The sequence below is a fragment of the Mesorhizobium sp. M1B.F.Ca.ET.045.04.1.1 genome (assembly GCF_003952465.1).
GTDB lineage: Bacteria > Pseudomonadota > Alphaproteobacteria > Rhizobiales > Rhizobiaceae > Mesorhizobium > Mesorhizobium shonense.
In genome coordinates this window covers 1357199-1414869 of the sequence record NZ_CP034448.1, presented here as the reverse complement: position 1 = coordinate 1414869, position 57671 = coordinate 1357199, and the positions used below count along the sequence as shown (strand labels likewise).

General features: G+C 58.6%; 46 protein-coding genes and 7 pseudogenes (1 of these 53 cut by a window edge). 8 read left to right on the top strand and 45 right to left on the bottom strand.

Annotated elements, in window-relative coordinates; all coding sequences use genetic code 11:
* The 3 genes and pseudogenes from EJ071_RS06945 to EJ071_RS39230 form a co-directional block, all read right to left on the bottom strand.
* A protein-coding gene (locus tag EJ071_RS06945) for an acetolactate synthase large subunit (protein WP_126097336.1) crosses the window boundary here: on the bottom strand, positions 1-1224 show its 5' portion. 417 nt of this gene lie to the left of the window's left edge; 1224 of the gene's 1641 nt are visible here — the first part of the coding sequence; it begins with the start codon at positions 1222-1224; its stop codon lies beyond the left edge, outside the window.
* Between the two features lie 190 nt (positions 1225-1414).
* Positions 1415-1717 carry an ATP-binding protein gene (locus EJ071_RS39990; RefSeq protein WP_281058896.1) on the bottom strand — a complete coding sequence of 101 codons (303 nt, stop codon included), beginning with the start codon at positions 1715-1717 and terminating at the stop codon, positions 1415-1417.
* 11 nt (positions 1718-1728) lie between these two features.
* Positions 1729-2079, bottom strand: a pseudogene (locus tag EJ071_RS39230) (IS21 family transposase); the annotation flags it as partial.
* A gap of 812 nt (positions 2080-2891) precedes the next feature.
* Here EJ071_RS39230 and EJ071_RS06935 point away from each other — a divergent pair.
* A complete protein-coding gene (locus tag EJ071_RS06935; RefSeq protein ID WP_126097335.1) occupies positions 2892-4169 on the top strand; it encodes a 4-aminobutyrate--2-oxoglutarate transaminase in 1278 nt (425 codons plus the stop codon).
* 1921 nt (positions 4170-6090) lie between these two features.
* Here EJ071_RS06935 and EJ071_RS06925 read toward each other — a convergent pair.
* The 3 genes from EJ071_RS06925 to EJ071_RS06915 form a co-directional block, all read right to left on the bottom strand.
* Positions 6091-6930, bottom strand: a complete 840-nt coding sequence (locus tag EJ071_RS06925; RefSeq protein WP_126097334.1) for a hypothetical protein — start codon at positions 6928-6930, stop codon at positions 6091-6093.
* The gene (ectB, locus tag EJ071_RS06920) at positions 6923-8179 is read right to left on the bottom strand and encodes a diaminobutyrate--2-oxoglutarate transaminase (RefSeq protein ID WP_126097333.1); all 1257 of its coding nucleotides are present in this window, start codon (positions 8177-8179) and stop codon (positions 6923-6925) included. The genes EJ071_RS06925 and ectB overlap by 8 nt, the downstream gene beginning before the upstream one ends.
* A gap of 1054 nt (positions 8180-9233) precedes the next feature.
* Positions 9234-9950, bottom strand: a complete 717-nt coding sequence (locus tag EJ071_RS06915) for an SPASM domain-containing protein (protein WP_224571099.1) — start codon at positions 9948-9950, stop codon at positions 9234-9236.
* Between the two features lie 718 nt (positions 9951-10668).
* Here EJ071_RS06915 and EJ071_RS06910 point away from each other — a divergent pair.
* Positions 10669-10904 (top strand): annotated as a pseudogene (locus EJ071_RS06910) (transposase); the annotation flags it as partial.
* A gap of 16 nt (positions 10905-10920) precedes the next feature.
* Here EJ071_RS06910 and EJ071_RS06905 read toward each other — a convergent pair.
* Positions 10921-11667, bottom strand: a complete 747-nt coding sequence (locus tag EJ071_RS06905; RefSeq protein ID WP_126097332.1) for a LuxR family transcriptional regulator — start codon at positions 11665-11667, stop codon at positions 10921-10923.
* Positions 11668-12304: 637 nt separating this feature from the next.
* On the opposite strand from EJ071_RS06905, the gene EJ071_RS06900 reads away from it, so the two are divergent.
* On the top strand, positions 12305-14107 hold the full coding sequence (locus EJ071_RS06900) for an ABC transporter ATP-binding protein (RefSeq protein WP_126097331.1): 1803 nt from the start codon (positions 12305-12307) through the stop codon (positions 14105-14107).
* A gap of 576 nt (positions 14108-14683) precedes the next feature.
* Here the strand turns inward: EJ071_RS06900 and EJ071_RS06895 are convergent.
* The 27 genes and pseudogenes from EJ071_RS06895 to queC form a co-directional block, all read right to left on the bottom strand.
* A complete protein-coding gene (locus tag EJ071_RS06895; RefSeq protein WP_126097330.1) occupies positions 14684-14890 on the bottom strand; it encodes an exopolysaccharide production repressor protein in 207 nt (68 codons plus the stop codon).
* Positions 14887-15204, bottom strand: coding sequence for a ferredoxin III, nif-specific (gene fdxB, locus EJ071_RS06890; protein WP_174800308.1), 318 nt, complete (start codon positions 15202-15204; stop codon positions 14887-14889). Before fdxB (EJ071_RS06890) ends, EJ071_RS06895 begins: the two co-directional genes overlap by 4 nt.
* Positions 15201-15404 carry a CCE_0567 family metalloprotein gene (locus EJ071_RS06885; RefSeq protein ID WP_063169367.1) on the bottom strand — a complete coding sequence of 68 codons (204 nt, stop codon included), beginning with the start codon at positions 15402-15404 and terminating at the stop codon, positions 15201-15203. The genes fdxB (EJ071_RS06890) and EJ071_RS06885 overlap by 4 nt, the downstream gene beginning before the upstream one ends.
* Positions 15405-15450: 46 nt before the next feature.
* Positions 15451-15888 carry a DUF269 domain-containing protein gene (locus tag EJ071_RS06880; RefSeq protein WP_126097329.1) on the bottom strand — a complete coding sequence of 146 codons (438 nt, stop codon included), beginning with the start codon at positions 15886-15888 and terminating at the stop codon, positions 15451-15453.
* A gap of 324 nt (positions 15889-16212) precedes the next feature.
* Positions 16213-17370, bottom strand: coding sequence for a TlpA disulfide reductase family protein (locus EJ071_RS06875; RefSeq protein WP_126097328.1), 1158 nt, complete (start codon positions 17368-17370; stop codon positions 16213-16215).
* 599 nt (positions 17371-17969) lie between these two features.
* Positions 17970-18983 (bottom strand): 1-aminocyclopropane-1-carboxylate deaminase, encoded by a 1014-nt coding sequence (locus EJ071_RS06870; protein WP_024505903.1) that lies wholly within the window; start codon positions 18981-18983, stop codon positions 17970-17972.
* 236 nt (positions 18984-19219) lie between these two features.
* Positions 19220-19411 carry an exopolysaccharide production repressor protein gene (locus EJ071_RS39225; protein ID WP_127230899.1) on the bottom strand — a complete coding sequence of 64 codons (192 nt, stop codon included), beginning with the start codon at positions 19409-19411 and terminating at the stop codon, positions 19220-19222.
* A gap of 79 nt (positions 19412-19490) precedes the next feature.
* A pseudogene (gene fdxB / locus EJ071_RS06860) lies at positions 19491-19805 on the bottom strand (ferredoxin III, nif-specific).
* Entirely contained in the window at positions 19802-19960 is a 159-nt protein-coding gene (locus EJ071_RS06855; protein ID WP_224571204.1) for a CCE_0567 family metalloprotein, read from the bottom strand. The pseudogene fdxB (EJ071_RS06860) and the gene EJ071_RS06855 overlap by 4 nt, the downstream one beginning before the upstream one ends.
* Before the next feature lie 90 nt (positions 19961-20050).
* Complete coding sequence (locus EJ071_RS39220) at positions 20051-20479, bottom strand: DUF269 domain-containing protein (protein WP_063170387.1); 429 nt, start codon at positions 20477-20479, stop codon at positions 20051-20053.
* A 328-nt stretch (positions 20480-20807) separates the two neighbouring features.
* The gene (locus EJ071_RS06845; RefSeq protein WP_126097326.1) at positions 20808-21953 is read right to left on the bottom strand and encodes a TlpA disulfide reductase family protein; all 1146 of its coding nucleotides are present in this window, start codon (positions 21951-21953) and stop codon (positions 20808-20810) included.
* Between the two features lie 272 nt (positions 21954-22225).
* Complete coding sequence (locus tag EJ071_RS06840) at positions 22226-22603, bottom strand: hypothetical protein (RefSeq protein ID WP_024505270.1); 378 nt, start codon at positions 22601-22603, stop codon at positions 22226-22228.
* Positions 22604-22616: 13 nt separating this feature from the next.
* Positions 22617-23915 (bottom strand): SidA/IucD/PvdA family monooxygenase, encoded by a 1299-nt coding sequence (locus tag EJ071_RS06835; protein ID WP_063169368.1) that lies wholly within the window; start codon positions 23913-23915, stop codon positions 22617-22619.
* An 842-nt stretch (positions 23916-24757) separates the two neighbouring features.
* Complete coding sequence (locus EJ071_RS06830) at positions 24758-25621, bottom strand: universal stress protein (RefSeq protein WP_126097325.1); 864 nt, start codon at positions 25619-25621, stop codon at positions 24758-24760.
* A 95-nt stretch (positions 25622-25716) separates the two neighbouring features.
* The gene (locus EJ071_RS06825) at positions 25717-26421 is read right to left on the bottom strand and encodes a response regulator transcription factor (protein WP_245454716.1); all 705 of its coding nucleotides are present in this window, start codon (positions 26419-26421) and stop codon (positions 25717-25719) included.
* Between the two features lie 107 nt (positions 26422-26528).
* Positions 26529-27008 (bottom strand): NifX-associated nitrogen fixation protein, encoded by a 480-nt coding sequence (locus EJ071_RS06820; RefSeq protein WP_024505267.1) that lies wholly within the window; start codon positions 27006-27008, stop codon positions 26529-26531.
* A gap of 16 nt (positions 27009-27024) precedes the next feature.
* Positions 27025-27522, bottom strand: coding sequence for a nitrogen fixation protein NifX (gene nifX / locus EJ071_RS06815; protein ID WP_126097324.1), 498 nt, complete (start codon positions 27520-27522; stop codon positions 27025-27027).
* Positions 27519-28871 (bottom strand): nitrogenase iron-molybdenum cofactor biosynthesis protein NifN, encoded by a 1353-nt coding sequence (gene nifN / locus EJ071_RS06810; protein ID WP_126097323.1) that lies wholly within the window; start codon positions 28869-28871, stop codon positions 27519-27521. Before nifN ends, nifX begins: the two co-directional genes overlap by 4 nt.
* 8 nt (positions 28872-28879) lie before the next feature.
* The gene (gene nifE / locus EJ071_RS06805; RefSeq protein WP_095489376.1) at positions 28880-30355 is read right to left on the bottom strand and encodes a nitrogenase iron-molybdenum cofactor biosynthesis protein NifE; all 1476 of its coding nucleotides are present in this window, start codon (positions 30353-30355) and stop codon (positions 28880-28882) included.
* 61 nt (positions 30356-30416) lie between these two features.
* A complete protein-coding gene (gene nifK, locus EJ071_RS06800) occupies positions 30417-31958 on the bottom strand; it encodes a nitrogenase molybdenum-iron protein subunit beta (protein ID WP_024505263.1) in 1542 nt (513 codons plus the stop codon).
* 129 nt (positions 31959-32087) lie between these two features.
* Positions 32088-33590 carry a nitrogenase molybdenum-iron protein alpha chain gene (nifD, locus tag EJ071_RS06795; RefSeq protein ID WP_024505262.1) on the bottom strand — a complete coding sequence of 501 codons (1503 nt, stop codon included), beginning with the start codon at positions 33588-33590 and terminating at the stop codon, positions 32088-32090.
* Between the two features lie 87 nt (positions 33591-33677).
* Entirely contained in the window at positions 33678-34571 is an 894-nt protein-coding gene (nifH, locus tag EJ071_RS06790; RefSeq protein ID WP_024505261.1) for a nitrogenase iron protein, read from the bottom strand.
* Between the two features lie 1093 nt (positions 34572-35664).
* Positions 35665-35861, bottom strand: a pseudogene (locus tag EJ071_RS39215) (7-carboxy-7-deazaguanine synthase QueE); the annotation flags it as partial.
* Between the two features lie 160 nt (positions 35862-36021).
* Positions 36022-36774 (bottom strand): carbonic anhydrase, encoded by a 753-nt coding sequence (locus EJ071_RS06775; protein ID WP_126097322.1) that lies wholly within the window; start codon positions 36772-36774, stop codon positions 36022-36024.
* Positions 36775-37609: 835 nt separating this feature from the next.
* Entirely contained in the window at positions 37610-38335 is a 726-nt protein-coding gene (queE, locus tag EJ071_RS06770; protein WP_189342945.1) for a 7-carboxy-7-deazaguanine synthase QueE, read from the bottom strand.
* A gap of 5 nt (positions 38336-38340) precedes the next feature.
* A complete protein-coding gene (gene queD, locus EJ071_RS06765; RefSeq protein ID WP_126097320.1) occupies positions 38341-38697 on the bottom strand; it encodes a 6-carboxytetrahydropterin synthase QueD in 357 nt (118 codons plus the stop codon).
* Positions 38697-39395 (bottom strand): 7-cyano-7-deazaguanine synthase QueC, encoded by a 699-nt coding sequence (queC, locus tag EJ071_RS06760; protein WP_126102496.1) that lies wholly within the window; start codon positions 39393-39395, stop codon positions 38697-38699. The genes queD and queC overlap by 1 nt, the downstream gene beginning before the upstream one ends.
* Positions 39396-39566: 171 nt before the next feature.
* On the opposite strand from queC, the gene EJ071_RS06755 reads away from it, so the two are divergent.
* Both EJ071_RS06755 and EJ071_RS06750 read left to right on the top strand, forming a co-directional pair.
* Entirely contained in the window at positions 39567-39902 is a 336-nt protein-coding gene (locus EJ071_RS06755; protein ID WP_126097319.1) for a hypothetical protein, read from the top strand.
* An 8-nt stretch (positions 39903-39910) separates the two neighbouring features.
* A pseudogene (locus EJ071_RS06750) lies at positions 39911-40027 on the top strand (transposase); the annotation flags it as partial.
* Here the strand turns inward: EJ071_RS06750 and EJ071_RS06745 are convergent.
* The 4 genes and pseudogenes from EJ071_RS06745 to EJ071_RS06730 form a co-directional block, all read right to left on the bottom strand.
* A pseudogene (locus EJ071_RS06745) lies at positions 40014-41228 on the bottom strand (IS3 family transposase). The pseudogenes EJ071_RS06750 and EJ071_RS06745 overlap by 14 nt on opposite strands.
* A gap of 239 nt (positions 41229-41467) precedes the next feature.
* Positions 41468-42502 (bottom strand): LLM class flavin-dependent oxidoreductase, encoded by a 1035-nt coding sequence (locus EJ071_RS06740; RefSeq protein WP_126097318.1) that lies wholly within the window; start codon positions 42500-42502, stop codon positions 41468-41470.
* A gap of 79 nt (positions 42503-42581) precedes the next feature.
* Entirely contained in the window at positions 42582-43712 is a 1131-nt protein-coding gene (hisC, locus tag EJ071_RS06735) for a histidinol-phosphate transaminase (RefSeq protein ID WP_126097317.1), read from the bottom strand.
* A gap of 832 nt (positions 43713-44544) precedes the next feature.
* The gene (locus tag EJ071_RS06730) at positions 44545-44856 is read right to left on the bottom strand and encodes a hypothetical protein (protein WP_206437555.1); all 312 of its coding nucleotides are present in this window, start codon (positions 44854-44856) and stop codon (positions 44545-44547) included.
* 1174 nt (positions 44857-46030) lie between these two features.
* Here EJ071_RS06730 and EJ071_RS06725 point away from each other — a divergent pair.
* Together EJ071_RS06725 and rpoN are read left to right on the top strand one after the other, a co-directional pair.
* Positions 46031-46564, top strand: a complete 534-nt coding sequence (locus EJ071_RS06725) for a peroxiredoxin (protein ID WP_029356553.1) — start codon at positions 46031-46033, stop codon at positions 46562-46564.
* Positions 46565-46632: 68 nt separating this feature from the next.
* Positions 46633-48066, top strand: coding sequence for an RNA polymerase factor sigma-54 (rpoN, locus tag EJ071_RS06720; RefSeq protein ID WP_126063822.1), 1434 nt, complete (start codon positions 46633-46635; stop codon positions 48064-48066).
* Here the strand turns inward: rpoN and EJ071_RS06715 are convergent.
* The 7 genes and pseudogenes from EJ071_RS06715 to EJ071_RS06690 all read right to left on the bottom strand — a co-directional run bounded on the left by EJ071_RS06715 (position 48063) and on the right by EJ071_RS06690 (position 54895).
* Complete coding sequence (locus tag EJ071_RS06715) at positions 48063-48689, bottom strand: nitrogen fixation protein NifQ (RefSeq protein WP_029356557.1); 627 nt, start codon at positions 48687-48689, stop codon at positions 48063-48065. The genes rpoN and EJ071_RS06715 overlap by 4 nt on opposite strands.
* Entirely contained in the window at positions 48676-49728 is a 1053-nt protein-coding gene (locus tag EJ071_RS06710; protein ID WP_024505249.1) for an LLM class flavin-dependent oxidoreductase, read from the bottom strand. The genes EJ071_RS06715 and EJ071_RS06710 overlap by 14 nt, the downstream gene beginning before the upstream one ends.
* A gap of 138 nt (positions 49729-49866) precedes the next feature.
* A complete protein-coding gene (locus EJ071_RS06705) occupies positions 49867-51468 on the bottom strand; it encodes an SDR family oxidoreductase (protein WP_063169384.1) in 1602 nt (533 codons plus the stop codon).
* A gap of 148 nt (positions 51469-51616) precedes the next feature.
* Entirely contained in the window at positions 51617-52204 is a 588-nt protein-coding gene (locus EJ071_RS06700; RefSeq protein WP_126083656.1) for a nuclear transport factor 2 family protein, read from the bottom strand.
* Positions 52205-52342: 138 nt separating this feature from the next.
* A pseudogene (locus EJ071_RS39210) lies at positions 52343-52465 on the bottom strand (ferredoxin); the annotation flags it as partial.
* Positions 52466-52494: 29 nt separating this feature from the next.
* A complete protein-coding gene (locus tag EJ071_RS06695; protein WP_164759124.1) occupies positions 52495-53673 on the bottom strand; it encodes a cytochrome P450 in 1179 nt (392 codons plus the stop codon).
* A 265-nt stretch (positions 53674-53938) separates the two neighbouring features.
* The gene (locus EJ071_RS06690; protein WP_126063820.1) at positions 53939-54895 is read right to left on the bottom strand and encodes an IS481 family transposase; all 957 of its coding nucleotides are present in this window, start codon (positions 54893-54895) and stop codon (positions 53939-53941) included.
* A 1307-nt stretch (positions 54896-56202) separates the two neighbouring features.
* Here EJ071_RS06690 and EJ071_RS06685 point away from each other — a divergent pair.
* Positions 56203-57435, top strand: coding sequence for an MFS transporter (locus tag EJ071_RS06685; RefSeq protein ID WP_126063819.1), 1233 nt, complete (start codon positions 56203-56205; stop codon positions 57433-57435).
* Positions 57436-57671 lie beyond the last annotated feature (236 nt).

The following is a 57671-nucleotide window of genomic DNA, read 5'->3' as shown; positions in this document are numbered from 1 at the left end:
CATGGTGGCGAGCGCATTATCGAGGAGAAGCGTGTTGGCTACCCGGGTGCGGTAGTTGCGAGCGAACCAAATCTTGTACATTCCGTTGTCGAGGCAGACGATTCCGTCCTCAGGCATAACCTGACGCACGTCGTGCACGATTCGCTGCGGCGTTAGGGGGTACCGGCTTTCCTTCGCCCGGTCGGCGATCCTGGTCAGGATCCCCTCACGCAGCCCGAGTAGCGCACCGGCGTTGGGCAGCCTTCCCTCGAGGCGGTCGGCAAGCAATCTCAGGCTCGGTCCAATATCGCCCACCACCTCTGCACATGCGAAGAATACCTCGTCTACCGTCGCCGGTAGATAACCCACATGGAGGACGGCCGGCCCTTTCAGCCTCATCAGAAAAGGAGGTTTTTCGACGGTGTCATGGCCGATCGAGATGACGAGATCGGCGCGATCGATTGCCCGATGCACGTAATCCCGCTCCGATAAAGCGGCCGTGCCCACGTACAGTCGGGACCCGCCCGATACCGCGCCTTTACCCATTTGCGTGTTGAAGAACGGAATTTGCAGGCGCCTCACGAAGTCCGACAGCTCCGCAGTCAGGCGCGGTCTGTTTGCGGCTGCACCCAACATCACCAGCGGCCGCTCGGCCTTCAGGATGAGCTCTGCCGCACTATCCAACGCCTCCTTGGCCGCAACGGGCGGGTTGATCAAATGGGGCGGCACCATCGGTGGGACCACGGCCAGTTTCTCGGCTGCGATATCTTCCGGGAGTTCGAGATGGACCGGCCCTGGCCGCTCCTGTTGCGCTACCCGAAAGGCTTCACTCACGATGGTCGGAATTGTCGCTGGGTCGACAATCTGGCGCGCCATCTTGGTCAGCGGCGTCATGGTCGAGACCATGTCCACGATTTGGAATCGCGCCTGGGTCCGGCTGCGTATGCACTTCTGCCCGGTGATCATGATCATGGGCATCGCGCCGAGCAGGGCGTAGGCTGCGCCCGTCGTGAGATTCAGCGCGCCGGGACCGAGCGTAGCCAGACAGACACCGGGCTTTCCGGTAAGCCGCCCATGCGTAGCCGCCATGAACGATGCCGCCTGCTCGTGGCGCGTCACCACTAGTTTGATCGAGGAATGCCGTAGTGCTTCAACAACGTCGAGATTCTCTTCTCCGGGAACGCCGAAGATCTGCCGAACGTTCTCGTTTTCAAGTGCAGATACAAGCAATTCGGCGCCGTTCATTGGTGTCGTCCTCGGCTAACGTTTTAACCAGCCACTCTGAGCTGACCTTCCAAGCGGTTTGCGAATAGCGACTTGTGCCCACTCTGAACTGCTGCGCCGGTGGGGTGAACCGGGTCGAAGCAACACGGGGGCGGCACAACCAAACTTAACGCGCTCTTCAGTTTGGCCCCCTCTTCTGGTACATGAACATTCAGTACCCTTCGCCCAGCATTGAAGGAGGGACGTGCGATGAGCATGGGCGCCTCCTCATGTTTTGCACGGTCACCCTCTCATTGGTTTGCAGTTTTAATTGGTGTTGAGCGTCGTTCCGGCCTTCTGCAATAGGCCGGAACGACGCTTTGACGAAGCGGGTAGCTGTAACCGCGAAGGGAATCACTATGGAATAATCGAGCAAGCGATCAAGGATCGCGGTTGCCACCACAGGACCGCTAAACGCACCGCCCCATTCGACAACGCAGCGATTGGAGGTGATGAGGATTGACCACCCACTCATTCAAGTCAGGCGCCATGCACACGCTGATCGGCAATCCGCGCATCCACCGGTCCAGATGCGCCTCGAAGGCCGTCCAGCTCTCGAACTGGCGGCCGGCTATCGCATTGTGCTTGACGGAGCCGACCCGCATTCGCCCCTCCCTTTCGTACGCCCGGAGAGGCGCACAACCCGCAGCGTAGGGGCCAAATAGTGTGCAGCCGCATGTTGAACCCCACCTCCAGCGTCGCCGCATCTTGATGTTCGACCAGCGCCTTCGTACAGTCGGACCCGCCGAAGCGAGGGAAGGCTACTTGCATCCTCTCGAACCACTCCGTCTGGCGCTTCCGAAGCGAGGGACGGATATGCAGCCGACGCGAGCAACCCGGCGTTGTCATGGCGGAAGAAAGGCTCCCGCAGCAAATCGTCCAGCCGACGCTTCTTGCCGCAGGTTCAGAAGTCCGCCGCCGCTGCAAGAGAAATACCCGGCCGCCCGCCGGCTTGCCGGCTCGGGAGACCCGGTTTTCACGGCGGAGACCGCATATCGGTCGAGCGGTCATCATGGGGTGATTGTCTCCTCGGTCCGTGCCTCAGCGCGTTTCCGAATAGCTCCGCATATCTCGTGCCAAAGAGAAAATGATTTAAGAAAATGCGATCGCGCTGATGACGCTGAGTGGCTCATGTCCGACACAGTCGATAACCCGACAATATCAGAGCGTAGACGCTTGCTCCTGCGCGAGCTCGGAGTATATGCAGTGGAGCTGATGCGCCTCCTTATGTTCCATAAGCCGCTCTCGAACAGGATACCACTTGCTCGCTTCAGGAGAGGAGTGGAAGAGTGCTGCAGCAGGAGCACCGTGTTTGAGAAAGATCGGCCACTCATTTAGCGACCCCCCATTCCCCGCCACTGCATCAAAGTGCGCAGTCTTGAGCGTGAGGACGATTGAATCCGAAGTTGACAAGGTCGATGGCTCGCCGTTCACGAGCATCTTTCGCAGCAAGGGTGAGCGTGTCAGTCCTTTCGTTGCTAAGGTGGCCAATAGCTGACTAGCACCCAAGAGGAGACTCAGTTCGTCAGAATCTTGGGGGCCTCTTGATCCAGATCAGGACCGTCTCGCCGTCGAAAGCGTTATGATCCTCGGAATGATCGCATATCGGGGGCGTCTTTGTTTGCGCAATCACTTTTGAGGTTTTTTTTATGAATACTGATATTGCGGCTCGCAGGTCCGATGCGATCGCCCGCGGGGTCGGCGTGACTACACAGGTTTATGCCGACAAGGCGCTCAATGCCGAAATCTGGAACGTGGAGGGACGGCGTTATATCGATTTCGCCGCAGGCATAGCAGTAGTCAACACCGGCCATCGTCATCCAAAGGTCGTTGCAGCGGTGAAAGACCAACTCGACCGCTTCACGCATACTTGCCATCAGGTCGTGCCTTATGAGAACTACGTCCGGCTCGCTGAACGGTTGAATGACGCCGTGCCTGGCAACTTCAAAAAGAAAACGCTCTTCGTCACAACCGGCGCTGAAGCCGTCGAGAACGCCGTCAAGATCGCCCGCGCCTCTACAAACCGCAGCGCGATCATCGCCTTCACCGGCGCCTTCCACGGCCGCACCTTCATGGGTATGACGTTGACCGGGAAGGTCCAGCCCTACAAGGCCGGTTTCGGGCCGATGGTGCCCGACGTCTTCCACGTCCCATTCCCCATAGAGTTCCATGGCACCACGATCAACGAATCGCTCTCCGTGCTCGACAAGCTTTTCAAGGCTGATGTTGATCCCGACCGCGTCGCTGCGTTTATCGTAGAGCCAGTGCAGGGCGAAGGCGGCTTTTATGAAGTGCCGTGTGCATTCATGGATCAGCTGCGCGCAATCGCTGACAAACACGGCATCCTGTTGATCGCAGACGAAGTACAGACCGGGTTTGCCCGAACCGGTAAGCTCTTCGCCATGGAGCACTTCGGTGTCTTTCCGGACATCACCACCATGGCCAAGGGTCTCGGCGGCGGATTTCCTATAGCAGCTGTCACCGGTCGGGCCGAGATTATGGATGCACCGGGACCGGGCGGCCTAGGTGGCACTTATGGTGGCAGCCCGATCGGCATCGCCGCGGGAAATGCTGTCCTCGACGTGATCGAAGAAGAGGGTTTGTGCCACCGCGCCGAACAACTCGGCGTACGCCTGAAACGGCGGCTGCAATCGCTGAAGGATGTCGTTCCGCAGATCGCCGACATCCGTGGTATGGGTCTCATGAATGCGATCGAGTTCACGGTCCCCGGCTCAAGAAAACCTAGTGTAGAATTCACGAATAGTGTCCGCGAGAAGGCGCTCGAGAGGGGCCTCATCCTCCTGATCTGCGGCGTTTATGGAAACGTCATCCGCTTCCTCCCCCCGATCACTATCGAGGACTCAGTATTTGCCGAAGCACTCGACATCCTCGAAGAAACATTGCGCGCATGTGCTCAGGAGGTCTGACCGCGCGAAAGTTCTGATACGAGTTCTTCCAGGCTTAGGCAGCCCTCAATGCTGCCGACAAGGCGATGATAGCGGGCGAGTGGTACGCAGTGCGTTAACGGAAGAACATTTGAACGTCACCAACCACCGACCGGGGATCTAGCGCCGGGGGACAAGAAGCGACGTGGGAACTGCTCGCGCCATCGAAGCCGCCCGTCCGGCGCAAAAGGTTTGGACCAAGAAAATAGGATGGCGCAAGTCGCAAATAGCCATTTGATTCCGTTCGAACTGGCCAACCTGCGTCGGCATCTTGCCGACTTAACCCGCAGTCTACAACTTCGCCGCAGGTGACGTTGCCCCTGACTGCGAGCCCGTCCAGCGAATTCGTTTCCGGCGCGATACGTTGCTGAGTTTTTTGAGCGGGCGGCGCCTGCTGTGGTGGCAATGAACCTTGCGCTGGATCACAATGGATCGTCAGGAAGCTACAGGCGCTGTGGCACAAATGTGCGCCTGATCCCGGCACAGTTTGCGAAGCCCGCGTTCAGTCGAACAAAAGCGACATCATCGAGGCCGAGGCCATCGCCGAAGCCGCACGCGGCCGACAATGCGGTCTGCCCCGAGGAGCAAACTGATCTCAACGCTTCGTATCGCGTGCGCGACCAGATGGTCCTCACGCGAACGCGTCTTATCAACCAGATGCGAGCATTCTGCTTGGAGTACGGCATAGCACTGGGACAGGGAGCGGGTCTGTTCAAGCTGGACCTATCGCAGGTGCTCGACGACGTGTCGAATTATCTCTCGCCGGCAATGCGCAGACGGACCTTTCCGCGGACCTGCGGCGGTTGGAGCAGCGTATCAGCGAGGTGACAGAGGGAGACCCTGCGATCGCAGATCGAGAGGATGTTGCCCGCCGGCTCATGACGATTCCGGGAATTGGCACTCGGAGCCACGGCCGGCGGCCGGCGGCAGCGGGCGCCAGTTCCAGAAGGCTCGCTAATTGCCCGCATGGCTGGCCTTAACCCGCGGGAACACTCGACCGGGGCAAGCCGAAGCTCCTCGGTATGATCAAGCAACGGGAACCGCTATGTTCGCAAACTTCTCGTTCATGGCGCGCGATCGTGCTTCCGTCATCTGGATCGAACACCGGGATCGGCTGAATGCTGGCTTGATGGTCTTCAGAGCCGGATGCACCCGAACAAGGCCGTTGTTGCCTTTGCCGCCAAGACGGTGCGTATCGTCAGAACGCAGGGACCCTGCTTTCACCTAACGCTTGCGGTTGATTGCAAGGCTCGGGAATAGTCATGGACCCAGCCGGAGCCGTGGATCAGCATGCCATAAGCCCTGTGAAAAAAACGGGCTCGTGCCCGAACCATTTCTGGGAACGGCGTGCGCGGCTGCAACAGCAGTCCACTCGCGAGAGGATACATTTATGCGACTGGAATCGTCGTCGACGATGTCACGAACCCTTGCATCAGCGGGGCAGACCATACATCCTTTCCCATAAGATCCTTCAATGAGGCATGGTCGAACATGGCGAAGCCGCTTCAGCCGCGCATCCTGCGGAGCTCGAGCATCCATCCACCGAAGCGGGCCTTTCAGTTGTAAATCGAGGCGTCGCTGACCACGTGCTTGGCGGCGCACAGATCGGCAACCGACACCCGGCCTTATGTTCCTTCAAAACTCTGATGATGTGCTCTTCAGACAAGCGGCTGCGCTCCTTGCCCTGATCCTCCCGGATGGCCAGAGCGAATTTCAACCCGGATTAGATCAGAGGGGCAAGGTCACAGGCCCAAGACCCTCAAAGGCCCCACGACCTGCGAGTTCATCTGCAAGGAATGAGTTTCCCGGCCGGATGTCCGAAGGGCCTTTGACTAGGGGCATCCTATGAAGCAGTTGATGACTTCACTGTCGGCAAAAACAGTGGGCCGCTGTCGGCAGCCCCTCAGGTCCACCAGAGAACAAGATCAGGCCGCGCAAATCCGAAAAAGCAATTCAGCAGCACGCGACGCTTTCCGTTGCCCGGTTGACCGGTAACCCCGTGAACGAAGCCGCCATCGATCAGGGCGATATCGCCGGCCTTGAGCTGGATCTCGCGGCAAGGAACGGCTTCAAGATAGGCTGCCGAATAGGGATATCCTGTTGTCTCCACATCCTGCGACTTTCGGTCGGCGACGTTCGGCTTATGGCTCCAGAGGCGAAGATTGCCACCTTCCTCGGGCATACTGGGATAAAAGTTGAGCGCTGCGACGGTATTGTGCGCCACCGCAGAAAGCTCGTAATCGTTACCAGCCCATAGGACTTGAGCGACATCGTCGTGGGGGGCCAAAGAAAACATGCCTGTGCCAGTCCAACTGAGGGCGCGACAGACATTGGCCTTGCCGCGTTCCGAACGGGCGAGCCGCAATTCGATACCCTGGCTGTGAAGCTCGCGCTTCAACGCGCCGAATACGGCTCGGACTGGGTCAACCAAATTCCCAAAAAGGGCGTTGACGTAAGGTCGCGCAGCTTCCGCATCTGCAAAATAAGTGGCTGCATCCTTCCTGTAGTGTGATGCGCCGACATATTGTCCGGGCACCCCATCGTTACGCTCCTTGAGACCGGCACTACCAACAAAGTTCGTGGTGATCTTCTCGGCTACTTCGGTGCTGAAAGCTTGCTTGATGTGCAGAGCGGTGAGCTCACCTTTCAGGACCGAGATGATCTCCGCAGTGTTGATCGAGCCAATCCGTTCTCTGATCGAAACCGGGGAGATGGCTGGCACTTGAGATATCTGACTAGGCATTGTCCTGCTCCTGTAGTGCGTGGTCAAGGATGGTGATGCCACGATCGAGTTCGGCATCGGTGATGGTTATCGGCGGGAGGACTTTGATAACGTCGCGATTTGGCCCCGAGGATTCGATAAGAAGGCCATTTTCGAATGCGACATCGTGCACGCGGCCGACAAGTGCCGGTGAACGGCATTTCAAGCCGGCCATCAGACCGCGGCCGCGCTTCTGTTCGATGTATCTTGGAAATTTCGCAACCAAGCGATCGAGGTGCGTTTGCAGCCTGAGGGCTGTCCGCTCGACACCTGCAGTAAATTTCCTATCCGACCACATCTTGCACATGGCTCCTGCCGTCACGAAGGCGAAATTGTTGCCTCTGAAGGTCCCGCTATGCTCTCCGGGCTTCCATATGTCCAAGTCGGGTCGAATCAGAACGATGGACAACGGACTACCTGAACCGCTTAGCGACTTAGAAAGACACACAATATCCGGTTCGATTTTCGCGGACTCGAATGAGAAGAAATCGCCAGTTCGGCCCGCACCCGCCTGAATGTCGTCGACGATAAAAACAATGCCGTGCGTGCGGCAAATTCGCTGAATTTCCGTGAGCCAAGCCGTGGATGCGGCGTTCATGCCGCCTTCTGCCTGGATGATCTCCAGAATGATTGCGGCAGGCTTTTCTATGCCGCTCCCCGGGTCACTCAAAATGCAGTCGATGTAGCTGACGGAATCGAATGCTTGGCTCGGATAACCGTCATAGGGAACACGGATCACATCGTGGCGAGCAACGCCTCCCTGTTCCCTGGTTGAGGCCGAACCCGACACCGCCAGAGAGCCGAGCGACATCCCGTGAAACGCATTCGTAAAGGCCATGACGCTCGAGCGGCCGGTGCATTTTCGCGCCAGCGCGAGCGCCGCTTCGTTGGCGTTCGTGCCGGTCGGCCCAGGAAACTGAATCTTGTACGAAAGGCCTCTGGGTTTCAGGATCCAATCGACGAACCCTTCAATGAAGTCACGCTTTGCCGCCGTATGCATATCAAGCGACAGAAGAATGTTCTCACCGACGAGATATTCAATCGCTGGCGCCATAATATCCGGATTGTTGTGCCCGTAATTGAGTGCGCCGGAACCCACCAGGAAATCGATAAAGGGCTTACCCGTCTCGTCCCAGATCGTCGCCCCAAGGGCCTTCGTAAAGACGGTGGGGAACGCCCGGCAATAACGACGAACGTTAGATTCATGAGCCGTGAAAGCGTCGCCGTTCATATTAAGTCCTCTGCACATAGTCGTTCAAAGAAGAGAGCTGTTTAATGGCTAGTGGTTTGCGGCAGATGTTCGCCGTTTAACATTGAAGCAGAATACCGAAGCTTTCGTTGGTCTGGTGATGCCGGGATCCTCATCGAATATTGTTGGGTTGCGTTGCCCTCCATTCGGATGCCTTCAGAGAATGTGCTCCAACAAGATGGCTTCTATAGCTTCCGCGAAAGCACCGATACTATGGCATCAGGTAGTTGACGTACCCACCCATCGCTACCCATAGCGCCTCCGGACAATGAATGAGTCCAAGGACGATTAGCAGGGTCGCGTCGCCAGAGGTTGTGTAGCTCGGCGGTAGCGAAGCCGCTCGCGAGCGCGCCCCCTCAATAGCGCCGTAGCGAGCGAGCGGCTTCGCGGCGGTCATCAATATTCGCCGTTCAACCTCGGGCTGCGGACACCAACCTGATTCAAGAAACTATTTGATGACCGATGACACAGCGAAAGCCACGCTCTCTTTGAGAAGAATGCGGATTCCGATCTCTTGCGCGATGACTGGCCCGAGCCGCCGGATCAAGAGGGCGGGGCCGCCGTGGACCCCCTTGACGGAAAGCCCGTTCGTAGGCCAGGCGGAAGCAACCGGGAGACGCGCTGGCGAAGGGCCGCATCGGTTTCGAGAACGTCCACTACCGCGACGGCAACCATCCCCGGCCGCAGCTGGGCTGCTGCCTTCAGGCGAGTCGAAAAGGAGATCGTCCGGGAGGGTGAAGGCGTTGACGAGGTGAGCCGTGAGTAAGCAATCAAGCTCTGATCGGGATCGACTAACACTGTTTCCATCCGACCGATGGTTGACCTGTGATCGGCGTTACCTCAAGCTAGGCAGGCCGACAAGCTCGGTTGGAAGGCGAAGACCTTTCGATGAGCTCGTCTCCGAAATGCTCGAGACCCACTGCCGCGCCTACAGGAACATACTGGCGTAACGTGAAAACACGATGGCGTCGCGGGCAGGTGCATCTGTCGTGGGGCCATCCGCACTGCCAGGCACGCCCTCTCGGCCGGCATGCACTCAGGTCCGGTCGTTTGGGTCGGCGAATTCACACATCCTGCAAAGCAGAAAACCATCTGCTCCATTCATGCGGTCGACGATTTCGCGAAAAACTGGCTTTTCAAACAGAGCGGAGTAACCCTCATATAGAAGGTTGCCCAATACGTGACGCCGTTCAAAATCCATAGAGCACAGGGTAACGTCGCCGTTTGGAAGAAGAACATTCCGATACTGTCGTGCGTCCACGCAGGTTAGGGCTCCGACCACTGGCTGACGTGGTGCAACGATCTTAGGGTCGACGCTTCCACCCCTACTGCTCACCGGCCGCGCTTTTATCAGGGCTTCGGTAGGAATAATGTCGGCTATATCTGGGTGGGGCTCGCCCAAGGCCACGAATCGGATCAAGGGGATGTCCGCGTCGACGAGTTGACGAACCAGATCGCGATACTTGTCTCCGACCAGGCGGCTGTTCATGTAGGTGCCGTCATCGAAAACATGGACCACGAATACGCCCAAGCGCAAGGCTTGCAATCGTTGCAGGTCCTGCCCGTTCATTCCCACCAGCGTCGTAAAAATCCTGATGCCATGGCCTTTGGCGAAGGCGTGCTCCACCATTTCGGTACAGTCCGGATTGAGCCAAGGTTCGGAGTATCCCGCAAAACCAATGTCGACGGAAGTCGGTACGCGGGCCAGACACCGCTTGAAATCTTCAAGATCCAGATGACTCGCATGAGACACTTTTCTTTGCCGGACCGCGAACTTGTCCTGGGGACAATATGAACATCCTACGACGCATCCCGTGGTCGTCGTTATCTCCAAAACCCTGCCGGCTGTGTTTGCTGAGCGAAGTTCCGGTAAAATCACTGGTGATTACTCCCATCTACTTCCTGCGAAGCGCCACGATGGTGTGCGTGTGCCTTTGGCTTTCTGATACCGCCTGCTGATCTACCGAGGCAACGCAGACATCTACCCTTTTTGGCAGCCTAAGCCGCCCGGTTCACCGACTTGCCGGGCCGACCTTCACAAACTTCCAGCGCGTCGGACCAGAGACAGCATTGCATCTTTCGAGGCATCACTCGCTCCGGAGATGTAGCCTCAACCGTTGGTCGCTGGCCCGTCGCCGAGATGCGCGCGCAGCACCCTCGAACCCGCCGGAGAGAAGCTTTCTGGATGCCGTCGATCATCCTTCATCGAGCGAGTTCCGTGTTCTCATGCGGGTCAGCCCTCACACTATATTGCCGCACATCGACCAGCAAAGGCCGAGCTAGTGCGCCTGGCGCGCAGTTACTGCGAGATAGGCTTCGAAAAGCCCGACAGAGCTAAGACGCTCCGCTGTATTGAACCCGACATGTTTTCTGACAGCTGTCAGATTTTGGACACACATCACTCATCGTCAGTCGCTTAATACGGATGGTAGTTTCTTCCAGGAATCGGTGACATTGAACACCACCCTGTCATGACCGCCCAATCTCAGCGAAGCGAACTCAGCATCGCCACCAGGACCAAGCCTGAAGATAAATCCGCCATAGCAGCGTCAACGACATTTTGCTTTCGAAGCCGGATGGATTGCACGAGGTGATTCGCGCCGTGATGCAGGAGGTGCTCGAGGCCGAGATGGACGAGGCGCTGGGTGCTTCGAAGAGCGAGCGCACGCCGGAGCGTCTCGGCTATCACGCGCGCTACTACGGGCGGAGAACTAGCTGCGCACCTACGGCGGTTCGATAATCCCAAGGTTCAAAGCTTTTACAACAGCTACCGTTCTGCTGGTCGCATCCAACTTCCGCATTACATTTTTTAAATGGAAATCTATCGTATTTCGTGATCTGCCTAAAATAGTTCCTATTTCCCAAGATGATTTTCCTTGTGACACCAAATCAATGCACTCTATTTCTCTCGGAGACAGGTTATGAGCTCGTTCCGACGCAGTCGTAGTGTCGAACTTCGTAACCATCCGATGAAACCGCAGCGCGGCCATTTGCAGGTAGGTGATCGCTCTATTCTGCAATTCGCAGTCCGAGGATTGAGCAAAACTCACAAACCTAAAGCTGCCACCAGGGCCATGTAATGGGACGGTAACGCCTGACCTCAAGCCGAATGTTGCTGCTTCGTCCAAGACGCGGCGTCCATCTTCAGTTATGTTTTCATCAGTATACACCTCGCTCCATCGAAAGGGTCCCGCCTCCTTTCGACCTTTCTTGATGAGGGGGTCTATTTTGGCATAGCCCATTCTCGAGTAGCGCTCCTGCCATTCAGCGGGATAATTCCACATCACCACAGAACCCTCTCGGTTCGGCTTGAAAGCCCTCTCTGATGCGAGCGGCCCATAGGCAATCCACGGGCAATCGAAATTCAGCGCAAACGCAGACAACAGTTCGAACAACTGTTCGGATTGAGCGACATCATCAGTCATCTTGAGGAATAGGTCTAACTCCACCGCAATCCGCCGGAGTTCCATGATGTCTCCTTCATTGCGTTCTCATTGGTGCACAGTTTGCTCCAACCCAGCCTCGCAACATCCGAAGTCAACGGGACTCGAGCCGGAGTTCCTTCCGCCACCTGGAGTACCCTCAAGAGTCGTGCCAGCTTGCGAGCGAAGCTTCTCCTTCAGGTCGTCAATCGACGGGGGAGGTACCCAGGAGGCGAACCGACAGCACTGTGTCGGGGAGCGCACAATCCGACAGTCGAGCATTCGATTGACGGAATATGGGCAGGAAAGTATTCGCGGCGCGCTTTTGAAATCAGCACCTAAGTGCCGGGCCTGAGAAAGCTGCATTGCAACTGTACTTATTTGATCGAGGCAAGAACAAGCTCAAAATTCAATCGATACATCGACCTTCTTTTCCAATCTCCCGAGTTGAGCAGCCGTAGCAATCGTATTCGACTGGATGGCGGCTGACTTTCTCCAGGCTCGGTAACCTGCTGAATTTGTCCTTCGGATGTTCCCGCTCAGTTGGCACGACTTTTGAACTCACCGTCGTGAGGCGGCAAGAGCTGCCCGCCAAAATTGATGCTGTTATGGGGGAGGTCGAAATTCCAGTTTTGTCTTTTATCGTCTTTGGGACCGAGCGTGTTGATGCGCCCGCTTGGAAACTATGAGACGTTTCCCCGTCCATGGGCGCGGCGCCACTTGTCGCGACGTTTTCGCCTTCACTGTTCGCCTCTGGAACAGGCAGCCGGCCCGGCTCGCGATCATCATGACCGCGATGCTCGCCTCCACGCTGGCTGACGTGTTGATGCCGCTCTATTCTGGCCGACTCATCGACGCTGTTTCTCGTGCTGCTAATGCGGCAGCACCAGCTTCGGATTCAGCTGTTGCAGCATTCTCTGTACCGATTGCATTGGCACTCGGTTCCATTGCCATGCGCCACGTCGCCTTAATTGGCCTGAACGACCTGGTGTTGAAAATGATTTCCGATGTCGCGACCGAAGCGTTCCATCATGTGCAGCGTTTTTCGACAGACTGGCATGCAAACAGCTTCGCCGGCTCGACAGTGCGCAAGATAACGCGCGGCATGTGGGCGCTCGACCTCCTCAACAGCACGATACTCGTCACGCTGCTCCCGTCGTTTGTCATCTTGATCGGCTCGACGGTGCTGCTCGGCTGGCACTGGCCGGTCATGGGCGTGATCTTTGCTTGCGGCTCTCTCGTCTACCTTGCGTTTTCGATTTCGCTGTCGCTCGGCTATGTCGCGCCAGCGGCGAGCCTTGCCAACCGATGGGACACAAGGCTCAGCGGCGCGCTTGCGGACGCGGTCAGTTGCAACGCTGTGGTCAAGGGCTTCGGCGCAGAGGTTCGCGAAGACGAGCGGCTTGCAAATATCATGACGAAATGGCGGCACCGCGCGCGCCGGAGCTGGGTGCGCGGAACGATCATCGGCTCAACCCAAGGCGTAACTTTGGTTGCGCTCAGGGTGGCGGTGGTCGGATATGCCCTGCTTCTGTGGTCGCATGGACAGGCAACGCCGGGCGAGATAGCATATGTTCTCACGTCCTTCATCGTCCTGCAGGGCTATCTGCGTGATGCCGGCATGCATGTCCGCAACGTGCAGCACTCGGTTAATGATATGGAAGAACTGGTGGCCATCCACAATCAGAAGGTGGATGTTGCCGATCGTCCAGAGGCCAAGCCGATCCGGATCACGAACGGCCGTATCGATTTCGAGAACGTCCACTTCCGCTACGCCAACCATCCCCTGCCGCTCTATAGCGAATGTTCGCTGTCGATTGAAGCTGGCGAAAGGGTTGGGTTGGTTGGACCCTCCGGTTCCGGCAAGACAACATTCGTGAAGCTGATCCAGAGACTCTACGACCTGAGCGGCGGCCGGATCCTGATAGACGGTCAGGACGTCTCCGAGGTGACCCAAGAGTCCCTTCGTTCGCAGATCGCGATCGTGCAGCAGGAGCCGATCCTGTTTCACAGGTCGCTTGCCGAGAACATCGCCTATGGCCGGCCTGGCGCGAGCCAGGCCGAGATCGAGCAAGCGGCACGGCTGGCAAGTGCCCACGAATTCATCGCGCCCCTGCCGAAGGGCTATGGGACATTGGTCGGCGAAAGGGGTTTGAAGCTCTCCGGCGGCGAGCGCCAGCGCGTGGCGATCGCGCGCGCCTTCCTCGCGAACGCGCCGATCCTGATTCTGGACGAGGCCACATCGAGCCTCGATTCGGAATCCGAGGTGCTCATTCAACAAGCGGTGGATCGGTTGATGGTGGGTCGAACCACACTCGTCATCGCACACCGGCTGTCGACCGTCCGCTCGCTCGATCGGCTGCTCGTCTTCGACCGTGGCCGCATCATGGAGGACGGCGATCATGCCGCCCTGATCAATCTCGATGGTGGCATTTACCGCCGCCTCTTCGAACGGCAGGCGTTGGAACTCGCGAAGGGCCTGGCCTGATCGCTAAACCGGCTTGCGCGATGCGCCGAGCCGTTGCCGGAGAGGGGTGTGGCAGTGACGAGCGGCGGGCGTTAGGCCGGCAAAACAAGCACGGCCGGAACTGTCCGCCAAACGGGCGAGCGGGAATGCACCACGTCTAAGCTTCGGCGAATGCGCGCAGTTACACGCGGGCACCGAATTGTCGCGCCTAACGGCGCACGCACCAAAAGGGCGGGAATGTCGACGGCCCGGGAAGAGTGCGGCCCTCGCCGTTACCCACATTTCGCCAAAGGAAGCGAAGTCAGCACAGGCCGGCTGGGAGCCCTGTCGCTGGCCCAACCTACCGCACGCCGGCCACGTCAACGCTTCAAAGTCCCTTCGGTTCGCACAGTCGTCCCCTTGGAGACCCGGAAGCGCAGGAGCTCCGACCGCAGTCTTCGCTCAACTCTCGCCATCTGCTCCGGGATTGGATTCCGTTCCCTTGCTAGCACTGTGGCAGCTGAGCACGAACTCGCCGGCCTCGTGTCTTTCGATTACGGCCAACGGGCTTAGGAAGAGATTGGATTCGCCGGCCCTCTGCGGAGCGAATGAACAGTTCTACAGATCATCGACGTCCGCGAAAAAGAGCACGCAGCCGAAGTAGTCGGCCTGAAGCAGCAGCGAACAGGCCAGCGTCGTGACGACTGCCACACGGAGCGAATCCAAAGCGAAGTAAACCATCGACGCATTGCTGCACAGGACCAGCCCCACGAGCCGACAAAAAGATGAAGTGCAACGCCGTTCTCCTGGTTTTCGCCAGATCATGTTGCGAGCTCGTCGGCCGCAACATGCGTCTGGCAGTTCTTGGGGCAGACGCGGCCGCAGGCTCCGCAGCCGATGCAGCGGCCGGCATCATCGACAACCATGATCATGCGATTGAGCTTGCCGTCGAAATCGTCGTCCTCGTCATCGCAGGGGCCGAGGATTTCACCCGCATCATCAACGCCGTGAAGATGCATGACATCGCGCGAGCAGACCTTGAAACAACGGCAGCAGCCGATGCAGGTCTTGCTATCGATGGAGGTCAGGTACGACGGCATCCAAATGGAGCCGTCACGGGTGGTGAATGTGCGCATCATCCTAAATTCTTCATTGAAGCGAGTTCTCTCTTGGCAACATCCAACTCGGCATAAACGGCTTGGGTTTTCTCGGCGACTTCCTGTATGTCGGCCCACTTGCCCGGCAGACCCTCGACAAGGTCCTGCAATGCCATCTTGGCAATAGCTGCACGCAACTGGAGCTTTCGGACTTTCTTCCTCATCTTATCTAGGTCTGACATAGATCCTTCCTGGAACAATGGTTTTGTTGATGCGCTCCATCTCGGGCTAGGCTTCAATGGCTGCAGTCGCATCGTCGACCAGTTTCGTACCGGCCTCAGCAAGTTTGCGGAAAGTCTCGAAGCCGAACCGGTGGACGTCTCGACAGAACGCCCAACCGCTGGAAGCCCCCACGGGTTTCATTTCTATTGTCGGCGACGTCGACACGCCGGAGCGCTCCTCGATCGCAAGCGCTACGGCGGTGTAAAACATGTCGAGCCTCCACAGCGCGTCAGGATCGGGATCGCCGCCAAAGGGTACCGCACGTTGCTGTTGCTTGGTGATGATGAACTCGGCCAGCAGCTCGGCATCCGAATGGCCTTCCCATAAGCCGAAGGAATCCTGAGTACGAATGAGCCGCAGGAGGCATTTGACGAACGGGGAAGCAAGGGCCTCGTCGTCCTTGTGGACAGCAGGGCCAACCGGAGGAATTTCGTTGTTCGTCATTTCAGTCTTCGTCTTCGAGGTACGATTTCCTTTTCCTGCGATGCCCACTCCGGGTCGGCTTGCGTGGCCGACGAATGGCTTGGGCGGGCCAACCCCAAGAGTGCCCCGTGGCCGACCTCGACATGTCCACGAGTGCGAGACCTGCGGCGCGAATTCGCGGCGCACATTGTCTGCGCCGCGATCCGACCGGTGGTCAACGCAATTGAAATCCAACCTGCCGCAAGCCGCCGCCCTGCTGCATCGACATACTTGCTGCGAAGAGAGCCTCGATGGGCGGATTGGCCAGTGTTCAATTCCAATTGTCAGTCCCTTCGCGATTCTTGCTCAGGAAGTGACTGCGTTTTGAGTTTCGGGTGCCTTCTTTTGCGGAGCCACACAAAGATCCGCGTGACAGGCAGGCTCACCCGTGTAGTTGGCCAGTGCTTCGAGCAATGGGGTAAGATAGTACTGTTTGGTGTGGTCCGGAATTGGCCCCAGCCGGTCCACCGATTTCAGTGCCACCTCGATCAACTCGATTGCGCGATCTTTGTTGCCGCTCTCGTAATAATACTGAGCTACCGGGAGGTACCGGAGGTACTTAAACGGGCCATCGCCGTTCGGGGGATTGAGTGCCAGTATCTGTTCCGAGAGCTCGTTGCCCATCGCAAAGCGCTCCGCGCGCGGAAGATGGGAATTGTCCATCGTGGGATCGAAGAGTTGGTTGAGGGCCAAGGCCATCCACGACACCGCGTCGGACGTTTTGTCGATCGCGTCCTCGACCAATTCTCGCATGACCGGCATGCCGGTCTTGATGTCGCGCAGCTTGTGAAGCAGAAGATCCGCATGAATCTGCCGGAACTCACAAGAGTCTGGCATCAAGGCGAGGCCTTCTTCGATGGCCAAGAGCGCCGCCGTCCAATTCTCGGCCTGCATCGCCGGCTCAAGTTTGGCGTATATCGGCCCGGTAAGCGACATTTCGCGCGCTGCAAGTTGGTTATGCGCGATGCGCTTTGCATCGGCGGCTTTCGCTTCATAGCTGCTGCGCCAGCTGCCGTTAAGGACTTTCGGCAAAACGTCATCGAGTTCCGCCGGGTGGCCGATAAAAGCGATGTGGCCGTCGCGGTCGACCACGAACGAGGTGGGAATCCCAATCGAAGAGCTGGGATCCATCCAGAGCTTGTTCATTTCGCCAATGTAATCGAACCCGATACGATAATTCAGATTCGGGAACTCCTCGGTCAGCCAGGCATCCACGTTGGTCCGCGCCTCGTCTGCGGTAGGACCCTGTTCGCAGGCGGCAACTCCGACCGCCTCAAATCCGCTGCCTTCATATTTCTCCTGCAGTTCGATCAAATGGGGCATGGCGTCGACACATGGTCCGCACCAAGTCGCCCAAAACTCAACGAGGTAGACCTTGCCGGGCCGAAAGTTCGTGAGGGGCTCGCCACGCAGCCAGTTCTCCACTTTGATCGCAGGAGCCGGGGACCCCATACGCAGTTCCATCTTGGTGTCCAAAGTCATTCCACACCTTTCGTCTCTTTTGTCGCGGAATATTTTCCAGTCAAAATCGGACACGGTCTCGAGGGCATCGCTCCCTCTGGCTTGCTTCAGCGAAGCTCTCACCGTGTTGCCGCACATCAAGCTGCAACGGAGGTGCCAATTCCCTCAGCTCCGGTAAGCGGCGGGAAATGCTTTGAAATTCTCCACGAGGCCAAATGCGGCCGATTGTCGTGAACCCGACATGTCTTCTGCCGCTGTCGGGTTTCGCCCTATCACTCTTGAGAGCTTGGACGGCTCGCCTGTGATTAGACTGGCCTCGGTCCTCGAGCAGTGGCAGTTTGGCGCCAGTTCGAAAGCGCGAACTCGCCGGCTTGGTCCTCGTGCCGCCACCGCCGCGTGTGGATTCTTGCCCCGGAGTCAAAATTCGCCTCGCGGTTGCCAACGGCGGCATGCGCTCAATGCGCGTGGCGTTGAGCACCGACAGCACGTAATGGTACCAATTAGTGGATGCCCGTCGCTGCCTCCACTTCTCCAGCCAAGCGCTCGAACGACGCTACCTACCCACGTTCGAGCGCGACCGCGGAATCGCAGACTGCCGAACGTCAGCCGTTGCGAAAGGTGTAGCCGTACCCGTTGATCGCCGGTGCGCCGCCTAGATGTGCGTAGAGGACCCTCGATCCCTGTGGAAAGAAGCCCCTCTGGACGAGGTCGATCATCCCTTGCATCGATTTGCCCTCGTAAACGGGGTCCGTAATCATGCCCTCGAGCCGCGCGCACAAACGGATTGCCTCTTTGGTTTCCTCCGATGGAACGCCATAACCCGGGTACGCGTAGTCCATGAACAACACCACGTCTGCCTCGACAATTTCCGCTCCGAGGTGGACGAGCTTCGCTGTATTTTGGGCGATGCCAAGCACCTGCGCCTTGGTCTTGGCGGGCATGGCGGAGGCATCGATACCGATCACGTTGCGCTGTCGACCATCCTTGGCGAACCCGACGAGCATGCCGCCGTGGGTTGAACCAGTCACCGTACAGACGACGATATAGTCGAAGGCAAACCCAAGCTGCTCTTCCTGGGCACGCACCTCCTCAGCGAACCCCACATAGCCCAGGCCGCCGTATTTGTGGACAGAGGCGCCGGCAGGTATCGCATATGGCCTGCCGCCCCTTGCCTTGACTTCATAAAGTGCCTTTTCCCAGCTGCGGCGGATGCCGATGTCAAAGCCCTCGTCAACCAGGCGCACCTCTGCCCCCATGATGCGGCTCAAGAGGATATTGCCGACCCGGTCGTAGACAGCATCATCATGTGGGACCCAGCTCTCCTGGACCAGGAGGCATTTCATGCCGATCTTGGCGGCGACCGCAGCGACCATGCGCGTATGGTTGGACTGCACGCCACCGATTGTGACGAGCGTATCGGCATCTGACGCGATCGCGTCGGGCACAATGTATTCGAGCTTGCGCAGCTTGTTTCCGCCGAACGCGAGACCGGAGTTGCAGTCCTCGCGTTTGACGTAGATTTCCACCTTGTCGCCCAGATGCTTGCCGAGGCGGTCGAGCCTCTCGATCGGCGTGGGTCCAAAGGTGAGCGGATAACGTTCGAATTTTTCCAGCATGCTATCTCCAGCAAAAAAGTACCTGAACCTGCTACGCACCGGTCAGCCCAGGGGTATGGTCGCGTGTTAGCCGAACACAGATTCCCTATACGATCAGCTCAGTCATCAGAGGGTGACCAAAATTGGTGTGGGTCTGAGCACTGATCCTGTCATCCGCGCATCAAAGCAGCAGCACATGCTGGGCATTCGACCAAGCCGGGACACAGCTGAAAATTGCATTCCGCAGTTGATCAGAGTCAGACGACTGGTACCCGAGCTTTCCTGTAACCATCGGCATGCTGGCCCCTGTGGCGAGTTCCACGAGCGCGGCTAGAGGACTGCCAGATCAGAAAGAGCACGCGGCCGAAGTAGCCGGCCTGAAGCAGCAGCGAACAGGCCAGCGTCGTGACGACTGCCACACGGAGCGAATCCAAAGCGAAGTAAACCATCGACGCATTGCTGCACAGGACCAGCCCCACGAGCCGACAAAAAGATGAAGTGCACGCCGCTCCCCTGGTTTTCGCCAGATCATGTTGCGAGCTCGTCGGCCGCAACATGCGTCTGGCAGTTCTTGGGGCAGACGCGGCCGCAGGCTCCGCAGCCTATGCAGCGGCCGGCATCATCGACAACCATGATCATGCGATTGAGCTTGCCGTCGAAATCGTCGCCTCGTCATCGCAGGGGCGAGGATTTCACCCGCATCATCAACGCCGTGAAGATGCATGACATCGCGCGAGCAGACCTTGAAACAACGGCAGCAGCCGATGCAGATTTGCTATCGATGGAGGTCAGGTACGGCGGCATCCAAATGGAGCCGTCACGGGTGGTGAATGTGCGCATCATCCTAAATTCTTCATTGAAGCGAGTTCTCTCTTGGCAACATCCAACTCGGCATAAACGGCTTGGGTTTTCTCGGCGACTTCCTGTATGTCGGCCCACTTGCCCGGCAGACCCTCGACGAGGTCCTGCAATGCCATCTTGGCAATAGCTGCACGCAACTGGAGCTTTCAGACTTTTTTCCTCATCCTATTTAGGTCTGACATAGATCCTTCCTGGAACAATGGTTTCTTGATGCGCTCCATCTCGGGCTAGGCTTCAATGGCTGCAGTCGCATCGTCGACCAGTTTCGTACCGGCCTCAGCAAGTTTGCGGAAAGTCTCGAAGCCGAACCGGTGGACGTCTCGACAGAACGCCCAACCGCCGGAAGCCCCCACGGGTTTCATTTCTATTGTCGGCGACGTCGACACGCCGGAGCGCTCCTCGATCGCAAGCGCTACGGCGGTGTAAAACATGTCGAGCCTCCACAGCGCGTCAGGATCGGGATCGCCGCCAAAGGGTACCGCACGTTGCTGTTGCTTGGTGATGATGAACTCGGCCAGCAGCTCGGCATCCGAATGGCCTTCCCATAAGCCGAAGGAATCCTGAGTACGAATGAGCCGCAGGAGGCATTTGACGAACGGGGAAGCAAGGGCCTCGTCGTCCCCGTGGACAGCAGGGCCAACCGGTTCATGAGGAATTTCGCTTTTCCCCAATTTCAGTACTCCTCTTGAAGGACGATCTCTTTTTCTGCGATGTGTGGTTCGGGCGCTTGCGTGGGCGGGGAATGGCTTGGGCGAGCCGATCCCACGCAACAGTGTCCCGTGGCCGACCTCGAGCACGTCCACCAATGCGAGACCTTTCACCGCGGCGCGAACGCCTGCGCCGCGGTTCGACCCGAGGTAAACGCAATGGAAATTCCACCTGCCGCAAGCCGCGCACTTTTGCGGCATCGACGTTATTGCTGCGAAGTGCGCCTGGGCGGGCGGATTTGCCAATTCCAATTGTCATGCCCTTCGCGATCCTTGCTCAGGAAGTGACAGCGTTTTGAGTTTCGGAAGTCTTGTTTTGCGGAGCCACACAGAGACCCGCGTGACAGGCAGGCTCACCCGTGTAGTTGGCCAGGGCTTGGAGCAACGAGGTGAGGTAGCGCTGTTTGGTTTGGTCCGGCACTGGCTCCGAATGGTCCAGCGATTTGATTGCCACCTCGATCAACTCGATCGCCCGGTCCTTGTTGCCGCTCTCGTAATAATACTGAGCGACCGGAAAGTAACACCCGAATTTAAAGTCTCCATCGCCTTGCGGAGGATTAAGTTCCAGGATCTGTTCGGAGAGCTCCTTGCCCATCGCAAAGCGATCATCATGCGGAAGATGGGAGTTGTCGATCGTGGGATGGAAGAGTTGGTTCAGCGCCATCACCACCCAAGACATCGCTTCGAACTTTTTGTTGATCGCGTCCTCGACCAATTCGCGCATAAGCGGCAAGCCGGTTTTGATGTCGCGCAGCTTGTGAAGCAGAATATCCGCATGAACCCGCCGAAAATCAAAAGAGTCTGGCATCACGGCGAGGCCTTCTTCGATGGCCAATAGTGCCGCTGCCCAATCCTCGTCCTGCATCGCCGGCCCAAGTTTGGCGTATATCGGCTGACTCAGCGACGATTCGCGCACACGCGAGATTCGCTTTGCATCGACGGCTTTCGCTTCATAGCTGCTGCGCCAGCTGCTGTTAAGGACTTTCGGCAAAACGTCATCGAGAGGTGCCGGGTGGCCGATATAAGCGATGTGGCCGTCGCGGTCGACCACGAACGAGGTGGGAATCCCGAACGAAGAGCTGGGTTCCAGCCAGAGCTTTTTCATTTCGCCAGTGCAATCGAACGCTGTCCGATAATTCAGATTCGGGAACTTCTCGGTCAGCCAGGCATCCACGTTGGTCCGCGCTTCGTCCGCGGTTGCAGCCTTTTCGCAAGCTGCGACTCCGATAATCTCAAATCCGCTGTCTTTATATTTCTCCTGCAGTTCGATCAAATGGGGCATGGCGTGGACACATGGTCGGCACCAAGTCGCCCAAAATTCAACGAGGTAGACCTTGCCGGGCCGAAGGCTCGTGAGGGGCTCGCCACGCAGCCAGTTCTCCACTTTCAGCGCAGGAGCCGGGGACCCCATACGCAGTTCCATCTTGGTGTCCAAAGTCATTCCACACCTTTCGTCTCTTTTGTCGCGGAATATTTTCCAGTCAAAATCGGACACGGTCTCGAGGGCATTGCTCCCTCTCGCTTGCTTCAGCGGAGCTCTCACCGTGTTGCCGCACATCAAGCACGGCAAAGGGCATGCCAACCCTTCTTAGCTTCGGCAAGCGCCGGTACCGCCTTGAATAAGCGAGCCCTAACACGGCCAGCTGACGTTAACCTGAATGTCGGCTTTCGACGGCTCACCTTAGCGGCTGCCGTTTAGGAAGGTGAGAGTTTGGCTGGCCCGCTGGCGATAAGACCGGCTTCGGCGTCCTGGAGTAGTCGCACTTCGGCGATGGGGTCGAAAGTGCGGGAGAGGCTCGGTACCCTTGCAGCCACCGCCGCATGTGGCCCGGCGTCATAATTCGCGTCGCGGTTGCCAACGGCGGCGTTGGGCTCGATCCACGTGGCGTTGAGCCCGACAGCACGTAAAGCTGCATCGTGATTGAATGCCCTTTGCTGTTTCACGCCAAGCAGGAGTCGCGCGACGCTACCTTGCTCAAGCGCGAGCAGAGCGATCTGACGCCGTAGGAATATTGCTCGTCCCGCTTTTGCCGCCAGAGGCGGAAATCTTTCCTGAATGCCACCGCCGATCATCAATATCGACGAATCATATCCCGCTGCCCATTTGTTCGACTCCGAGGTCGGGCCAGCACTCCGTCAAGGGACGGTTGATGAACCCTAGATGCTCGGGATTGGCGCATGGCGCGCGCCGCAGAAGGCTGTCAAGGATGCGGCGCGCTCGCCAGGCCAGCAGCCCAAAGTTCGGATCAGCCAGCCCGCGCTGTCCAAGGCAGGCGTTCTGAACGAAAAGGCGTCGGTCTCGCGGTCCGTCCCAGTACACCGAAAAATCCTCGCCGATGGCGAGCTCATTGCCGATCTGTTCGAGGCGATCTGCGATCGGTTCTAGGAAACCCGGCAGCGGTTTCTCGTACCCGGTGGCCAGGATGACGATATCGGCGGTTACTTCTCCGATGTTGTCCAAGCCGCGTTGCAGCGTGAGCCTGTGCCCTGCTCCGGCATTGATGCAGCGCGACACGTTGCAACTTGGCCGCAATGTGATCTCGCATTGGTGTGGCTCGAGAAAGGCGTGGTGGTAGAGCGCCTGATAGACCGCGCGCAACTTGCTTTCTGAAATGCCCTCGGAGGCAAGCGCGAAACGCCGCAGGAACAGCTGTCGATGCACCTCGCTCATCGCAGCAAAACGATCCGAGAAGCATGGCGTGAACAGCCCGTTTGTGAACGCGTGGTCGTCGAAAGGCATCTCGCGCGTCAAAACCCATGTGATCGCCGCGGGCCGCCGTTCTTTCGGCCGGCCGACAAGGTGCAGTAGCAGCTCGGCTCCCGACTGTCCGCCGCCAACAACGCAGACATGCTTTTTTTGCACCTCAGGATTGATGTGGGCCAACTCAGATGAGTGGAACAGGTTGGGTCCAGTCCAGCCATGAAACTGAGGCGGAATTTGCGCCTGCTTGCCTATGTCGATGACGAGGTTTCTTGCATCAAGGACCGCGTTGTCCGTCCGCACGCGAAACTCGCCGTCAAAGCGGATTTCGCGAACGGCCTCGCCGCCACGGACAAGCGGATTCTTCTGGAACGCCCAGTTGAGATATTGGGCGAACTCGGCTCTAAGCACCCCGTGAAATTGCGCATTGAGGAAATTGTAAAGACGCCCGTTCTCGTGGAGGTAGTTTACGAATGTGTAGGCTGATCGCGGATTGACCAGAGTAACCAGATCCTGGAAGTGGCCGACCTGGAGCTCCGCGCAATCGAAAGCGCTGCCTGGATGTCCTCGGAAATCGACCTCCCGGTCCAGGAACAGTGCCCCTTGCGCAATCTCTTCCTGTATCTGACACGCAAGGCTCAAATTAGATGGTCCAGCACCCACACCAATACAAAAGAGGTCCACTTATCCTTACTCCTCTAGGAGTGTTTTCCAACTCAGCGGCATGTTGACGTCGATCGCCGGGCATTGAGCAATGCGAACCTCACAGGCATGCTTGAGCCGCGGTCCCGACTGAGAGGACAGCAAAAGCGTGTGCCGCCTTCCAGGTCTTGGGCTCAATGTCGGCGGCATCGACAGCGGCGCGGCGTGATCCGAACCCAAGAGCAGAAGGAAAGTGTGTGATGCTGTCGCGCGGCTCTTCCGGATCTTACGGCGGCTTCTAGCGCCGGCCTCCACCCCAGGAGTGGCTGTTTCCCTGCCACGACGGAAGCGGCTCTTTCTTTCGAGGGGCGTAACCATGGATAACGGCTCTTAATGCTTTCGGAGACTCCCATGCATGCGGCGTGCCGGATAAAGATCTGTCAAACCAACGAGTTCGCGCAGTTCCAGCTCGTCTGGAATCCGACATTGTCGCACGCCCGACGATCGGGCAGGGGAAGCTCCGCGGCAGCGGCCCTTGCACACCGCAGGCTGACAGGGACAGCCGCCGATTTGACGCGCGTCCGGGTACTGATAAGGGGCCTTCCAACAGGGTTCGCGCACGAGGCGGGGTCTCCTGGTACACCCGCCCTGTGGCTTGGCTGCGGTCTGCTGCAGCCGTTCGTCTTTACTGCCCGTTGCGGACGATCTCGCACGAGTTGGTTCACGAGAGCGTCGTGAAGCAGTCGAGGCGTCCGGTTTGGCTCTGACAAGCGTCGCAAGATGTTCGCGGATCCAGCCATGTCTCCGCAATCCGACCGGTAACCGACGACGACTTCGGACTGGTTGGCGGTCCTACGACCTGATCGGTGTTCCTACGGAGCTGATCAGCGAGCCAAAAACAGCGGCAATGTGGTCTTCCCAAAGCTCCAGCTCGGCGGACCGCCGAAAATCCGCTCACGCAGCCCACGGCTGCCATAAGCACCCATGACCATCATGTCAGCACAGATGTCGTTCGCGTGCTGGGTCAGCACTGTGCCCGCCGATTTGCCGGCGCTCTTAAGCAGGTCAACGGAGACCCGAGCACCGTGCCGAGTAAGATAGGCAGCGATGTCAGCTCCGGACTGCGCGCCTTTCCCGTTGTTTTGCGCCTTTGGATCGACCATAGCGACACAGACTTCCCTGGCAGCGGATAGGATACTAAGAGCTTCCCGAACCGCACGCGAGGCCTCTACACGCGAATCCCAGCCGACCAGCACGCGTCGAGGCGACAGCGTCGCCTTAACGCCCTTCGGCACGATGAGCACCGGCTTTCCGCTATCGAACAAGCAGCCGTTGACAACAGGAGGTCCGAGAGTCTCATCGTTGAGGAGGTCTCCTCCAACGATCGTCAGGTCAGCGCAGAGCGCCCGTTGTCGTGCCACTTCACCGAGCTCGCAATAGTCGGTGTCAACGTCACAGGAAAGCGACATAGCTTTCAGCCTTTTGAGGATATCCGCGGACCGTCTTTCCATTCTGGTCACGTCCTGTGAAAATTTCTCGATTTGCTGAAATCGATAGTTCGGTACTGCAATTGCCTGTGCACGTCCTGTATTCCATTCGGGGGGCGGAGACGACATCAAGAGCAATGGAGGCGGTATAATGAGTACCGATAGGTGCGCGCCGACCTCGGCACACAGTCCGGCAGCTGTTGTGAGGTCCTCATCAGAATGATCAGCACCCGTCACACTGAATATGCTTTTAAATTCCATTTGCCTGCTTCTCCTGGTCTTCGTTAGGAGCGCCTCAAAGCGGCAACACCGCTCTCAGGAGGAAGAGAGAGCGGCACCACATTCGACCACCGATTTCAGTCGTCCGGCTTCTCGAGCGAGTAGCCGACCGACCTGACGGTGCGAATGACGCTGCCGGGCAAGGCCGTTTTCAGCGCCCTCCTGATTCGGCTGATATGGACATCGACGGTGCGTGCACCGACATGAATGTTGGGCAGCCAGGCCGCCCCGATAAGCTCGTCCCGGCTGAAGACCTTGCCGGGGGCCTCAATCATAAGCCGCAGCACGTTGAAATCGATCCGTCCGAGATGGATGTCGTGGCCATTACCGCGAACCCGATGGGCATCGAGCTTCATCTCCAGGCCTCCACAACAAATCCAACTGTCGTTTTCAACCCCGTTCGGACCACGCTTGGTCAGCCCGAGCCTCGCCCGCAGGCAGTCGAGCAGCTTGGCCGGAGCCACCGGCCGCACAAAGCTCTCAACGCCTGCCTTCAAGAGATCGAGGTGCTGGTGCTCGGCGCCAGGCGCGATCAGGGCGATGATAGGCAGGTCGGTGGTGCGCGGTTCCCGCTTGAGGTGGGCGCAAATTGCGGACCCGTTTATGCTGGCTGGGTCGCAATCCAGCACTACGGCCTGAAGCTCCCGTTGTTCGGCCAAGGCCAGCGCAGCCTTCGCGCCGTCTGCCGTCTCACTGCTGAAACCGTCAACCTCCAGTATGTGGCTGTAGAGCAGATAGAACTCGGCATCTTGCGAGCAGATCAGGACCAGCGGCTTCTTCATCGGCGATACCCCAACAACCTGGTCGGCCTCGAGTCCCTGGATCGAGGGGACTGGCCAACATAGTTTCTCGGGTCCGTCATGATGGCCTTTCTCGAAAATCGCGCCCATCATGCCAGCGCCACGTGGGGAAAGGTTTCGATGACTGAAATCGCATCGTCGACCAGCTTCGTACCGGCCGTGGCGAGCTTCAGGAGCGTCTCGAAGCCAAACCGGTGGACATCGCGCAGCGTTTTGGACAAAACGACCAGCCGTCCGGTCGTGAAAAGCACCCGACCAAAACCCTCATGGCTCACCTGGATCATCGGCGATGCCATAAGGCCGCAGCGCTCCTCGATCGCAAGCCCGATGGCGGCGTAGTACTTGTCGAGCCTCCACAGCACGTCGGGATCGGGATCTCCGATGATTGGGATCCCTCGGCGCTGTTCCTTGGTAATGATGAAGTCGCCCAGCAGCTCAGCGTCCGCTTTGCGTTCCCACGAGCCATAGGAATCCTGAGAACGGATCAGCCGCACGAGGCATTTGACGAACGGGGTGCAAAGAGCCGCCTCGTCTTCGGCGACAGCTGGGGGGATTGCGGGGTCAGGCATTGGCGTCCTCCTCTTTTCAGTCCTCGTCCTCGAAGGACGGTTTCTTTTCGGCAATGCCCGCTCGCGCCAGCACCTTGCGCAGCCAAGGCGGAGGACACGTCCTGAGCATCATCTGCGTGCGCAAGAGCACCTGTGGGATCGATTGGGGCTCCGCCACTTTGATCGGGTGGATTTTTGCCGCGACAAGCTTGGCTGCCGAAGGGCCGCCAATTGCCAGACAAAACAGGATCTGACAGCCCTTGAGCGCATCCACCTTTGGCGTGATGCGATCATCGCGCTCGGCCCGATGCTCCCCGCTTTCATCGGACACGTCATCGAAGGCCACGGCTTCTACGAGATTCCATTCCTCGCGCGTCACGTCGTAGACAGCAAAGCGCCTGGCCGACCCGAAATGGGCATTGAGGTCCTGCATGTCCTGAGTGGCGATCGCAACGCGCAATGCGCCCTTACGTCGTTCAGGCATCGGGGCGAAAACCTCATTACTGACCAGCGAGAGGCGGCGAACAGCGTTCATCGTGATATTTCTCGATTACGGAGTGGATCAAGCGCCTCAGGAGTGGGCGCGTGTTGGTTGGCCTGGAAGATGCTGGCGACCTCGAAGATCATGTCGCGGGTGCCCTGATAGAGAATTGCGAGCTTGTGCTGGCTGCCTAGTCGATCGAAGACCGGGAACCCGATGCGCATGAGCGGAATTCCGAGCCGCTCCGATGCCTGGCGCCCGTGCGAATGCGTGACAAGCAGGTCAGCACCGACGGCAAGACTTTCCAGATCGCCGAGATCGCCGATCTGAACCGAAACCGCCGGGACTTTCTTGAGAATTTTAGACCTGTCGGTCGTTGTGACGGCCGCGGCTATCTCGGAGCCGAGACCAGCAAAGAAGGTTGCAAGTTGGAACAGCTGGTCTGGTTCGGCAGCGATGGCAATTTTCTTGCCGCCGAAATGGAAATGTCCGTCGAGCATCGCGTCCTGCAATTGCGCCCGGCGCCGGCGCACGCGGGCCGGTACCGCCGCGCCCGAAATCGAAGACAGCAGCGACACGAAGCGGTCCGTGTCCTGCAGCCCAGTCAGTGACTGGAACAACACGTAAGGCACGCCGGTCAACCCGAGCAGCGCTTTCGCCGGGCGGCGCATGTGCTCACCGATGGCGATGCATCGCATGGCCGTACCCAACTCGCGAATGTCTTCGACGCTGGTGCCGCCGTATGTGGTCGCTACCCAGCGGTCAGGAACCGTACCGTCGAGCGAGCCTGAAATGTCGGGCAGAATAACCGGCTTGAGCCCAAAGCTTTCAACCATGTCCCGCATATGCTCGATGTCGGCGACAGAGAGGTTGCATCCGGGTAGGATTGCGATCTTCTTCGGGTGCCGCGCCCGTTCGCCCGAGCGCGTAATCCCTTCGATCATTGCGGTGACTGCCTTGGCCCAGCCCTCTTCGATCGCGCCGTCAAAATCCGGCGTGTTGGCCAGCACGACCTCCGTACCCGCAAGCTGTTGCGTGTGCTTCCGCATGATGTTGGCAATATCACCCGCGCAATCTTCGCCACGCGTCTCCACCAGCGCGGTCGTGCACACCCCGATCAGCGTTGGCTTCGTGCGGTTCTTGAGGTTGAGGATCGCCTCTTCCAGATGGTCGGCTGCGCCGAGGATGGTCGCCACCTCATCCATCGCCGTAGTCTGCAAGGGAATCGTTTCTTTGAAGTGCCGCACGAAGAGAACGAGCGCAAAGCTTGTGCAGCCTTGGCTGCCGTGGAACAGCGGCATCGCACCGTCGACGCCAAGAAAGGCAAAGGCGGCACCCAGCGGCTGCGACGACTTCAGCGGGTTGACTGCCGCCGATTTGCTCTGGGGAAGGATGCGGGCCATCGGTCGCCTCAACACTCGTGTGCCGTCGCGCAGGCGAATTCATCAAACAGGTACGCGGTCTCGTTCCTCGTGCACGGCAATTCGCCTATCAGCTCAGGCTGGCAATCCCACGGGGCCGGCTGGCGCACCTGAGACCAGATCGGATTGTGAATGGCGAGGTCGATCTGGCGTACGAGTTCCACCATGCCGTCATAGCCGGCATAAGGATGCTGGCGCTCCTGGTTGATATCGAGCCAGGGCGTCTTGGCCTTGAGCGCAATGAATTGCGTGCGACCGCCCGACAGCATGATATCGGCCCTGTGTTCAGAGAGCATGGCGTACAGCTCGCTCGCAGCCATGGATTCGAACATGTGCTTGTCGTGCTTGAGAACTTGTTTGATGCGCTCCTTGTCCTGCACCGTAGATTTCTTGATCGAGGTGCCGACGATCTCGATTCCGATCTCCATCAGCGCATGGACAACCGACCAGGACTTCACACCGCCTGTGTTGAGCAGCACGCGCTTGCCTTGGAGCCTTTGCCGGTAGGATTCGAGTTTCTTCCACGCGATCGCCTCCTGCTGCGCGATCAGCGTCTCTGTGCGCTCGAGGATCTCCGGATCGGCGCCCTTCCTCACCAGCAGCCTGACAAGGTTTCGAAGAGCTTGCGATGTGTCGGAGATGCCATAGAAGGAGCCCTCGAAGAACGGGATGTCCCAGCGCTCCTCCATCTTGCGGGCAAGACTGATCAGCGCGGTCGAGCACACCATCATTGCCGCCCGGGCGCGGTGCGCGGAAGCAATGTCGCGGTAACGCGCATCGCCGGGAATGCAGGCGCGCACCCGGATCCCGAGCCGATCGAGGAGCGGCTTTACAAGCCAGAATTCGCCCGAGAGGTTGAATTCGCCAAGGATGTTGATGTCGTAGGGTCCGGGGTCGTCGGGTTCGACCGTGCCGATGACATGATCGAGCAACGCCTCGGCGGCGAGCTTATTGCCGAGGTTCTTGGAGCCTGCCAGGCCAGGCGCATTGATCGGCACCACGGCCAAACCGAACTTTTCCGTGGCGCGTTTGCACACAGCCTCGATGTCGTCACCGATCAGCGCCGTTACGCAAGTCGAGTAGACGAAGATCGCCGGCGGCGCGTATGTGTGCTTGATCTCGCGGATCGCCTTGAAGAGTTTCCGCTCGCCCTGCCCCATCACAAGGTCGAGTTCGGTGAGGTCGGTCGTGAAGCTTGTCCGCCACAAGGTCGGCCCTGACGAAACCGCACCACGGTTGTCCCAAGAATTGCCCTCGCAGGCGAGCGGCGCATGGACCAGATGCGCAACGTCGGTGATCGGCTGCAGGACGATCTTGGCTCCGTCAAAGGCGCAGCCGCCGGCTGCCGCCCCTGGTGTCAGCGACTTCGAGCAGCCCTCCTTGCGCGCCTTGGCATCTTTGCCACGGTTCTTATCGCAGGCGGGCTCATCGAAGGCGTCCTTGATTTTGGCGCTGAGGGAGGACATTGCTCAGCCTCCCCAGTCCATTGGGCAAGGAATGGCCTCGGCGAAAAGCCGGCCACAGCTCTTAGCGCGTGAGGTCATAGGAATAATCCGTCACACCCGTCTCGCTCGTCTCGCGATCGAGTTTGTCGAAGATCTTGTCGAGGATCGTCGTCAGCACGCGCAACGCTCCCTGGTAGCCAAAGAGCGCAAAGCGGTGATGATGGTGCCGATCGAAGATCGGAAACATCAGCCGGATCAGCGGTGTTCCGGTGTCGCGCTCCAGGTACTTGCCGTAGGAATTGCCGATCAAAAGGTCCACCGGCTCGGTAAAGAGCAGTGAGCGCAGCGCCCACAGGTCCTTGCCCGCCCAAACCTGGGCAGCCTTGCCGAAAGGCGAGGATGCTAGCAGCTTCTTCAAATCGGCTTCCCATGCCGAGGTGCCATTGGTGGCGAGGCAATGGGTTGGCTCGCCGCCGGTCTCCATGACAAAGCGGGCCATTGCGTGAACGAAGTCGGGATCACCGTAGATGGCGTATTTCTTACCATGCAGCCAGGATTGGCTGTCCGCCATGGCGTCTACCAGTCGGCCGCGCTCGAGGCGAATTGCCTCGGGAATCTCCTTGCCGGAAATCGCCGCGACCTCCATCAGGAATTCGTCCGTCGCCTGAACGCCGAGCGGATAGTGGAATGAGGCCGTCGCCTGCCCGACCTCCTCGCAATAGCCCAGTGTCTTTCGGGTGTTGTGATGCTGCAGCGAAAGCGTTGCCTCGGCGTTGAGGGCCTTCTTCACCTCGTTGATCTTCGTGCCCCCGTCATACATGCGGTATTCACCGTCCGAAGGCGTATCGAACTGGTCAGAGGCATCCTGGATCAATGTATAGGACACGCCCATTACATCGAGCAGGCGCTTGAGCTCCCGGTTGTTGCCGACGCAGAAGCCGTCGAAGCCCGGAATGATGTTGATGGTTCCTTCGATTTGCGTACGCTCCTGGCCTTTCCAGAAGTGCTCCAAAATTCCTTTGACCATGTTGTCATAGCCGTCGACATGACTGCCAACGAAGGCCGGGGTGTGGGCAAAGGGCACGTCGAAGTCGCGCGGGACTGAATCTTCGTCCTTGGCGTTCTGGATGAAGCTGTGCAGGTCGTCGCCAATGACCTCTGCCATACAGGTCGTCGACACGGCAATCATCTTGGGGTCGTAGAGCTGGTAGGTGTTGGCGAGCCCGTCGACCATGTTCTTCAGGCCGCCAAACACCGCCGCATCCTCGGTCATTGAGGAGGAGACCGCCGCGGCAGGCTCCTTGAAATGGCGCGACAGGTGCGAGCGGTAATAGGCGACGCAACCTTGGCTGCCGTGGACGAAGGACATGGTTCGCTCGAAGCCGGCGGCAGCGAATACCGCACCCAGCGGCTGGCAGGCCTTGGCCGGGTTCACGACAAGCGCTTTGCGGGCGAGGTTCTTTTCGCGGTATTCCCACGTCTGGGTGAAATCGCGCTGATCGGAAACGATTTCATCGGGGTGCGGACATTCGAAGTTTAGCTTCTTCTCAGCGAGCATCTTTCTGTATTCCGGCTCGCGGAACAGGGGAGCGTGATCGAGAATTTTTTCAGCCGACTGCGGCATGATGATTACCTCTTTTGCATCTGGCTGCGCGGGACGGCAGCTCAGGACGTCAAGACGTTCCAGGCTCCGGCGGATCAGAGGCCGCGGGAGTTCACCGTCTCAGTGGGAGACTGGGGCTGAAGCAAATGTTTATTCGGCAGCCATCGCCCGCTCATCGCCCCGGCTTCTTTTCCAAGGCGCGTGGAATAGGTCCCAGACCGGGTTGTTAATGGCGAGATCCACATCACGTGCGAAAATGGCAAAGCCATCGTAGCCGTGATACGGACCTGAATAATCCCAGGAATGCATCTGGCGGAACGGTATGCCCATCTTCTGCACCGGGTATTTTTCTTTGATTCCCGAGCCGACCAGATTTGGGCGAATCCCTTCGATGAATTTCTCCAACTCATAGCCGGTCACGTCATCGTAGATCAGCGTGCCGTTCTTCACGTAGTGGCCGGTGCGCTGATAGTCGTCGCTGTGGGCGAATTCATAGCCGGTGCCCACGATGACCATGCCGAGGTCCTCGTAGGCCGTGACGACGTGGCGGGGGCGCAGGCCGCCCACATAGAGCATCACGGTATTTCCTTCCAGGCGCGACAGGTACTTGGCGATGACCGCATCAACAAGCGGCCTGTACTTGGCAATGACCTTTTCGGTCTTCTCCTCGATTTCCGGCCCAAAATGCTTGGCTATGTTGCGCAGAGAGGCTTCGATCTGGGAGGGACCGAAGAAATTGTACTCCATCCAGGCGACGCCATACTTTTCCTCCATATGCCGACAGATGTAATTCATCGACCGGTAGCAGTGGATAAGATTGAGCTTAGCCTTCGGGGCGCGCTCGATCTCTGCGAGTGTGGCGTCACCCGACCAGTTGCCAACCACGCGCAGCCCTATCTCCTCAAGCAGTATGCGCGAGGCCCAGGCATCGCCGCCGATATTGTAGTCGCCGATGACGTTGACGTCGTAGGGGCCGGCCTCGAACTTGACATCCTTTTTGTCGAAGACCCAATCCCGGATTGCATCATTGGCGATGTGGTGGCCAAGCGACTGCGAGACGCCGCGGAAGCCCTCGCAGCGTACCGGCACGATCGTCTTGTCATACTCCTTGGTCTTTTTGCGAGAAACGGCCTCGGTGTCATCGCCAATCAGGCCGATAGGGCATTCGGACTGCACGGTGATGCCGTTGTTGAGCGGAAACAAGACTTCAATCTCGTCAATGATCTGTTCCAGCTTCTTGTCGCCGCCGAAGACGATGTCCTTCTCCTGGAAATCGGAGGTGAACTGCATTGTCCCGAACGTGTCGACGCCCGTTGTACCGACGTAGTAGTTGCGGCGCTGCGACCAAGAATATTGGCCGCAGCCGACCGGGCCGTGCGAGATATGGACCATATCCTTGACTGGCCCCCACACCACGCCTTTCGAACCAGCATATGCACAGCCGCGAATCGTCATCACCCCGGGAATGGACTTGATGTTCGATTTGACGTCGCATTCGGAAAGGACCTCGCTTTCCCCGCCAGCCTCGTTGCCGCTCTTTGCTACGTTGAGGTGCTTCTTGCGGCGCTTCGCCGCCTTGTCGGGATAATGCGACAGCACCTCTTCGATAAGCTTCGCATGAAGAGCACCGTCATTCTCGTATTCCCGGCTCATGAGTCCCCCTTTCAAGGTTGGGTGACGCCTCAAAGAATAGGCGCCGTTCTCTGCAAGGCGCGCCGATTGATGGCAGCGCTAATGTCACTACTGGGCCGCCGCCTTCGCCGCTTCCTTGGAGTGGAGCTCGGCAAGCATCTGCTCGTCGGTCTTCATGATGCCGAAGTCGAGCAGCATCTCCTCCAGCTCCTCCATGGTGATCGGCGTCGGGATCGTACCCTGGCCCGAATTGGCGTGGATCTTCTCGGCCAGAGCGCGGTATTCCCCTGCCTGCTTTGAGTCCGGCGCGTACTGGATCACCGACATCTTCCTGAGTTCGGCATGTTGGACGATGTTGTCGCGGGGCACGAAGTGGATGAGCTTGGAATTCAATCGGCCAGCCAGTGCTTCGGCCAGATCGAGTTCGCGGTCGGTTTGACGTTCATTGCAGATCAGCCCGCCCAGCCGCACACCGCCCGAATGGGCATATTTGAGGATGCCCTTGGCGATGTTGTTGGCGGCATAGAGCGCCATCATCTCGCCTGACATGACGATATAGATCTCCTGGGCCTTGCCTTCGCGGATCGGCATGGCGAAGCCGCCGCATACCACGTCGCCGAGGACGTCATAGGAGACATAATCGACATCGTCATAAGCGCCATTCTCCTCGAGGAAATTGATCGAGGTGATGACGCCGCGGCCGGCGCAACCGACACCCGGCTCGGGGCCGCCGGACTCCACGCACTTGATGCCTCTGTAGCCCACCTTGAGCACGTCCTGGAGTTCGAGGTCTTCCACCGAGCCTTCCTGTGCGGCGAGATCCAGGACGGTATCCTGAGCTTTCGAATTCAGGATCAAGCGTGTGGAATCGGCTTTGGGGTCGCATCCTACGATGAGGATTCTCTGCCCGAGGTCGACAAGGGCAGCGAGCGTATTTTGGGACGTGGTGGACTTGCCGATGCCGCCTTTTCCGTAAAAGGCGATCTGACGCAGACCTGACATAATAGCTTTCCTTCCTTCGTTCTAATCATCGCGACTGCCCGCGACACAAGTGCCGATAGGCAGCTCGTGCCGCCTCACACCAAGCATCGCAAAAAGCGTACCAGCGTGATCGGCCGATCCCAGAAGAAACTTTGTCATTAAATTCCAGCCGCTTAGACGGCGGCAAAACGCGCGAACGGGCCTTTCAGGCGTCTGTCACGGACACGACAAAGCCGACACAGATTGTCGTGCGCCATCCAAACCGCCGTGTGTCGAGCTCGAAGCGGGAGAATGGGGAAGTTAGCCCAAAGCTGATGGCGAGACCATCGGAAGACATCGGCTCTTGTCTTTCCAGCCTGCCATTGATCGGGCGGTCGCTGGATGAGCAGGAGCCTGGGGCTTGACCGCGGCGCGGGTAGTTCAGGCAGGCTTACAGAGCGGGAACGCCGGCGGCCGATAGACATCCGCGCTTAACCTTTCATAGCCCGTCTACAAGTTGGTTCCGCCGACGCGCTATATGGAAGCCAAATAATTCAGTAGCTTAGCCGAGAGCATTGATTTTTTCAGAAAGATACGTGTTATACGCGTACGAACCGCCGAACCCATGGTCGGCGCCCTCATGCGCGTGAGACCCCGTTGTGGGCGAGGCTCGCGACTGGCTGCACGATCCTAGCCGGCCTGCTTGCCATTGAGTTTGGTCCCGCCGCGGTAGGCTGCGGCATCAAGGGCAACATCAGCTACAACACTGGCAAGAAGATTATCACGTTCTTGGACAGGACTCTTACTGGGAGACGCGCATCAACCTACTGAAGGGCGAGCGGTGGTTTTGTTCAGAGGAGCTGCACGAAAGGCGGGCTGGCGGGTTCGAGAGGAAGTGTCGCGGCAGCTTGCAGACTGCTACGGGGGCCGCCTCGATGGCAAATGGTGTACAAAAGCGCCCTCTCTGCCGAACTGAACAGTGCTCACGGCCATAGCTTCGGATGAGCCCGACTGGCTTGACCTCTGCATGATGAGAGCAGCTTTTACACCAGGTGCGCAGCATATGTCTTTAACGAACGCATCGCCTTCAAGAATATAGAGAGCAATTCGGAAAACCGAGTAGTTGGCGGCGAAGCTAGGAGAAGGTATACACCGCCCTCTTGTTACCCCAGAGTAGAACGTGCAGCTGCGGCAAGACGCGGGCTTCGAACCACCTGTCGCTGGTCACCTTTTCGACCAGCTATTCCATGCGCATCATATTCCGTCGGACTCGAGAGAGACGTCTTCATTGCCACGGCGGGGCGGCGTGTGATTGCCGGATTGCAGACAAACCTCGCCGCGACGTCTTTGGGACGAGTGGTGCCGGCACCGAATCCCTATCCTTTAGACTAGCCAGCTTGGGGAGCGCCGTCAGACCGCCAGACCGGAAGAGGAGGCTTCGCGCCAATTTGTGCCAAGAATGTTGGACCGTGCGGAACCGCTGGGGCGGCGCTCAACTGTGGCGCAGGATGAAGCGTCGATTGGGTGAATGAATAGGGCGCGCGTTCGACGGGTAGAGTGAGGTAAATCGCTGGATGTCTGCCGGATCAACGTCAACCGGTTCCATCGCCACCATCCACTCGACGTTTTCGGCGCACGGCGGCGTCGTCAGTGAGCCCTCATAAGTCCAATAGCCAAGCGACGCTGGCAGAAGCCAGTTGGGATTCACCTCGTCGATCGTAACCTCCCCATTCGGCAGTTCGGGAAAGGCCGCAGCAAGGGCAGCAAAGCTGGCATTTGTCGCGCCGGGCGTTAAAAAGACGCCCAGCACGCCCAGAGTACCACTTTGCGTGTCCTTGTGAACGAAATGCACCTCCATCGGGAAGCTCTTGCCCGCCACATGATGTTCGCTTGGCGCATGGAAATGGAACTGTACCAGTTCGTAGACACGATCGCCGCGGGTCAGCGTGCTGCCTTGTGGCATATTGATTTGAATGGTGTGGCCGTTGTTCACCATATTGCCGCCGCCCTTGTGCCAACCGATGGCGATATGCCGGATATCCGCCTTGACCGCGCTGTTGATATTGATCGGCGATTGCTGCGTGCCGGCAGAGCATACGAAATTTTCCTTATCCAGATCAGCCCAGTGCTCCGGTCCGACCGGACCGGTGTACCCCCAATGGGCACTGGTCGCATGGGCGGCTTGAACGCAAATCCGGCATGCGCCGAGCGCAACCAACCCTTTGATCAGGTGACGACGATACATACTGCTTTTGCTCCTCTTGCGAACTGATGTTGGTGGCTGCCCTAATGGACGCGTGATGGCCAATCGGCGCGGCCACTATTGTCCTTTGCAACTGATGGATGCCCGCATGCCTTGGCGTGCTTTCATAAGTGCGGCTGCCGTTTCTCGGCTGGCCGGCTTCTGCAGCCCGCAACGGGGGCAGTTTCAACCAGCTAAACGATGAAAAATTTGAGCAGACCAGCGCTTGACCCCCGCCGCAAAGGCACAGGCGAAGGTGATCACTGCGCGGCTGCCGTTCGGGCCTGAGGCCGCATCGCTATACTTTGCACTCGCTGCCCAAGGAGACGCAGGCGACCCCAATACGTTTTCATCGCTACTCCCGACGCAGCCGACGACGCCACGAAAACGTTGCTATATTTCACGTTGGGCCAGTGAGGAAATCGATCTTCTTTATGGAAGGCATTTGCGCAATGGATGCATTCCCATGCACATCGCCGTTCTGTTTAGCAGCTGCCGTTGACCGGCGGGCCAGCCCCTTTGGGCGTTCTGGTGTCTGACAGTCGTGCGCCAGGCCGGACAATGAGATACATCGATAAGAGCTGGACAAGGATGAGGGGATGACGTGCTTGCGACGGAGCAGGTGGGGCGAGAAGGCCAGTTCTTACGGATTTCAACTTTGCGTGACGACAGCTCATCGGAGTCAAGGTGACACACGCCGGCAGCGGGGTGTCCGGGCGGTTTCCAGCCGCACAATCGCGAGACCGCTGACGCGAACAAAGCTCGGCTGTACTCGGCACGCGAAGAGAGCCTGCCAAGCCGTCGGAGCCCGGCCTTCCGGTGCGACGCAAGCCGCAGACTAGACCGCCCTCTTGTTACCCCAAAGCAGAACGTGCAGCTGCGGCAACACGCGGGCTTCGAACCACCTGTCGCTAGTCACCCTTTCGACAAGCCATTCCATTCGCATCATTATTCCGTCCAAGTCGACAGAGGCGTCTTCACTGCCAGGGCGCGGCGGCGTGTGATTGCCGGGTTGCAGATAGATCGGAAGGTGCGGATATCTCGCCGCGACTTCTTTGGCGTAGGCATAGTCACTCTCGTCGAAAACGACGAGCTTGAGCACGATTTGCGGCTTCTCTTGCGCCGCTTCGAGGCATGCATCAAACGCAGTCCAACGGGTCGTCATCTCGCTGGACGGCGGCTTTGGGCTAAGGGTCAGCACGTCAAGATCCGCAAACCACTCCCTCACCACGGAACCCTGCGTTTCCAGTGCAAAACGATAGCCCTCGCGATGGCCTCGTTCTATGAGGGGACCGAACGGCTGAATGGCCGGGTTGCCGCCTGACAAGGAGACCATAACCGGCCTGCCGCCGGAAAGCGCATGGACGGTTTGCCACACGGCATCGATCGGCATCGGTAGCCATTCATGGCGATACTGATTGTCCACCGCGTGAAGGCTGTCGCACCATGAACAGCGATAATCACATCCGCCGGTTCTGATGAACACCGTCGGCAAGCCGATGAGCACGCCCTCGCCCTGGATAGTCGGCCCGAATATCTCGCTCACACGGATTGCGGGATGCATGTCGGTCACGGACGGTATTCCGCCCAAGTTTTCGGTGTTTCGCTAACGCGCACGGCCGCGGTCTGCGGCAGACGTGCCTTGCACCATTCATAGAAATGTCTGGCCAGGCATTCCGCCGTGACCTTCTCATGTCCCAGCACGTCGTTGAGGTGCCGATGGTCGAAGCTCTCGTCAATGTAGCGTTTGAGCGGCGCCAGATCGTGATAGTCGCGCACGAAGCCGTGGGCGTCCAGTTCCTTGGCCGACAGCTCCACTACGACGACATAGTTATGCCCGTGCAGGCGCGCGCATTGATGGTTGGAAGGCAAGGAGGTGAGCTGATGCGAGGCCGAGAAGTGGAATTCCTTGCTGATGTGGAACATTACGCGCGCCTCCTGCGCAGCGCCTCAAGCCAGAAATCGGCGTCCTCGTAGTCGGTGGGATCAGCGTGCCCGGCGAGATGGAACGCTTCGCGCCGCTCGACGCAGGTCCCGCATCGTCCGCAGTGACGCACGCCGCCCTTGTAACAGGACCAGGTCTCAGCAAACGGGGTGCCGTATCTTGCGCCATCCGCAACAATGTCAGCTTTTCCGAGATTCACATACGGTGCATAGAGGCGTATCTGCGCATAGCCGTCGAGCGCGCGGTCTTGCATTGTCTGGAAAGCTTCAATGAAGGCCGGACGGCAATCGGGATAGATGAAATGGTCCCCGCCATGCACGGCCGCCGCCACCGCTTCGGCGCTGTGGGCGGCGGCGAGACCGAAGGCGATTGCCAACATGATGGCATTGCGGTTCGGCACCACCGTAATCTTCATCGTGTCTTCGGCGTAGTGGCCGTCCGGCACGTCGATACTGCCAGTCAGCGCTGAGCCGGAAAGGCCACGGCCAATTTCGCCGATGTCGATGATCTGGTGCGGGACCTTCAGTCGCTGCGCGCAAAGAGCGGCGAAGCCCAATTCCTTCCTGTGCCGTTGGCCATAGTCGAAAGATAGAAGGCCGGTGAGTTCGTGCTCCGCTGCCACCATGTGAGCAAGGGAAACGGAGTCCAATCCGCCAGAGCAGACGGCGAGAGTCTTCATCATTGGTATCCTTGTTTTGACCGGGTAAGGCTGCGACCGGAGATTTCTCTGCGCCCTCACTACTCCAGCGACTTAGTTTTGTGAACCGGGAGAATTTGCGCTCAGCCGATTGGAACGGGAGTGCGTCGCGTCCAACACGCGTGATCAATAAAAGTTGAGCGCTTCAGCAGTTTGTTCGCATCGCGCCAACTTTCGCAACCTGCTGTCGGATCGTCGACTTCGAGACAAGGTGATGTTCGGCCGACATCGGCTGACTCTCAATTAAGCCGCAGAACACATGTTGGCTTTCTGGCCTTCGCTTGTGCGGTTGGCACGACAATTGATATTCTATTTGTGGGGCGGCACACCCCGCCAGCCGAAAGTGGCAGTGAGCTCCTTCAGGCGCAGGTTGATGTGCTGATTATTCGGCGATTTTCCGATCTCGAACCAGAAAGCGAGGGCGGCATGGATGCCAGCAAATTTTACATTGGCGACATCCGCCTGGAGAACCCTGCGCGGCGCGATTGAGGCCGCAGGCGAGCCTGCTCTACCTGCCGCCCTACAGTCCCGACTTCAATCCGATTGAGAACGCCTTCGCCAAACCTAAGGCGCTGCTGCGAGCAAAGGCCGAGAGAACCATCAAGGCTCTATGGGACTGACGTTGCCCCCAGCAGTTTTGAGTTCGTTTCCGGCGTGGGTTGTGCCCTGCTGGGCGGGTGAAGCGACGGGCGCTGGCGCGAAGCCTTTGGCATAGCGCAGCGCGAGCGACCGTCGCGGATTGAAGGTGCTGGCGAACTTGGCCGGGGTCTGCCAGGCGATTTGGGAGTGCGGTCGCGCAGTGCTGTAGTCGGCGTGCCACAGGGCGATGGCGACGCGCGCCTGAGCCAGCGAGGTGAACAGCGTCTCGTTGAGCAGTTCATCGCGCAGTCGGCCGTTGAAGCTCTCGATGAAGCCATTCTGCATCGGCTTGCCGGGCGCAATGTAATGCCATTCGACGCGGTTCTGATCCGCCCAGGGGAGGATGGCGTTCGAGGTGAACTCGCTGCCATTGTCGCTGACGATCATCCTGGCCGGCCGCGCTCTTGATGAGCCGGTCCAATTCGCGGCAACCCGCATGCCCGAGAGAGACGTATCAACGATGAGTGCGCAGGCACTCTCTCGTGCAGTCGTCGACGACGGCCAGGATGCGGAAGCGGCGCCCGTCGGTGAGCTGGTCCGATACGAAGTCGAGCGACCAGCGCTCGTCGGGCCTCAGCGGCACCAGCATCGGCGCCCTTGTCCCGATCGCCCGCTTGCGGCCGCCACGGCGGCGAACGGCGAGCTTCTCCTCCCGATAGAGCCGGAACAGCTTCTTGTGGTTCACGACCAGGCCCTCCCGCCTCAGCATGACGAGAAGACGCCGGTAGCCGAACCGGCGTCGCACCTGCGCGATCGCCTTCATCCGCTCGCGAACCTCGCGGTCGTCCGGCCTGCTGGTCTGGTAGCGAACCGTCATGCGGCAACAGCCGATGGCTTTACACGCCCGCCGTTCGCTCATCCCGAAGCCTTCCTTCAGGCGAGCGACAGCTTTCCGCTTGGCCGCGGGCGTCACCATTTCTTTCCCACAAGGTCCTTCAACGCGGCATTGTCGAGCATGGCGTCGGCCAGAAGCCGCTTCAGGCGCGTGTTCTCGTCCTCCAGCGCCTTCAGGTCGCCGAGCCTTGGAGACATTCATCCCGCCGAAGCGGGCCTTCCAATTGTAGATCGAGGCGTCGCTGACCCCCGCTTGCGGCACAGATCGCCAACCGATACCCCGGCCTCGTGTTTCTTCAAAATTCCGATGATCTGCTCTTCAGAGAAGCGGCTGCGTTTCATGTCCTGGTCCTCTGGAGGGGCCAGAACGAACTTCGAACCGGATTAGATCAGAGGGGCAAGGTCAGGACGCCTCGGCGCGGTCGTCGACCTCTTCACCCCAGCCGAATGTGCCAACTACTTCACAGCCGCAGGATATGACCTGGATCAGATAGGACGTGCTCCAATGGTTTAGTCCGGCCCCCACAACCGTTTCGCAATGAGGAGCAGCGCTGCCGCTGCTCCTCCAATCACAGACGGATTCACGATGCGGCAACTCGAGCCATGATTTCGGATCGAATGGCCGATGCGGTGTATAGTGAGGCATCCAGCGGCAAATCCCCAAATGCCAGTTGACACAGAAGATAATTAGCACCTGCCTCTTCCAGCTGATCAAGGAGAGCTTTTCGGACAGAATCTGCCGTTCCCACGACGCACAATTCACTTTCAATTGCTGCATCGAAGTTCAAAGGCAAGTTTGGTGGAGTGGAAATGGCATTTAGTTCGTATAGAAATTTGAAGCTATTGAGCCATCGTTCATAGGCAGGTGCTGCGAGCAAATACGCATCTGTTTCAGAACGCCCTATCACCACCATTCGGAGCAATCCAAGAAATGGCGCTTGCTGGCCAATGTCAGCATCGTGAATTCTGGCGGCGCGGAACGCGTCGGTAACGCTGCGAACAGAAGTGGAAGGTCCGACGCAGGCGATGTTTGCCCCATTCGCGGCGGCCCAGCTAGCCGGCTCGGGTCGATTGGTGGCGATCCATGTCGGCGGATGGGGATATTGGTGAGGTCTCAACGTCAGCGGAACGTCTTTCAAATCAAAGTGGCGGCCCTGATAAGAAAGCGTCCCGCCTTTCATCGCATTGATGAGAATCTCGCTGGCCTCCGCATACTGTTCTGGTGCTGCTTCTACAGCAACCCCGAAGTATCCCAATTCAGTGGGAGCAGAGCCGCGCCCTATGCCGAGTTCAAGCCTGCCGCCGCTCAACTGATCAAGCATGCAGATCTCCTCGAAGGCACGCAGCGGATGATAGAGCGCAAGTAGCATTACCATGGGACCAACACGAAGACTGCGGGTTCGCTGGGCGACGCTCGCTAAGAACAAATTCGGTGATGGACCTCTGCCATGCGGCGTACAGTGGTGCTCGGCGAGATGATACGCATAAAAGCCATAGCCATCGCACGCTTCTGCTAGGCTCAGCCGATCTGCATATTGTTGTGCGATGTCATCGCCGTTTTCGTCCAGATGATCGAAGATGCCGAAGGTCAGGCCCGAAGCGGAAATTTTCTTCAATTAATTGTTCTCCAAATTACCTGTTATTTATTCACTAAACATCATAGCTTTCGACACATCGACACCTATTACTTGATGCTTAATGTGAATTGACTTCATGCTTGTGCACACCGCGATTCTTCTTAAAGTTCATACAGACTCGTTTGGCGGCAGCAAGGAATTTGTCCATCTGCTCTGTGGTGCCAATGCTGACGCGAATACAGTTCTTCAAATCTACGTCAGGAAAGCTGGCGATGAGGATCGCCTGCTCTTTCAACGCGGCTTGCCAGCATGAGCCCTCCTGTCCCGCCGGCACACGGGCCAGCAAAAAGTTTGCGTGGGAGGGTGTTACGGAAAAGCCAAGTTGCAACAGCGCCAGGGTCACTCGCTGTCGTTCATGCTTGATGTGCCTGTGGTTCTCTTCGTAGGCGTGGCGATGCGCAAGAATGCTTTTCCCGACCGCCTGCCCGATCACGTTCATGTTGAAGACATTCTGGATGTTGCGCAGCCTGCCAATGATTTCTGGGTGACCGAAACCGAAGCCGACTCGCACGCCAGCGGCAGCATAGCTCTTTGAAAAAGTCCTCAAGATCAAAAGATTCGGATGTCTATTGACGAGGCGCAGGGCATTGTCGGGTGCGAAGTCAACGTAGGCCTCATCCAAGACGACCAAGCGATCTGCTTGCTCCACAAGGCGTTCGATTTCGGCCACCGGCACGAATGTTCCGGTCGGATTGTTCGGATTAGCCAACAGAATGAACTTCGCGTCTTTTGCGGGGCCGGACAGCAGTTTTTCTATCGGCAGGGGATGAGCTTCGCTCGATGCGATTTCGAGAAACTCGGCACCCTGCAACATGGCAAGTTTACGGTTGAACGAAAATCCGGGCGACAGCATCGCCACTCTATCTCCTGGGGCGAGGAAAGCTCTGTAGATGAGTCCGAGCAGCTCCGACGAACCGTTGCCGGCAATCACCTGATCTTTGGAAAATCCGTAAGCATCGGAGGCAGCTGCCCTTAAGCTGAGATTGTCGTCTTCCGGATAAAGATACTGGTGTTCGATCGCAGCAATTGCACTTTGCATTACGCTCTTCGGCAACGGAAACGGGTTCTCGTTCGTATTTAGCTTAACGCAATTTGCATCCGTCGCTGGTCCGTTGGACGAGAGAGCATCTAATTTGCTGGCCACCGGCGAAAAAAGCGAAAGCACGGTCTTCAGTTTTGCATCGCACATGTTCTTCTCCGTTTTTCAGTCCCGCAGGGCATGTGACATGAGGCAATAGTTGATCGTGACTTGATCGACGTTCGGCTATATCAGCGCTGCCTTCCCACCCTGGTGGGGATCGCCGACCACGGTTTGGATTTGACACCGGCAAGCTGTCGAGAACCTGATGACGACCCAACGTGTGGCCGACGGCCGATTCGGCGCAACAGACGGTGTTTCAACATCGCATCGTCCTCAAAGCCGCATGCAGGGCCTGCACGACAGCCCGTCTCCAGCGCCCGCAGATAGGTGGAAGCCGAAGTCTTGCCGAACCTCAGTTGCTCTGCCACCTGGCCCACCGGACTGCCCTGTTTATGGGTCAGGCGCAGGATATCTCTGACGCTCGTTCGTCTTGCTTGCTTCCGTCTTGGCATGGGCTCTCTCGGTTTGCTGATGAGAGAGCCAAATACCGGCTCATCTGAGCATGAGACGCAGGCCTGACGATATGGAGCGTCGCTGTGGCGCGCGTAGCCAAGAGGGTTCGCCTCGGTGGCGGGGCATGCAAGACGGCGCACCTCCTTAGCCATCCTGTCCCATCGTCTCAGATCGTGAGGCGCACCTTATAGTCGGTGAGGAGATCTTGCAGGGTCAGGTTACGCCCTAGCGCTTAAGGTTGTTGGTCGCACCGAGCAAGCGCGGGACCTGTCGACGGACAACAGCGGTGCCACTGCCGGCACTAGGTCGTCCAGCATCGCAGTGAACCGCGTACGTAGTATTTTGTCGTAGGCGGCATTCTGGATAGCCGGATACGGGCTCTTCACCCGCTGCACCACCGATTGCGGGATGATGTCGCGAGAAACATTCACGGATTTCGTGAAAAAAGTGTACCCGCCGAAGAGCCCCACTCGCGGGGGCGGTGCAGCACCACCTCGGTGTCACTGCTCGTGTTCATGCGATGGACTAGGCCGGCCAGCTGTTGACGCAGCTCGCGGTAGTTGTAAGTCTCACCCGTGTAGACGAGCACCAAGTCAGGTCGGCCATCCTCCTGGAGCATCCTCGGCTGACGGCCGCCCTGGATATCGATGATTGCCAGGCGGTGGTGTCCCAGCGCCGCAGGCCCGCCGATCCAAGTCCCCTCGTCGTCCGGACCGTGGTTCGCTATGGTGGCCGTCATATCGGCAAGCTCCCTTCGCGCATCGGGACCTCCGAGGTCTCGATTGAAGTCGATCCATTCACAGATGCCGCACAGGTTATGTCGCCGCATTTGGGGCGAAGCAGATATAAGGCCAGTGGGAAACCATCGAGGCAAAGTGACGGATCTAGCCCAGCTACGATCCGCATCCGACATTGTCGGACATCGGACAGCACCGCGATTCGCTGCATAGGAAGCCTGGAGTCGCGATTTCCCTTGGGGGAATCAGCGCATGAAAGGAGAGCTGGGTCGTGTCTGCCGAAATGAGAAATTGCTCCCCCTTATTGCCTCACCGAGGAATGTTACCCAGCGCGATAGACGGACATGCCCTACCTCCCCCCGTTGCAGCTGAGGGAGATAGGGGCCAGCTCTTCATTCAACCCTCATGGAGGATGATCAGCCCAGCCATTTCCATGCGCCGGCCTTCACAAGCCGTGCACCATTCAGGTTCTTTTCCTTGAAGCGCGACGATCCTTGTCAGACGTCGCAACACTTGCTGCCGAGAGCACGAGCTCTTCCTCGAGCATGCCTTGATCTGCGCCTCGAACGGCTCGCACATGCTGGGTTTCAACGACTTCGCAGAGGTTGATATTCTGCAGTGACTTCGTCTCGCTGCTGCACGGCATTGACGCTGGGAGCCATGCTCGCGTGGCGCAATTGTGCTGAAGCCGGTGCCCACGGCAACGTTTCTTAACCCGCCCCAGATCCTGGCGTTTGGCTATTTCCGACATTCGTGTCCGGCTTCGGACAAAGGCCGGGTTTGCCGAACGGAGTCGCACCCAATTTCCAGTGCTGCTTGAGCAATAATATCGACCGGCATTACTGCACAACACGAAAGTTGCTGCAAAAACCGAAGTGAACCCAAGGCATCGGGTCAATTGGCATGGCGCTTGCGACTCGGTCGATAGAACGCAGTCAAAATCACGGTTGCAGACCATGCCTACCTCTCAAAGCTCGATAAAGCACGCGAGCGAAATTCCCCGTCTCCGCGGAAGCTCGTCGCCTTTAAACGTGCCTGCTCGGGGGCGGTCTTGCACAAGACCGGTCCGAGGCAACCACGCCAAGGCGCGAGGCTGCCGGAACTGTCGACCGAAGTCGATGCCGCTTCAGTTTAACCGAAAAATGCACCGTACCACTTTGGCCTGGGAGCAAATCAATGACCGACAGAAAGAACGTTCCTCTCGTGACCTTTCGCACGCGTGTTCGCGATGAGTCGATCGGGGGGCCAAATCCTTATCGGTGGGAGAACAAGACCTCCGACGATTATTTCGGGGGCAAGCGCGTCATCCTGTTCTCGCTGCCTGGCGCCTTCACCCCGACCTGCTCGACCTTCCAACTGCCCGATTTCGAAAAACTCTATGATCAATTTCTGGAACTGCGAATTGACGCGATCTACTGCGTCTCGGTCAACGATGCTTTCGTCATGAATGCGTGGGGAAAGTCCTTGGGGCTGCAGAAGATCGAGCTGATCCCAGACGGGTCGGGCGAGTTCACGCGCAAAATGGGCATGCTGGTCGCGAAGGACAATCTGGGCTTTGGCATGCGCTCCTGGCGATACGCCGCTCTGATCGACGATGGCGTGGTGGAGCAGTGGTTCGAGGAGGAAGGCTTCTGTGACAACTGCGAGACGGACCCCTATGGCGTTTCATCCCCGCAAAACGTTCTCGACAAACTGAAGGCGGCGGCATGACCCAGAAGTGGCAAGTCTCACACAACCCAAGCACACACTAGAGCATCCTCGGCAGATTACGGTTCAACATGCATCTCTCAGCAAGCCTGCTTCAACGCCAGAAGCAACGTATGGTCTTATCGCCTCAAGCCATTGAAGCTATTCGCTTGCTGCGATTGACGCATACTGAACTCCATCAGCTCGTGCAGCAGGCACTCGAGAGGAACCCCGTTTTGAAGCCTGACCCGTTTGACGACGATTCGCCGCTGTCAGGGGTGGATCAGCGGAGCAGTCAAAGCAGAAGCGAAATCGGCGAATCGCCCATTGGCGGGCCGTCTGGCGGGCGCGGGCAATGGAAGTCGCAACGCAGTAGCGGCAACGATCGACCTGCCGTCGAGGAGTTTACCGCCCACACCGAAACATTGCACGACCATGTCGCCCGCCAGGTCGCCCTCACCCCGTTCACCCCCCAGGAGCGGCTGATTGCCGGACAGCTCGCCGCCCATCTGGAGGACACTGGCTATCTTCAGGTAAACCTTTTCGATCTGGCCAGGAGGTTAAACGTTCGGCAAGCTGATGTGGAACGGGTCATCGGAATCTTGCAGCAATTTGATCCGCCGGGGATTTTTGCGCGAACTCTCAGCGAATGCCTGGAGATTCAGCTGCGCCAGCAAGACCGGTTCGACCCGGCTATGGCAGCTTTGGTCGCCAATCTCGAGATGCTTGCACGGGGGGATTTTCAGGGATTGAAGCAGCGTTGCGGAGTCGACGAGGAGGATCTCCTCGACATGAGGAACGAAATCCGCGCGCTCGATCCCAAGCCTGGAGACCGGTTCCAGTCCGGGACGCCGGAAACCATCGTACCGGACGTCTGGGTAATGCCCAAGTCCGAAGGTGGATGGCGGGTGGAGCTTGATCCGGCCACGCTGCCCAAAGTGTTGATCAACCACACCTATGTCGCCGAAATCTCGCAGCTGACCAATCAAAATCCGGAAGGCAAAGCGTTTCTCGACCATTGCCAGGAAAAAGGGAACTGGCTGATCAGCTGCCTCGAGCAGCGCGCTAAGACGATCCTTAAGGTTGCGACCGAAATCGTGCGCCAGCAGGATGCCTTTTTTACACACGGCGTCGCCCATCTGCGGCCTCTCTGTCTCAAAAATGTCGCTGACGGGATCAAAATGCACCAGTCGACGGTAAGCCGGGTGGCTTCGAACAGGTACATGTTAACTCCGCGCGGGGTGTTCGAGCTGAAGTATTTTTTCACAGCGACAATCGCATCCTGCGAGGGCGGCGACGCGCACTCCGCCAAATCTGTCCGCCATCGGATCAAGGCAATCATCGCCGAAGAATCGCTCGACAAGGTACTTTCCGACGAAGACATCGTTGCTCAGCTCAAGCAGACCGGCATCAATGTCGCTCGCCGTACCGTCACCAAATATCGCGAGGCGATGAACATCCCTTCCTCCATACTACGGCGCCGCGATAAGCGTTTGTCCGCAGCTGCGATCAAGCGAAGTGACTAACCGGCATTCCTGGTCGGCGAGAGGCGACTCTCAACTTCCTCCGGGCCGAAGCAGCTTTCGAAGTCCTGGCATTCCCGACAACTGGGTGCAGTGCATGACGAAAAGCCTTCGGCCTCACACAGCTTGCGGTAAAAGTACTTTTTCCATTTCATGTTTTCTGTGTTGCCTGCCGCCAGCGCGGGAAAATGTCTGGCAAGCAGGCGGCTGAGCTCAGCGCGATTTGAGAGGCCAAGATCCCGCCAAAGATGGTCCGTGCGCATCGCACGCCGGGCGATGATCTTGGCCAAGCGGCCGCTCGCCGGGTCGGCCGGCGCAGCATGCGCTAGCAGCAGCCGGCGTAGCAGCTCCTCTTCCAGTTCCGGCTCGGGCTCGCTCAACTCCTCCAAAGCGAATACGCTGCTGGAGGTAGACGGGAAAGTTGCGGCCAAGACATCACGCAATTCGACAGACGAAAGGCCTGTCCCCTCCGTCGCCAACACCTCGCCCGCCTGGACCTCCTCAAGCGAACGTGAATGTACGCAGGGCAGCACATGCTGATCGAAGCTCCTCCCTAGCTCGGACCCACGCCATTGCGCGCTGGATAGGCAGCCATCATCGTAACGGCCGGCTTCAGCTTCCGGCATGACAAAGCGCCTTGTTGACCGCAGGGATGATCTTGTCGCCCCAGAGCTCGATCTGGCGCAGCATCGTCTTTTGGTCGAAGTCGCCCAATTGAGTCTGAACTGCGATCTGGTCCGGTTTCAAGATATCGATCTCTTCCAGCAGGCGATCAATCACGCGATTTACGCTGCCAATCGGCAAATTTTTGCGCATGGTCTCGAAGGACAGATCCTGCTGGGTCGGTGTCTCCTGCAGCAGGTAGCCATCGTGGCTCTGTTGGCGGCGCTGATGCAGGGCTTCAGAAAGCCGGCGCTGGAAGCGGGCATTGTCGAGATAGCTGTTGATCTCCAACTCGTCGTGGCTGGCATAGCAGCAGCGCAGCAGCGATATCTTGACGTCGGTGACGTTCTTTTCCTCGGATGCCGCCGCCCTCTCGACTGATTCACGCAGTGTGGTCAAAGTCTCTAAGCCGTCGTGGAAGGCTGTGACAAAAAAATTGTGCCCCTCGCGGTAGGCCCGAGCCATCCGTGCGGCTCCGCCAGCGATCCAGATAGGCGGCGTCGGCTGCTGGACTGTGCGGACCGAAATCGCTGTTGGGGGGATCTTCTCATACTGGCCGTCGTGTTCGAAGACGTTTTGGTTGAGGCCCTTGAGAATGATGTCCAGGTATTCCGAAAAGACGGCCGGCGCCTCATCGATGTCCACGCCGAACCGTTCGAACTCGAACTGCTGGTATCCCAAGCCTACGCCGAGCTCGAGACGGCCGTTCGCAACGATGTCGGCGAAGCCGATCTCGGACAGCAGGCGCTGCGGTTGGTAAAGCGGCAGCACGCAGACGGCAGTGCCCAGGCGAATCGTGCTTGTCAAGCCGGCGCAGTGCGCCACCATCATCAGCGGGGATGGTATGAGGCTGTAATTGTTGAAGTGGTGCTCAGCAAACCACGCGGTGTTGAACCCAGCCTGCTCCGAAGCGACGGCCTGTTCGATGGAGTTGCGGATGACGCTTTCTGAGGATTGGTGATAGCCACGCTGGGCGGCCAGAATGAAAGTGGCAAATTCCATGATTTCTCCTCGTTATAGACACGTCAGCCGACCGGGAATGTGCTCGGCATGCACATGCTTGGATCTCAAGCACCTCAGGTGCGTCGTGGAGCCGAGGCTTCATAATGCTCGGCCGGTCGCCCTGCGAAGGCCTGGCAATTAACCTGCGGCCTCCGCAAAACATTCGTCATAGAGTTCGCTGGCGTTTCCCGCATCACCGAACGAGGTCCAGCCGCCGTCCACGTAGAGGATCGAGCCGTTGATGTATGAGGCGTCAGACGAAGCAAGGAAGAACGATGCATCTGCGACGTCTTCTGGCCGTCCCATCCTGCCCATGGGGATGCGTCGTCCGATTGCTGTCAGGTCGATGCGGCCGGCTTTGGCCAACTGAGCAAGTGCGGGCGTGCGGATGTGGCCAGGAGCGACGGTGGCTGTCCGAATTCCGACCGGCCCGAGTTCGGCCGCCATGCAACGGGTCAGCATATCCATCCCCGCCTTGGAGGCGCCGTAGGCATGGCGCGGCGCGAACGGCAGAAAGCTGTCGATCGACCCGAGATTGAGGATCACGCCGCCCGGGCGCATAGCCTTGATCGCTTCGCGCGCGCAGGTGAAGGCGCCGGTAAGGTTGACATCCAGGACGTGTTCGAGCTGTTTCGACAGTTGCTCGATCGCAGGCACAATCCTGTCGGCGGTATCAGCACTATTGACCAGAACATCGATATACCCGAAGCGTCCCCTCAGTTCTTCGAACATCGACACCACATCGCTCTCGACGGCCACGTCCAGCGATTTCGCCAGATGCTTGCCGGGGAGCGATGTAGCCAGCTCTGCCGCTGCAGTGCCATCTTTATCAGCAATCACGACGGTGTCGCCGTTCGCGGCAAAGCGGCGAGCGACGGCCGCGCCAATGCTTTTTGCGCCACCGGTGACGAGCACGATTCGCGCATCTGTGCATTCGGCCGGACAGGAGAGCTCGGCTTGGAGCGCACCATCCACCGGCGGGTGAGCATCCCCCGGCTGGTTGAATGACATCCAGCCTCCGTCGACTGCCAGCACCGAGCCGGTGATGTAGCGCGCCTGCGTGCTGCTCAGAAAACGCACGACCCTGGCGATCTCGTCGGGGCGAGCCAAGCGCCCCATCGGCACGCGGCGGCGTATCGCCGCGAGGTCCATTTTGCCAGCGCGTGCCAGTTCTGTGACCATTGGGGTGCGGACGGAGCCCGGCGCCACCGCCGTGACGCGGATTCCTCGCATAGCCCACTCGCATGCAAGGGACTTTGTCAACGAGATCACGCCAGCTTTCGAGGCTGCGTAGGCGTTGCGCCTGGGATTGCCGACCACGCCCGCCATCGAAGCCACATTGACGATCGCACCGCCCGGCTTCATGCGCCGCGCCGCTTCCCGGGCCATAACGAATGGCCCAATAAGGTTCACTGTCACGCCGCGTCGGAAGGTATCGACAGCGGTGTCGATGATCCTATCCATCGTGGGTCCAACCGCCGCATTGTTGATGAGGACATCGATTTGCGCGAACCGTGCTTCGACCTGGCCGAAAAGTGAGAGCATGTCCTTCTCTCGCGACACATCGCACTCCAGACCGACGTGCGGCGACCCGAGATCCCGAGCCAGTTCAACCACACCACTGCCCGGAAGGTCCACCGCAACTACAGTGTCTCCGTCCGCGGCAAGGATATCGACCAGGGCACGGCCGATCCCGCCCGCAGCGCCTGTGATGATTACGGTGCGTGCTGCCAGTTTCACGAGAGCTTCTCCACGATGACCGCTTGTGATCTCAGCCCATCAACCTTGGGCGGAATGAAGGGCCGAGCCAAATCGTTGCAGTGACCGCCAGTTGCGGCCCCACACAGATGTCGTTCCCGTAGGGCGCTCATCCTCCATTTCTACCCACTTATGCAGCTCCCAGTTGGGGACCCTCGACGCCATCTTGGTCGGTGGGGATGTGACCCTTGAGCAACTGGTAGATGGGATCGTCTGGATGTTGTGCTCCAATCGGCTGTCGCCGGCCGAACCTATCTGCCTCAAGAATCGCTGGCGGGATTTGCTCCTCAACCCAATCGTAGACGACTGTCCGTTCCGCAATTCGCCACTCGTCCTGCCTCTTCTGAAACAGATCGCAGTAACGGCCGCAAAGCAGCGTCTGACGTATTTCTTGGTCTGTATCCGGTCCGCGTTGCAGCGCGGTGAAATAGCTCTCGACCGCGGCCTCTGCTGAACTGATGAAGTCGATCAGGCTGTTCGTGATTTGATGGATGTTACGGTGCCCCGGCAGACCGAGAGCAAATTGGATGAAGTCCTCTGCCGGTCCGCAATAGGGACCGTGCCTGTCATACGCTTCGGGCCAGTATGCGCTACGCAGCGCCGCCTCATCGGCGCGGTCTATCCCGCGGCAGTACCGATACAGGCAGTTGCGGATCGCCTCTCGGTCACGCAGTTCGGTAATTTTCGCGTGGTCGACAGGGTCTGTCGCGAATTGTATGATTGTTTTATCCTTCCCGATGCCAGTCTGCACTTTGCGTGTGTCTCTCTCTACAACTGAGTTAGCGGGGGGCTCGTCAACTTCCAGAGCTTGTTCGGGGCAGGCTCGTACCCCTTTTGAGGCAAGCAGTTGCTCCCCATCGGCAACATCAATATCACCGGGCAAGATGTAGCCGGCGTCATCAAGCTTGAAGACTCTCGGCGCCCGCGCCCAGCAGCGCGCATGACCCTGGCATCTGGCTTTATGTACGACGACACGCATAGCGAACTCCAATGTCGTTGGCTGAAACTTCAGGACCAGTCCAGGATCAGATTCTCGATCCCGAACACATGGCCGCCGAAGGTGATAGGTTCAGTCCCTGTCTTGATCCGAAAGGCTGGGATGCGCGCCAGCCACTCCTCCAGGCCAATGACAATCTCCCGCCGGGCAAGGTGTGAGCCAAGACAACGATGGGGACCATAGCCAAAGGCAGCGTGCCGGTTGTCCTCGCGCGCCAGATCGATCTCATTCGGGCATTCGAATTCCGCCGGGTCACGATTGGCAATCATCGTGGCACAGGAAACATAGTCTCCCTTGCGGATCGGCGCGCCTTTGAAGTCGACATCCTTCGTTGCCACTCGGATCATCTGAATGGTCGAATAGGCGCGCAGCAATTCTTCCGCAGCGACGGCAATCCGGTCCGGTTCGCTTCGTAGCAATTCCTGATCTTTGGGGTTGCGCGCGAGATGGGCCAAGTCGAAGCATATGGCTGCTGAGACCGTGTCGAGTCCCGCGACGAACACAAGCACGCCGATGCCACGGACTTCTTCGTCACTGAGCAGACGACCCTCGACCTTTGCCTTCACGATGAAGGTCATGAAATCATCGACCGGCTCCTTGCGGCGCTCGGTGGCAAGTTCGTCGATGAAGGCCACGATCGTCCGGGCTGCGGGTGGTCGTTGCTCCTTATCGCCGTGGAGCAGATCTCTAGCCCAGCCGACAAATGTTTCTAGTCCGTTGTCCGAAAGCCCAATAAAGCGAAGGAAGATATTGACCGCGAACGGAACTGCAAAATCCTTCATGATGTCGCAGCTCGTGCCTGATGCGGCGATCCTGTCGATCAGCTTGATCGCTCGTTCCCGGACAGCCGGCTCCAATGCCATTACCCGCTTTGGCGAAAGCAGCGGATTGAGCAGTGAGCGAAAAACACCGTGGAATGGCGGATCGAGCTCAAGCGGGATCATCGGCCAGCTCTCGCCGAGCACAGAGGCGAAGATGCTGCGATGGCTGGAAAACGTTTCGGTGTCCTGCAGCACCCGGCGCTGGTCGCTCGCGCGAGTGATGACCCAGGTACCCCGACCGTCGCGCGTGTTGCTGGTTGAATAAAAGATCGGAGGCCCGGCATGAACGCAAGCAACCGCTGCATGCGGATCCCCGTTAGCGGTCGGCAACATGCCGGGCGACGTAAACAGGCTGAAGTCCCTCACCATTTCGGGCGGGACATGATCTGGAACCGGCCGCGATTTAACCGCGCCAGAATCGAGAGACCGTTCATGAGATGCTGTCGGCATTTGCATGCAATCGTTGGTGCAAGCTCCGTGCCGAATTCGTCTTTCGATAATCCTTGCCGTTTGCTGGGCAACAGGTGGCGCCTGCGCTGACTTGCTGGTCGGGATTGCAACATTCTTGTCCAGCGTCGGACACAGAATGTAGAAAGCTAGACACCGACTTGGAGCAACTCAACTGGTGGGATCGCTAGCTGTGGAGCCTCAACAGGTTGTCCTCGGTTAGAGCGAGGCGACTGATAGGTGTTTTGGACTTTAGGCTCCCGTGGGGACGGTGCCAATTGTATCTGTGCAGCCAGACCGGCAACTCTGCGGCGCGGTGATCTGAAGTCGGATAAGCGATGGCATAAGCCCATTCGCGCAGTGCTGTCTGGATGAAGCGCTCGGCCTTGCCATTGGTCTTGGGTGTATAGGGTCTTGTCCTGACGTGCTTGAGGCCGAGATCGCGGCAGGCCTTGGCGAAGGCCTTTGATCTGTAGCAGGAGCCGTTGTCGGTCATGACGCGGGCTATCGTGACGCCGAGGCTGGCGTAGTAGGCCACCGCCGCCTTGAGGAAGGCGATGGCGCTTTCTTTTTTCTCGTCGGGCAGGATCTGCGAGAAGGCGATGCGGGAGGCGTCGTCGATGCAGACATGGACGAACTCCCAACTGCTGCCGCGCGAGCTGGCATTGCCGGTGCGCTTGCCGGTAATGCGATGACCGATGCGCTCGAAACGACCGAGCTTCTTGATATCGATATGGATCATCTCGCCAGGATGCTCGCGCTCGTAGCGTCGGATCGGCTCGGCCGGTTCGATATCCCGCAACCGCGACAGTCCGGCACGCTTGAGAACCCGGCTAACGGTGGCGGGCGAGACGCCGACCTCATGGGCGATGTGCTTGCCGGTCCAACGTTGCCGCCGCAGCGCCATGATGCGCTCGGCGATCAACGCAGCGGTGGCCTGCGGCATATGGGCGGGCCGCGAGGAACGGTCGATCATGCCGGCCCGCCCTTCGGACTTGTAGCGCTCGACCCAGCGCGCCACGATCTTGGCCGACACGCCGTAGACACGCGCCGCATGGGCTTTGGAGAAAGCGCCTTCTATCACCGACAGCGCCATCTCCTCTCGACGCAGCGGTGTGAGACGGGCATTCTTATGGATGTTCATTCGGATCCTCCGATGGATGCTGAAGCGTGGTAACTCCAGTCTCCTCGGTCCGGTCCGAATGGACAACCTCCCGAAAGCTCACAGCTAGCCGATCATGTGCCCGGGGAGCATCCAGTTCGAAAGCTTGCTCTAAGCGGCTTGGTGACTTGGCCGAGGTCACCCAGGTGGAAATGACCAACACTTGGGGTAAGCCTAGTGGCGCTCCCCTCGATGATGTCTGGCGGGGTGGTTAGCCGCCTCCGTGGGACAAGATCAGTCTACACGAATGGGCTATAGCCTCTCCTCGCCTGCCTCACTGGCCGTCCTTCAGAGCCGGCCACACGAGCTTTTGTCTTTCAGCAGGGCGTTTTTCTCGCCAGCTACAGAGCCACACCGACGCCATTAATGAGCGTCCAGTCGACGGGTTGGATGGCCCTGTCCATCTTGCCCAGCACCTTGGCTTAGCATTTGCCGGTGCGGCGGAAGCCTTCAAGACGCAGTTCTTGACCTTCTCCAGATCAGCCTCGGATGGATATCGGCAAGGGTTCAGCTCGTCCTTTTGAACTTGCGCATCTTCGTGTTGGCCAACCCCAGGCCGCCCGACATATTTGCGGTCTATCCGGCACCTCAACTTCGAACAACCTTGCGGCAAGCTCTTGGGATAGCCCACGCTCGTGCCTCCACCACCCGCTCAGCAGAGCCAGATTTGTCGTTGATGGCACGGAACTTGCGGAGTCATTCGCAGATGCGTCACGGACCGAGAGTGTCGTCCCATGAATTCGATCACCAAAAAGGCCGCCCGACGTTGCTGGGACCGCCTGCAATTACCTTATCCCAGAATTGGGAGCAACGGCTTCAAAAGGGATAACTCATCACCTCAATTTTGTCGATCGCGCGGCCATCGAACCGCAGCCATCGATCAGACTTCCGCCTCGTTGCACTCATTGCGACCGCCTTGGTGCTTGCGACAACCGCTCAATTCTGGCTGCCAGGATAACCACATATGGCGACGGAACTTCCTGCTTCAAAGCAATATAGAGATCGTCGATCATCCCCCCATCAAGGCCTCGATCGAGGACACCGCGTTCGGCTTGCTTGGTTCGCAGTGAACAGACCGCACTTCGACGAATGCGATCGATGCGACCGCGCCGAGAACTCTCCCGCATTGTCGACGGTTGGGTCCGTCGGCCCTCCGATGAGGCCTCGGATGCGTCGGGCGCCGAGGCCTCGACTGATGCCGACTGGCCGCCGCCGGAAGGTCTCGCGGCTTTGATCCCCGGCGATGTAGCCACCCCTGCTGCAACAGCTCCTAGCCGGAGAACTCATTCATGACCGAATCGGCGACAGATTTAGTGGACGCGGCTTTGTTCGACCGAGATCGGCTTGACCCAGAAAGTCCCTATCAACGTTCTGGCCCTGCATGGGGTGCCATCATTTCGCTTTCCTTCGGCACCTTCGGGCTTGTGACGGCAGAGTTTCTGCCCGCCAGCGTTCTGACACCGCTCGCGCATGATCTCCGTATCACCACGGGCACGGCTGGACAGGCGCTAACAGCGACCGCAATCGTCGCGGCGATCTCGGCACCGATAATCGCCATCGTGACAAAGCGTCTGGACCGCAGGGTCGTCATCTGGGCGATGACGCTCCTGCTGATCCTGTCGAACGTTCTGGCAGAGGTTGCGGGGTCGCTGCCGGTTTTGCTGGCGGCACGCGTCGTCCTTGGCATATCGCTTGGTGGTTTTTGGTCTATTTCGGCAGCGTTGGCGATGCGGCTGGTTCCAAGTCACCTCATGCCGCGCGCCATGTCGATCATCCTCACCGGCGTTTCTGTCGCCTCCGTCTGCGCGGCTCCAATCGGCGCTTATGTCGGTGACATTTGGGGATGGCGAGCCTCGTTCAAGGTCGCCGCAATCGTGAGTGCCGTTGCGCTGCTCGTGCAACTCGTAACCATTCCGCCACTGCCTCCGATCGAAGTGCGCAGATTCCGCAGTCCGCTGGATGTCGCGAAGAATCCGGCGATGAAGGTTGCGGTGCTAGTCGTGCTATTGGTCGCTTCCGGCCATTTTGCCAGCTTCGCCTACATCCGCGCCTTTCTCGAGAGCGTTCCTGCGCTCGAAAAGAAGTCAATCCCGCTCGTGTTCCTTGCTTTTGGCACGGCCGGCGTCTTCGGCAATTTAGCCGGCGCATTCCTCACCAAACACAGTCTCAAGGCGGTCGCGGCCCTGCCGCCCCTGCTCATTGCCGTAGCCGCTGTCTCGCTCCTGACTATGGGAGCATCGGCCTTGACCTCGGCAATTGCAGTTGCCGTATGGGGCTTTGCTTTTGGCGCGGTCCCGGTCGGATTGCAGACATGGATGGTGCTACGCGCCGCTCCGAAACAGGCCGAGAGCGCTGGTGTACTGATGGTCATAACCTTCCAAGTGGCCATCGCAGCCGGCACAACTTTCGGTGGCCTATTGGTGGATCACACGGGTATTGCCAGTGTCTTTGTCTACAGCGCGGTTGCCACGTTCCTCGCTGTCTTGACAGTATTTTTGCTCGGCCCGAACCGCAAAACCTGACCGCCTGGTGGGGAGTGACGGTCGGCGGCGTTCACGCTATTGCCACCTCTGAGCTCGGCCCAAAGGCCGCGGCTTCGTCGTAACCATGCGGTCGATGGGGCAGCGCCAAATTGCTTCCTGCTCATCGCGTTGCGATAATACAGCGCGCTTATTGCGTCATCGTGTCCCCGGTCTCGGCTTCAATGCCCGGCTACTGGCTGCGGAGGCAGATGGGCGCCGGCGTCCCACCGACGACG

What these genes read in the sequence shown, in the direction of transcription:
- EJ071_RS06710 (WP_024505249.1), bottom strand. Translation starts at nt 49,728, where the DNA reads ATGGAATTTGCCACTTTCATTCTGGCCGCCCAGCGTGGCTATCACCAA.
- ectB (WP_126097333.1), bottom strand. Translation starts at nt 8,179, where the DNA reads ATGAACGGCGACGCTTTCACGGCTCATGAATCTAACGTTCGTCGTTAT.
- fdxB (WP_174800308.1), bottom strand. Translation starts at nt 15,204, where the DNA reads ATGATGCGCACATTCACCACCCGTGACGGCTCCATTTGGATGCCGTCG.
- nifE (WP_095489376.1), bottom strand. Translation starts at nt 30,355, where the DNA reads ATGTCCTCCCTCAGCGCCAAAATCAAGGACGCCTTCGATGAGCCCGCC.
- nifH (WP_024505261.1), bottom strand. Translation starts at nt 34,571, where the DNA reads ATGTCAGGTCTGCGTCAGATCGCCTTTTACGGAAAAGGCGGCATCGGC.
- EJ071_RS06845 (WP_126097326.1), bottom strand. Translation starts at nt 21,953, where the DNA reads ATGGAACTGCGTATGGGGTCCCCGGCTCCTGCGCTGAAAGTGGAGAAC.
- EJ071_RS06820 (WP_024505267.1), bottom strand. Translation starts at nt 27,008, where the DNA reads ATGCCTGACCCCGCAATCCCCCCAGCTGTCGCCGAAGACGAGGCGGCT.
- nifD (WP_024505262.1), bottom strand. Translation starts at nt 33,590, where the DNA reads ATGAGCCGGGAATACGAGAATGACGGTGCTCTTCATGCGAAGCTTATC.
- EJ071_RS06925 (WP_126097334.1), bottom strand. Translation starts at nt 6,930, where the DNA reads ATGCCTAGTCAGATATCTCAAGTGCCAGCCATCTCCCCGGTTTCGATC.
- nifX (WP_126097324.1), bottom strand. Translation starts at nt 27,522, where the DNA reads ATGAACGCTGTTCGCCGCCTCTCGCTGGTCAGTAATGAGGTTTTCGCC.
- rpoN (WP_126063822.1), top strand. Translation starts at nt 46,633, where the DNA reads ATGCATCTCTCAGCAAGCCTGCTTCAACGCCAGAAGCAACGTATGGTC.
- EJ071_RS06690 (WP_126063820.1), bottom strand. Translation starts at nt 54,895, where the DNA reads ATGAACATCCATAAGAATGCCCGTCTCACACCGCTGCGTCGAGAGGAG.
- EJ071_RS06775 (WP_126097322.1), bottom strand. Translation starts at nt 36,774, where the DNA reads ATGTATCGTCGTCACCTGATCAAAGGGTTGGTTGCGCTCGGCGCATGC.
- EJ071_RS06830 (WP_126097325.1), bottom strand. Translation starts at nt 25,621, where the DNA reads ATGGAATTTAAAAGCATATTCAGTGTGACGGGTGCTGATCATTCTGAT.
- queD (WP_126097320.1), bottom strand. Translation starts at nt 38,697, where the DNA reads ATGTTCCACATCAGCAAGGAATTCCACTTCTCGGCCTCGCATCAGCTC.
- nifK (WP_024505263.1), bottom strand. Translation starts at nt 31,958, where the DNA reads ATGCCGCAGTCGGCTGAAAAAATTCTCGATCACGCTCCCCTGTTCCGC.
- EJ071_RS06825 (WP_245454716.1), bottom strand. Translation starts at nt 26,421, where the DNA reads ATGAAGAAGCCGCTGGTCCTGATCTGCTCGCAAGATGCCGAGTTCTAT.
- EJ071_RS06875 (WP_126097328.1), bottom strand. Translation starts at nt 17,370, where the DNA reads ATGGAACTGCGTATGGGGTCCCCGGCTCCTGCGATCAAAGTGGAGAAC.
- EJ071_RS06695 (WP_164759124.1), bottom strand. Translation starts at nt 53,673, where the DNA reads ATGGTGAGGGACTTCAGCCTGTTTACGTCGCCCGGCATGTTGCCGACC.
- nifN (WP_126097323.1), bottom strand. Translation starts at nt 28,871, where the DNA reads ATGGCCCGCATCCTTCCCCAGAGCAAATCGGCGGCAGTCAACCCGCTG.
- hisC (WP_126097317.1), bottom strand. Translation starts at nt 43,712, where the DNA reads ATGTGCGATGCAAAACTGAAGACCGTGCTTTCGCTTTTTTCGCCGGTG.
- EJ071_RS06685 (WP_126063819.1), top strand. Translation starts at nt 56,203, where the DNA reads ATGACCGAATCGGCGACAGATTTAGTGGACGCGGCTTTGTTCGACCGA.
- EJ071_RS06885 (WP_063169367.1), bottom strand. Translation starts at nt 15,404, where the DNA reads ATGTCAGACCTAGATAAGATGAGGAAGAAAGTCCGAAAGCTCCAGTTG.
- EJ071_RS06895 (WP_126097330.1), bottom strand. Translation starts at nt 14,890, where the DNA reads ATGATCTGGCGAAAACCAGGAGAACGGCGTTGCACTTCATCTTTTTGT.
- EJ071_RS06730 (WP_206437555.1), bottom strand. Translation starts at nt 44,856, where the DNA reads ATGACGGCCACCATAGCGAACCACGGTCCGGACGACGAGGGGACTTGG.
- EJ071_RS06900 (WP_126097331.1), top strand. Translation starts at nt 12,305, where the DNA reads ATGAGACGTTTCCCCGTCCATGGGCGCGGCGCCACTTGTCGCGACGTT.
- EJ071_RS06880 (WP_126097329.1), bottom strand. Translation starts at nt 15,888, where the DNA reads ATGACGAACAACGAAATTCCTCCGGTTGGCCCTGCTGTCCACAAGGAC.
- EJ071_RS06870 (WP_024505903.1), bottom strand. Translation starts at nt 18,983, where the DNA reads ATGCTGGAAAAATTCGAACGTTATCCGCTCACCTTTGGACCCACGCCG.
- EJ071_RS39225 (WP_127230899.1), bottom strand. Translation starts at nt 19,411, where the DNA reads ATGGTTTACTTCGCTTTGGATTCGCTCCGTGTGGCAGTCGTCACGACG.
- EJ071_RS06840 (WP_024505270.1), bottom strand. Translation starts at nt 22,603, where the DNA reads ATGATCGGCGGTGGCATTCAGGAAAGATTTCCGCCTCTGGCGGCAAAA.
- EJ071_RS06725 (WP_029356553.1), top strand. Translation starts at nt 46,031, where the DNA reads ATGACCGACAGAAAGAACGTTCCTCTCGTGACCTTTCGCACGCGTGTT.
- queE (WP_189342945.1), bottom strand. Translation starts at nt 38,335, where the DNA reads ATGCATCCCGCAATCCGTGTGAGCGAGATATTCGGGCCGACTATCCAG.
- queC (WP_126102496.1), bottom strand. Translation starts at nt 39,395, where the DNA reads ATGAAGACTCTCGCCGTCTGCTCTGGCGGATTGGACTCCGTTTCCCTT.
- EJ071_RS06715 (WP_029356557.1), bottom strand. Translation starts at nt 48,689, where the DNA reads ATGCCGGAAGCTGAAGCCGGCCGTTACGATGATGGCTGCCTATCCAGC.
- EJ071_RS06935 (WP_126097335.1), top strand. Translation starts at nt 2,892, where the DNA reads ATGAATACTGATATTGCGGCTCGCAGGTCCGATGCGATCGCCCGCGGG.
- EJ071_RS06905 (WP_126097332.1), bottom strand. Translation starts at nt 11,667, where the DNA reads ATGGAACTCCGGCGGATTGCGGTGGAGTTAGACCTATTCCTCAAGATG.
- EJ071_RS39990 (WP_281058896.1), bottom strand. Translation starts at nt 1,717, where the DNA reads ATGAGTGGGTGGTCAATCCTCATCACCTCCAATCGCTGCGTTGTCGAA.